The sequence below is a fragment of the Rheinheimera sp. 1928-s genome, from assembly GCF_029269265.1.
Classification (GTDB): Bacteria; Pseudomonadota; Gammaproteobacteria; order Enterobacterales; family Alteromonadaceae; genus Pararheinheimera.
The window spans coordinates 115,344-173,014 of record NZ_JARIXP010000003.1; the positions used below are offsets into that span (position 1 = coordinate 115,344).

Annotated in this window: 49 protein-coding genes (2 of these 49 cut by a window edge); 19 read left to right on the top strand and 30 right to left on the bottom strand. The window is 46.9% G+C overall.

Annotation, left to right across the window (positions count from 1 at the left end; genetic code table 11):
- Positions 1-488: the beginning of a nitrate regulatory protein gene (locus P3C17_RS08255; protein WP_300928976.1), read on the bottom strand. Its footprint begins 793 nt before the window's first position; only the first 488 of its 1,281 coding nucleotides appear in the window; it begins with the start codon at positions 486-488; its stop codon lies off the left edge, out of view.
- A gap of 430 nt (positions 489-918) precedes the next feature.
- Between P3C17_RS08255 and P3C17_RS08260 the strand changes: the two genes are divergently transcribed.
- Together P3C17_RS08260 and P3C17_RS08265 are read left to right on the top strand one after the other, a co-directional pair.
- Positions 919-1,773 (top strand): formate/nitrite transporter family protein, encoded by an 855-nt coding sequence (locus tag P3C17_RS08260; RefSeq protein ID WP_300928977.1) that lies wholly within the window; start codon positions 919-921, stop codon positions 1,771-1,773.
- A gap of 20 nt (positions 1,774-1,793) precedes the next feature.
- A complete protein-coding gene (locus tag P3C17_RS08265) occupies positions 1,794-3,488 on the top strand; it encodes a bifunctional protein-serine/threonine kinase/phosphatase (RefSeq protein ID WP_300928978.1) in 1,695 nt (564 codons plus the stop codon).
- Between the two features lie 21 nt (positions 3,489-3,509).
- Here the strand turns inward: P3C17_RS08265 and P3C17_RS08270 are convergent, their stop codons facing one another.
- The 5 genes from P3C17_RS08270 to P3C17_RS08290 form a co-directional block, all read right to left on the bottom strand.
- Positions 3,510-4,718: an alginate export family protein gene (locus P3C17_RS08270; protein ID WP_300928979.1), complete on the bottom strand. Its 1,209-nt coding sequence runs from the start codon at positions 4,716-4,718 to the stop codon at positions 3,510-3,512.
- A 97-nt stretch (positions 4,719-4,815) separates the two neighbouring features.
- A complete protein-coding gene (cobA, locus tag P3C17_RS08275) occupies positions 4,816-5,694 on the bottom strand; it encodes a uroporphyrinogen-III C-methyltransferase (RefSeq protein WP_300928980.1) in 879 nt (292 codons plus the stop codon).
- Positions 5,695-5,773: 79 nt separating this feature from the next.
- Positions 5,774-6,133: a nitrite reductase small subunit NirD gene (gene nirD, locus P3C17_RS08280; protein WP_300928981.1), complete on the bottom strand. Its 360-nt coding sequence runs from the start codon at positions 6,131-6,133 to the stop codon at positions 5,774-5,776.
- A gap of 1 nt (position 6,134) precedes the next feature.
- The gene (gene nirB / locus P3C17_RS08285) at positions 6,135-8,696 is read right to left on the bottom strand and encodes a nitrite reductase large subunit NirB (RefSeq protein ID WP_300928982.1); all 2,562 of its coding nucleotides are present in this window, start codon (positions 8,694-8,696) and stop codon (positions 6,135-6,137) included.
- Positions 8,697-9,225: 529 nt separating this feature from the next.
- Positions 9,226-9,954, bottom strand: coding sequence for an SIMPL domain-containing protein (locus P3C17_RS08290; protein WP_300928983.1), 729 nt, complete (start codon positions 9,952-9,954; stop codon positions 9,226-9,228).
- 333 nt (positions 9,955-10,287) lie between these two features.
- Between P3C17_RS08290 and P3C17_RS08295 the strand changes: the two genes are divergently transcribed.
- Positions 10,288-10,677: a hypothetical protein gene (locus tag P3C17_RS08295; RefSeq protein WP_300928984.1), complete on the top strand. Its 390-nt coding sequence runs from the start codon at positions 10,288-10,290 to the stop codon at positions 10,675-10,677.
- Positions 10,678-10,685: 8 nt separating this feature from the next.
- On the opposite strand, the gene P3C17_RS08300 is transcribed toward P3C17_RS08295, so the two are convergent.
- From P3C17_RS08300 to P3C17_RS08310, 3 genes are all read right to left on the bottom strand, one after another.
- Complete coding sequence (locus P3C17_RS08300) at positions 10,686-11,924, bottom strand: hypothetical protein (protein ID WP_300928985.1); 1,239 nt, start codon at positions 11,922-11,924, stop codon at positions 10,686-10,688.
- Positions 11,925-12,038: 114 nt separating this feature from the next.
- Positions 12,039-13,001, bottom strand: coding sequence for a S41 family peptidase (locus P3C17_RS08305; RefSeq protein WP_300928986.1), 963 nt, complete (start codon positions 12,999-13,001; stop codon positions 12,039-12,041).
- 57 nt (positions 13,002-13,058) lie between these two features.
- Entirely contained in the window at positions 13,059-13,463 is a 405-nt protein-coding gene (locus P3C17_RS08310) for a hypothetical protein (RefSeq protein WP_300928987.1), read from the bottom strand.
- A gap of 335 nt (positions 13,464-13,798) precedes the next feature.
- Here P3C17_RS08310 and P3C17_RS08315 point away from each other — a divergent pair, with 335 nt between their 5' ends.
- Entirely contained in the window at positions 13,799-14,827 is a 1,029-nt protein-coding gene (locus P3C17_RS08315; protein ID WP_300929375.1) for a branched-chain amino acid aminotransferase, read from the top strand.
- Positions 14,828-14,976: 149 nt separating this feature from the next.
- Here P3C17_RS08315 and P3C17_RS08320 read toward each other — a convergent pair whose 3' ends face one another.
- On the bottom strand, positions 14,977-16,200 hold the full coding sequence (locus tag P3C17_RS08320) for an NADH:flavin oxidoreductase/NADH oxidase family protein (protein WP_300928988.1): 1,224 nt from the start codon (positions 16,198-16,200) through the stop codon (positions 14,977-14,979).
- 267 nt (positions 16,201-16,467) lie between these two features.
- On the opposite strand from P3C17_RS08320, the gene P3C17_RS08325 reads away from it, so the two are divergent.
- The 3 genes from P3C17_RS08325 to P3C17_RS08335 all read left to right on the top strand — a co-directional run bounded on the left by P3C17_RS08325 (position 16,468) and on the right by P3C17_RS08335 (position 17,739).
- A complete protein-coding gene (locus P3C17_RS08325; protein WP_300928989.1) occupies positions 16,468-16,830 on the top strand; it encodes a MerR family transcriptional regulator in 363 nt (120 codons plus the stop codon).
- 202 nt (positions 16,831-17,032) lie between these two features.
- The gene (locus tag P3C17_RS08330) at positions 17,033-17,524 is read left to right on the top strand and encodes a hypothetical protein (protein ID WP_300928990.1); all 492 of its coding nucleotides are present in this window, start codon (positions 17,033-17,035) and stop codon (positions 17,522-17,524) included.
- A complete protein-coding gene (locus tag P3C17_RS08335; RefSeq protein ID WP_206099245.1) occupies positions 17,524-17,739 on the top strand; it encodes a helix-turn-helix transcriptional regulator in 216 nt (71 codons plus the stop codon). The genes P3C17_RS08330 and P3C17_RS08335 overlap by 1 nt, the downstream gene beginning before the upstream one ends.
- A gap of 50 nt (positions 17,740-17,789) precedes the next feature.
- On the opposite strand, the gene P3C17_RS08340 is transcribed toward P3C17_RS08335, so the two are convergent.
- The gene (locus tag P3C17_RS08340) at positions 17,790-17,918 is read right to left on the bottom strand and encodes a hypothetical protein (protein WP_300928991.1); all 129 of its coding nucleotides are present in this window, start codon (positions 17,916-17,918) and stop codon (positions 17,790-17,792) included.
- A 198-nt stretch (positions 17,919-18,116) separates the two neighbouring features.
- On the opposite strand from P3C17_RS08340, the gene P3C17_RS08345 reads away from it, so the two are divergent.
- From P3C17_RS08345 to P3C17_RS08360, 4 genes are all read left to right on the top strand, one after another.
- Positions 18,117-19,505, top strand: a complete 1,389-nt coding sequence (locus P3C17_RS08345) for a hypothetical protein (RefSeq protein WP_300928992.1) — start codon at positions 18,117-18,119, stop codon at positions 19,503-19,505.
- 17 nt (positions 19,506-19,522) lie between these two features.
- Positions 19,523-20,572: a hypothetical protein gene (locus P3C17_RS08350; RefSeq protein WP_300928993.1), complete on the top strand. Its 1,050-nt coding sequence runs from the start codon at positions 19,523-19,525 to the stop codon at positions 20,570-20,572.
- 508 nt (positions 20,573-21,080) lie between these two features.
- Positions 21,081-21,638, top strand: coding sequence for a HEPN domain-containing protein (locus P3C17_RS08355; protein WP_300928994.1), 558 nt, complete (start codon positions 21,081-21,083; stop codon positions 21,636-21,638).
- A gap of 80 nt (positions 21,639-21,718) precedes the next feature.
- Positions 21,719-25,111, top strand: coding sequence for a P-loop NTPase fold protein (locus tag P3C17_RS08360; protein ID WP_300928995.1), 3,393 nt, complete (start codon positions 21,719-21,721; stop codon positions 25,109-25,111).
- A 232-nt stretch (positions 25,112-25,343) separates the two neighbouring features.
- On the opposite strand, the gene ilvA is transcribed toward P3C17_RS08360, so the two are convergent.
- The 4 genes from ilvA to ilvG form a co-directional block, all read right to left on the bottom strand.
- Entirely contained in the window at positions 25,344-26,852 is a 1,509-nt protein-coding gene (ilvA, locus tag P3C17_RS08365; protein WP_346015662.1) for a threonine ammonia-lyase, biosynthetic, read from the bottom strand.
- A 128-nt stretch (positions 26,853-26,980) separates the two neighbouring features.
- The gene (ilvD, locus tag P3C17_RS08370; protein WP_300928996.1) at positions 26,981-28,834 is read right to left on the bottom strand and encodes a dihydroxy-acid dehydratase; all 1,854 of its coding nucleotides are present in this window, start codon (positions 28,832-28,834) and stop codon (positions 26,981-26,983) included.
- Positions 28,835-28,933: 99 nt separating this feature from the next.
- Positions 28,934-29,206 carry an acetolactate synthase 2 small subunit gene (ilvM, locus tag P3C17_RS08375; protein WP_300928997.1) on the bottom strand — a complete coding sequence of 91 codons (273 nt, stop codon included), beginning with the start codon at positions 29,204-29,206 and terminating at the stop codon, positions 28,934-28,936.
- Positions 29,203-30,861 (bottom strand): acetolactate synthase 2 catalytic subunit, encoded by a 1,659-nt coding sequence (ilvG, locus tag P3C17_RS08380; RefSeq protein ID WP_300928998.1) that lies wholly within the window; start codon positions 30,859-30,861, stop codon positions 29,203-29,205. The genes ilvM and ilvG overlap by 4 nt, the downstream gene beginning before the upstream one ends.
- Positions 30,862-31,295: 434 nt before the next feature.
- Here ilvG and P3C17_RS08385 point away from each other — a divergent pair, with 434 nt between their 5' ends.
- Entirely contained in the window at positions 31,296-31,589 is a 294-nt protein-coding gene (locus tag P3C17_RS08385) for a DUF1289 domain-containing protein (protein WP_300928999.1), read from the top strand.
- A gap of 59 nt (positions 31,590-31,648) precedes the next feature.
- On the opposite strand, the gene P3C17_RS08390 is transcribed toward P3C17_RS08385, so the two are convergent.
- Both P3C17_RS08390 and P3C17_RS08395 read right to left on the bottom strand, forming a co-directional pair.
- Positions 31,649-32,197, bottom strand: coding sequence for a hypothetical protein (locus P3C17_RS08390; RefSeq protein ID WP_300929000.1), 549 nt, complete (start codon positions 32,195-32,197; stop codon positions 31,649-31,651).
- Between the two features lie 80 nt (positions 32,198-32,277).
- Positions 32,278-33,177 (bottom strand): LysR family transcriptional regulator, encoded by a 900-nt coding sequence (locus P3C17_RS08395; protein WP_300929001.1) that lies wholly within the window; start codon positions 33,175-33,177, stop codon positions 32,278-32,280.
- A gap of 139 nt (positions 33,178-33,316) precedes the next feature.
- On the opposite strand from P3C17_RS08395, the gene P3C17_RS08400 reads away from it, so the two are divergent.
- A complete protein-coding gene (locus tag P3C17_RS08400) occupies positions 33,317-34,075 on the top strand; it encodes an SDR family oxidoreductase (protein ID WP_300929002.1) in 759 nt (252 codons plus the stop codon).
- A gap of 129 nt (positions 34,076-34,204) precedes the next feature.
- A complete protein-coding gene (locus P3C17_RS08405) occupies positions 34,205-35,830 on the top strand; it encodes a PAS domain-containing sensor histidine kinase (protein ID WP_300929003.1) in 1,626 nt (541 codons plus the stop codon).
- Between the two features lie 32 nt (positions 35,831-35,862).
- On the opposite strand, the gene P3C17_RS08410 is transcribed toward P3C17_RS08405, so the two are convergent.
- The 3 genes from P3C17_RS08410 to P3C17_RS08420 all read right to left on the bottom strand — a co-directional run bounded on the left by P3C17_RS08410 (position 35,863) and on the right by P3C17_RS08420 (position 39,543).
- On the bottom strand, positions 35,863-37,560 hold the full coding sequence (locus P3C17_RS08410; protein ID WP_300929004.1) for an alpha-amylase family glycosyl hydrolase: 1,698 nt from the start codon (positions 37,558-37,560) through the stop codon (positions 35,863-35,865).
- Positions 37,561-37,670: 110 nt separating this feature from the next.
- Positions 37,671-38,642 carry a catalase family peroxidase gene (locus P3C17_RS08415; protein ID WP_300929005.1) on the bottom strand — a complete coding sequence of 324 codons (972 nt, stop codon included), beginning with the start codon at positions 38,640-38,642 and terminating at the stop codon, positions 37,671-37,673.
- A 172-nt stretch (positions 38,643-38,814) separates the two neighbouring features.
- Complete coding sequence (locus P3C17_RS08420) at positions 38,815-39,543, bottom strand: complement resistance protein TraT (protein WP_300929006.1); 729 nt, start codon at positions 39,541-39,543, stop codon at positions 38,815-38,817.
- Between the two features lie 542 nt (positions 39,544-40,085).
- Between P3C17_RS08420 and P3C17_RS08425 the strand changes: the two genes are divergently transcribed.
- Positions 40,086-43,013, top strand: a complete 2,928-nt coding sequence (locus P3C17_RS08425; RefSeq protein WP_300929007.1) for a TonB-dependent receptor — start codon at positions 40,086-40,088, stop codon at positions 43,011-43,013.
- 64 nt (positions 43,014-43,077) lie between these two features.
- On the opposite strand, the gene rsuA is transcribed toward P3C17_RS08425, so the two are convergent.
- Together rsuA and P3C17_RS08435 are read right to left on the bottom strand one after the other, a co-directional pair.
- A complete protein-coding gene (rsuA, locus tag P3C17_RS08430) occupies positions 43,078-43,770 on the bottom strand; it encodes a 16S rRNA pseudouridine(516) synthase RsuA (RefSeq protein WP_300929008.1) in 693 nt (230 codons plus the stop codon).
- A 57-nt stretch (positions 43,771-43,827) separates the two neighbouring features.
- A complete protein-coding gene (locus P3C17_RS08435; RefSeq protein ID WP_300929009.1) occupies positions 43,828-45,342 on the bottom strand; it encodes a thioredoxin-like domain-containing protein in 1,515 nt (504 codons plus the stop codon).
- Between the two features lie 270 nt (positions 45,343-45,612).
- Between P3C17_RS08435 and P3C17_RS08440 the strand changes: the two genes are divergently transcribed.
- The 3 genes from P3C17_RS08440 (at position 45,613) to P3C17_RS08450 (ending at position 48,258) form a co-directional block, all read left to right on the top strand.
- Positions 45,613-46,959, top strand: coding sequence for a sodium-dependent transporter (locus tag P3C17_RS08440; RefSeq protein WP_300929010.1), 1,347 nt, complete (start codon positions 45,613-45,615; stop codon positions 46,957-46,959).
- Positions 46,960-47,134: 175 nt separating this feature from the next.
- On the top strand, positions 47,135-48,079 hold the full coding sequence (locus P3C17_RS08445) for a lysylphosphatidylglycerol synthase domain-containing protein (RefSeq protein WP_300929011.1): 945 nt from the start codon (positions 47,135-47,137) through the stop codon (positions 48,077-48,079).
- An 11-nt stretch (positions 48,080-48,090) separates the two neighbouring features.
- Positions 48,091-48,258 (top strand): hypothetical protein, encoded by a 168-nt coding sequence (locus P3C17_RS08450; RefSeq protein WP_300929012.1) that lies wholly within the window; start codon positions 48,091-48,093, stop codon positions 48,256-48,258.
- 15 nt (positions 48,259-48,273) lie between these two features.
- On the opposite strand, the gene P3C17_RS08455 is transcribed toward P3C17_RS08450, so the two are convergent.
- The 8 genes from P3C17_RS08455 to sstT form a co-directional block, all read right to left on the bottom strand.
- Positions 48,274-48,657, bottom strand: a complete 384-nt coding sequence (locus P3C17_RS08455; RefSeq protein WP_300929013.1) for a hypothetical protein — start codon at positions 48,655-48,657, stop codon at positions 48,274-48,276.
- 184 nt (positions 48,658-48,841) lie between these two features.
- On the bottom strand, positions 48,842-49,612 hold the full coding sequence (cysQ, locus tag P3C17_RS08460) for a 3'(2'),5'-bisphosphate nucleotidase CysQ (RefSeq protein ID WP_300929014.1): 771 nt from the start codon (positions 49,610-49,612) through the stop codon (positions 48,842-48,844).
- Positions 49,612-50,205, bottom strand: coding sequence for an adenylyl-sulfate kinase (gene cysC, locus P3C17_RS08465; protein ID WP_300929015.1), 594 nt, complete (start codon positions 50,203-50,205; stop codon positions 49,612-49,614). Before cysC ends, cysQ begins: the two co-directional genes overlap by 1 nt.
- A gap of 9 nt (positions 50,206-50,214) precedes the next feature.
- A complete protein-coding gene (locus P3C17_RS08470) occupies positions 50,215-51,951 on the bottom strand; it encodes an SLC13 family permease (RefSeq protein ID WP_300929016.1) in 1,737 nt (578 codons plus the stop codon).
- Between the two features lie 2 nt (positions 51,952-51,953).
- Positions 51,954-53,372, bottom strand: coding sequence for a sulfate adenylyltransferase subunit CysN (gene cysN, locus P3C17_RS08475; RefSeq protein ID WP_300929017.1), 1,419 nt, complete (start codon positions 53,370-53,372; stop codon positions 51,954-51,956).
- A complete protein-coding gene (cysD, locus tag P3C17_RS08480) occupies positions 53,372-54,286 on the bottom strand; it encodes a sulfate adenylyltransferase subunit CysD (RefSeq protein ID WP_300929018.1) in 915 nt (304 codons plus the stop codon). Before cysD ends, cysN begins: the two co-directional genes overlap by 1 nt.
- A 49-nt stretch (positions 54,287-54,335) precedes the next feature.
- Positions 54,336-55,754, bottom strand: coding sequence for a siroheme synthase CysG (cysG, locus tag P3C17_RS08485; RefSeq protein ID WP_300929019.1), 1,419 nt, complete (start codon positions 55,752-55,754; stop codon positions 54,336-54,338).
- A gap of 253 nt (positions 55,755-56,007) precedes the next feature.
- Complete coding sequence (gene sstT, locus P3C17_RS08490; protein ID WP_300929020.1) at positions 56,008-57,234, bottom strand: serine/threonine transporter SstT; 1,227 nt, start codon at positions 57,232-57,234, stop codon at positions 56,008-56,010.
- A 189-nt stretch (positions 57,235-57,423) separates the two neighbouring features.
- Between sstT and P3C17_RS08495 the strand changes: the two genes are divergently transcribed.
- Positions 57,424-57,671 carry the 5' portion of a hypothetical protein gene (locus P3C17_RS08495; RefSeq protein ID WP_300929021.1) on the top strand. It continues 937 nt past the right edge of the window, so only the first 248 of its 1,185 coding nucleotides appear in the window; it begins with the start codon at positions 57,424-57,426; its stop codon lies off the right edge, out of view.

A 57,671-nucleotide genomic window follows, 5' to 3' on the forward strand; every position in this document is an offset into this window, starting at 1 on the left:
TTAAATAAGGCGACCAAAAAACGGGTAATGCCAGCGTCACAAGCTAAATCGGCCGACTCCAGGACCACGGCAAGCCAGGCGGCAATTAAGCGACTATAAGCTTCAGTGGCCTGCAACGGCGTTATTTTTTGCAGTTGCACTTGCTCACGCAGTCCAGCCAAATGATCAACGCCCTGCAAAGCTAGAGAGATACCACTGAGTAAACGACTGCTATGACAAGGTTCAGCCCCTTGCAGGTATTGTTTGTTTAATGCGGTGCGCAGTTGCTGCTCGGCCTGAACACTTTGCAGCAACTGCTGTTGGCGCTGTTTTGCAAATAGCTCACAACCTGAGGCCAGAAAAATATTGCTAATACCGCGCTCACGCTGCAGTTGATGCACCAGCTCGCTGATGCTGGTGACCAGTAAACAGCTGGTTGAAAGCTGCTGCAGCGCTTTTATTTCGGCTTGTTTAGCGGCCAGCAGAAAGAGTGCCGTTGGATGATTCATGGATCACTCACAGAGCTTTACATTGCTAAACTCTAGCAATGGTTATTCCACGCGTTCAGCAACGGCTGCCAGAGCGCGTTAATGCTGGATTGTCAGAAAAAATCGGTATTTTCGCCGTGAAGCACAAAGCAGCAATGCCCTGTAACGGTGCAGAAAACGCACAACAATGGCACCTTGCACTGACAGTCCTCCAAAATCAGTTTTACGAAAACTAAACAAAATCAATGTATTGATATAAAAGCATCAGCTGGCATTAAAGTTGCTCTGTTAAAAAGGCGGAGGTGGGAAACACCTCCCTGCATACAAAAATGATATTCAGGACAAAGGCGTCCCGTGATCTTCTGGCAACAGAATGATCCGGACGCCTTTTTTGTTTTTAAAAAAACAGCACCTGAACAAACTAATAGCAACAACAGGAAGAGGTGAACCTATGGCTTATTTAGTTCCAGCCGAGTTTGTGACCAAAATGGTCGATGCCGGCGAATCCAAAATATTTATGTCTACACGGGATACATTGATCCGCTCTTATATGGCGGGCGCTATTCTGGCTTTAGCTGCAGTTTTTGCTGTGACAGTAGCGGTGCAAACTGGTTCCTTTTTAGTAGGTTCTATGCTGTTCCCCGTCGGTTTTATTATGTTGTATCTGATGGGGTTCGACTTACTGACAGGCGTTTTTGTATTAACACCGCTGGCCTTGCTGGACCGCCGTCCTGGTGTGACAGTGCAGGGTATACTGCGTAACTGGGGGTTGGTATTCACAGGTAATTTCCTTGGAGCTTTAACTGTAGCCGCCATGATGGCTTTTGTGCTGACTATGGGTTTCCATCTGGAACCCGACGCAGTGGGGCAAAAACTGGCTGGTGTGGGTGAAGCACGAACTTTAGGTTATGCCGAACATGGTGTCACAGGCTGGATGACCATATTCCTGCGTGGCATGTTGTGTAACTGGATGGTGTCTATGGGTGTGGTGGGCGCTATGATTTCTACCCATGTCAGCGGCAAAGTGATAGCAATGTGGATGCCTATTATGTTGTTCTTTTTTATGGGTTTTGAGCATTCTGTGGTCAATATGTTTCTGTTTCCTTTTGCCATGATGATGGGCGGTGATTTTTCTGTAATGGATTATCTGATCTGGAACGAAATCCCAACGGTTTTGGGTAACCTGGTCGGTGGTTTAGCTTTTACCGGTTTAACCTTGTACAGCACCCACTATAAAACTGCCCCCAAACGTACCCTGACGGCTAAAACAGCTGAAAGCCCTGTCGCTACTCTGGCCAAAGCCTGATGATGTTGCCAGGAGCCTCGTTGCAAGTCTCCATAGGCCAGCATTCCACTGCTGGCCGTAAAGCGTTAAATCAGGATTGCTTTGGCGCTTATGTTCCCAAAGAACCGGAACTCAGTAGTAAAGGCATAGTGCTGGCGGTAGCCGATGGCATCAGCACCAGCACTGTCAGCCAGATTGCCAGTGAAACCGCAGTGAAAAGTTTTCTGGATGATTATTACTGCACCAGCGATGCCTGGTCAGTACCTCATGCCGCCATGCAGGTACTCAAAGCCAGCCATAACTGGTTGTATGCCCAAAGCCGGAATGGCCCTTTTGCATCCGATCCAGACAAGGGTTATGTCTGTACTTTTAGTGCCTTAATCTTAAAACAACGCCATGCCCATTTGCTGCATGTCGGCGACAGCCGTATTTATCTGCTGCGCAATCAGCAACTGGAACAACTGACCCGGGACCATCGTGTCTGGCGCGGCAGCAGCAGTTTTTTAAGTCAGGCACTGGGCGCCGGCGCTGTGCTTGAGCCGGATTATCAAAGCCTGCCTTTGCAACAGGGGGATTTGTTTCTGCTGGCAACAGACGGTTTATTTGAAGTTTTACCTGCGGCTGAACTCATCAATCTACTGGAAACACAGCAGGATTTAGCACTGCTGGCTTTGCAACTGACTGAAGCTGCTTTAGCAGCAGGCAGTGAAGACAATATAACGCTGCAATTGGTGCGTATTGATCAGTTGCCTGCAGAAAGTCACTTGCCCATGTGCCTGGATCAGCAATTGCCTTTACCCCCTTTGCTGCAAGCAGGCGATACGCTGGATGGCTTGCAAGTGATTAAACCGCTACAACAAAGCAGCCGCAGCCATGTTTATCTGGTGCAGGATACAAGTACAGCGCAGTTGCAGGTACTGAAAGCTCCTTCAATAGATTTAGCCGAACAGCCGGATTATCTGGAACGGCTGATGCGCGAAGAATGGATAGCCAAAAGAGTTCACAGCAACCATGTAGTGCGCCCGGCCAGTATCAACAGGCCACGCACCGCGCTTTATACCTTGTTTGAGTATGTCGAAGGCCAGACGCTAAAACAGTGGCAGTTGGATCACCCCAATCCTACATTGGAACAAGTACGAGGCATGATTGAACAGCTGGGTAAAGGGCTGCAGGCTTTGCATCGCAGCGAAATTCTGCATCAGGATATCCGCCCCGATAACCTGATGGTGACCCCTCAAGGCATAGTTAAAATTATCGACTTTGGTGCTGCACGACTGGCGGGATTACAGACCGATGACGAAGTAGCAGGAGATATTCCAGGCACGGCTTTGTATACAGCACCTGAGTACTTTTTAGGTCTGGCTGGTACAGAGCTGTCAGATTTGTATTCGCTGGCAGTGCTCACTTATCAGCTGCTGTCCGGCCGTTATCCTTATGGCGCTGATGTAGCTCGTGGTAAAAGTGTTAAAGCACAGAAGAAATTGCGTTATCAGTCGGTACTCAGTAAAGACAGCGAGCTACCAGTCTGGCTGGATCTCACCTTAGAAAAAGCGCTACACCCCGACCCGACTAAACGTTATCAGGCCTTGTCTGAATTTTTATACGACTTACGCCACCCTAATGCCGAATTTCAAAAACCACTCAGTCTGATTGAGTTGCATCCGCTTTGGTTCTGGCAATGTCTTTGTGTAGTGCAGGCACTGATTATTTTATGGTTGATAGCAGCCCGTCATTAAACAGGCTGCTTTCTGATTGTTTTAATACTTCGCCAGCCACTGTAACCAGAACTTACTGGTGTCTGTGTGTAATGAATTCGCCTGATAATCGGCATATTTCAACAATACAGCATGCTGAGCATTCAGGTTGTAACTCAGTTGTAAGTCCAGCTCTTTGCCGTAATCTGCTTCGCCCTCCGCAGCATCCAGCCAGTGATAAAAGGCTATCAGCTCCAACTGGTCCAGTTTATAACCCAGCTTCAGGTATTTATCTTCAATGCCATTGGCAGGTGTAGTCAGAAACTTATCGGCAAAACCCTGGAATTTATGCAAAGTAGCGAGCGGTGTGGCAAAACCAATGCCGTTACCAGAACCAGTATCGGAACCTAAAACTTCAACCCCAGCCCCGCTTTGCCAGGCTCCGAGCCAAAAGTTGGCTTCCACAGTCCAGTAATCTGCATCATACGAATTTGGATTATCGCCTGCTTCCTGCTGGCGGGCGTAAGAGCCATAAAGTTGATAACGGCTGCTTTGGGATAAAACCTGACTGTACTGATAATCCAGCCCTATGGTTTGATTAGAGACTAAAGGCGCGTCTTCGAATTCCATTTGGTACACAAAAGCACCGAGCTGGTGATTAGAGTTAGGCTGATACCGTAAATCCAGTAAGTGTAAATCCGAACTCCAGTCGCCTTGTGAGCTTTTACTGCCAAACACCCGGTTCACTTTGCTGCTGTAGCTGTAATCCAACTTCAGGTTCGGCGACACACTGGCCTGATATCGTACAGCATCAAAAGTCTGCTCATTCTGCCGCCAGCCAACACCACCAACAAAACGTTCATTGGCCAAGTTAATACGCTGACGGCCAATTTTTAAGCTCTGGCTGTCGCTTTGATACTGTACAAAAGCCTGGTTTAAATCAGCACCAGCAGGGTCGGCCACAACCGGATAAGCCGTTTTTCCATTGATACTGTCGTTGTAATTTTTATCACCTAAAGCCGCCACATAATCAAATTCGCCACCAGCCGACCAACCATGGCTGAACTTCTGTGTCAGGCTAAAACGAGATAATAAAGTGCTGGCCAAAGCGTTTTCGGCAAGCCCCTGCTGGTCCACAGTTTCTAACCGATAACGGAATAACATCTTTAGCTCTGGGGCGGCTAAGGCGACGGAAGCAGCATCAGCAGAACTGACTGAAACTGAAGTACAAGCGGCCATTACAGCCAGAGCGGGTAAAGAGTAATAGCGCATAAGGATTCCTTCTGTTGAGGTTAATTTTTGGCAAAGCTTCGCCAACTGGCACTTTTAAGCAGCCAGAAAGCAAAACAAATGGGGTTTAACGGCTTAGTTAATTTTCTACAGTCACCTGCTGTAACAAGCTCAGATCGACTTTCATTCGCTGCTTCAGCACCTCGCCCACCACAATCAGGGTTGGGCCAGTCAGTGGAAAAGCAGCAAGACGCTCACTGATATCAGCCAAAGTGCCCTGCAGCTGGGTTTGCTGGGCTGTACTGACCTGATCCAGCAGCGCTATAGGGGTATGATCCGGCCAGCCGACAGAGACTAAACCAGCACTTAATTGCTGCAAGCGGTTCAGTCCCATATAGACCACCAAAGTGGGGTTAGAGCCATTGGCTCTGTATTGATATCCAGACCAGTCGGGTTGTTTGGCTGGGTCGGCAAACTGCGCCGTTAAAAACTGCACTGAAGTTGCACAACCTCGCGCTGTTAACGGAATACCACAATAAGCTGAAGCCGCGCAGGCGCTGGTGACGCCAGGCACTATCGCAAAAGCAATTCCGGCTTGTTGTAAAGCTGCGGCCTCTTCTGATACCCGGCCAAAAATCGCCGGATCGCCACCTTTGAGCCGTACCACTAAACCACCTTGCTGGCCGTATTGGACCAGCAACTGGTTAATCTCTTTTTGTGGCATGGCATGACGGCTTGCTCTTTTACCAACAAATACTTTTTTGCAGCGTCGTGGTGCTATGGCCAACAGTTCAGCCGAAACTAAACTATCAAACAGCAACACATCAGCTTGTTGCAATAAACGCTGAGCTTTGACTGTTAACAGTTCAGGATCACCTGGCCCTGCACCTATCAGCACCACCTGACCTTTACCTGCTGGTTTTTGCTGTTCTGTTTCTGCAGTTTCACCTTTCCAGTTCCAGCCGGATAGCCACTGCGCCGCCTGTGGTACTCGTAGTAAATGACTGATTACACTCATCTTGCTGCCACCCTTTTACTTTTATCTGCCTTTTTGCCTTGTCCTTTGCCTTTATCGCGGTTCTTTGTGAACCTTGCGATCAGGCCGCTGATGCCTGTTGATCTTGTTTTATTGCATTCAGCCACACTCTGCCCTGTTGCAGTTTCACCCCATATACAGGGATCACCACTTCAGGTTGTTCTAAGCACTGGCCACTGGTCAGGTCAAAGTGCTGTTTATACAAAGGTGAAGCGACCACTATCTGCTCACCTACAGAACCCACTATGCCGCGCGACAGCACATTAGCCTTACCGAGCGGATCGTAATTTCCTACCGCATAAATCTGTTGTTCGCCTTGCAGCTCCAGCAAAAATACCGCTATTTGCTGGCCATTCAGCAAAGCACAAATGCCGCTGTTTTCGACTAAATCTTCAAAAGCACAAATATCAGTCCAGGCCATGTTAGTTCTCCTCTGCTAATGTAGTGACAGGCAGCTCTGTGATTGGAATTTGTTGCAACCACTGGCGTTTTTCTTCAGCTGTAGCAGGGCGAATTTGCGAGCGTTCTTCGACAAAAACAATGTTTTCATCCGCATCCGGGCTGTTTACAAACTGGCGGAAACGTTTCAGCGCTTGTGGGTCGTCCAGCGTGGCTTTCCACTCACAGGCATAAGTATTCACTAAGGCTGCCATTTGGTTTTCCAGCTCTGCGGCTAAACCCAGCTCGTCGTCGATAATGACTTTACGCAGATAGTCCAAGCCGCCATCCAGCTTTTCCATCCAGACTGAAGTGCGCTGTAAACGGTCGGCTGTGCGGATATACAACATCAGAATGCGGTCTATGTAGCGGATTAAAGTGTCGGTATCGAGGTCGGTGGCAAACAGGTCGGCGTGGCGTGGTCTCATACCGCCGTTACCACAGACATAGAGGTTCCAGCCATTTTCGGTGGCAATAATACCGATGTCTTTGCTTTGCGCTTCAGCACATTCGCGGGTACAGCCCGACACCGCCATTTTGATTTTGTGTGGCGCACGTAAACCTTTGTAGCGGTTTTCAATAGCTATGGCCTGGCCGACGCTGTCTTGCACACCATACCGACACCAGGTGCTGCCAACACAAGATTTGACTGTCCGCAGCGACTTGCCATAGGCATGGCCTGTCTCAAAACCAGCATCAACCAAACGCTGCCAAATGGCAGGCAACTGCTCTAAACGGGCACCAAATAAGTCGATCCGCTGACCACCGGTAATTTTGGTGTAGAGGTTAAAATCCAACGCTACCTGACCTATCACCAACAGTTTTTCTGCGGTAATTTCACCACCTGCTATACGCGGTACCACTGAATAGGAGCCGTCTTTTTGCATATTGGCGAGAAAGGTATCGTTGGTGTCCTGCAAACCCACATGAGGCTTTTTCAGCACATAATCATTCCAGCTCGATGCCAGAATAGAGCCCACAGTTGGCTTACAAATATCACAGCCCAACCCCTGACCATGGCGGCTCAATAATTCGGAAAAGGTTTTAATACCACCGACCTGGACTAAATGCAGCAATTCCTGACGGGAATACGCAAAGTGTTCACACAGATGATTTTTAACCTCAACACCACGGCTTTTCAGCTCGTCATCCACTACGGATTTGAGCAAAGCAGTACAACCACCACAGCCTGTACTGGCCTTGGTACAGCTTTTGATACTGGCTAAATCGCAGCAACCACTGTCCATAGCCGCCACTATGTCGCCCTTGGCCACGTTATGACAGGAACAAATTGTCGCACTGTTGGGTAAAGTTAAAGCCGCCAAAGGCGCGCCGGATGCTGCAGGTAAAATCAGTTGTTCCGGCTGTTTTGGCAGCAGCATATCGTTTAAGGCGTATTGCAACAGGCTATCGTAGTTACTGGTGTCGCCGACCAGCACAGCGCCCAACAGCCTTTTACCGTCTTTGCTGACTACCATTTTTTTGTAGACTTGAGCACGTGGGTCGGTAAACACATAACTTAAAGCGCCGGGCGTTCTGGCATGGGCATCACCTATAGAACCCACTTCCACACCCAGCAGTTTCAGCTTGGTGCTCATATCAGCGCCGCTAAATTTGTGCCCGCCACCTGTCAATTGACTGACCACAACACGAGCCATCTGATAACCGGGTGCTACCAGACCAAAGATCTTTTGCTGCCATAAGGCACATTCACCTATGGCATAAATATGTGGGTCGGACGTCTGGCACTGATCATTAACCACAACACCACCCCGATCGCCGACAGCTAAACCGCAGCTGCGCGCCAGTTGGTCATAAGGCCGGATGCCAGCGGAAAACAGCACTAAGTCAGTCTCTAAGCTTTCGCCATCAGCAAACTGCAACTGATAACGACATTCAGCTCCAGCTACTATGGCTTGCGTGGCTTTGCCGGTATGCACCTGCACACCCAGTTCAGAAATTTTCTGGCTTAACATCTGGCCGCCGCCCTGATCCAGCTGCACTGCCATCAGTTGGGGCGCAAACTCCACCACATGAGTTTGTAAACCCAATTGTTTCAGCGCATTGGCCGCTTCCAGCCCCAGCAAACCGCCACCTATCACTACGCCTACTTTACTTACCGCAGCGCTTTGCGCTATCGCATCTAAATCCTGCAAAGTGCGGTACACCAGACAATGCGGCTGATCATTGCCAGGAATTGGCGGTACAAAAGCGTAGGAGCCTGTCGCCAGCACCAGCTCGTCGTAATAAAACTGCCCGCCCTGACTGGTCACAACCAACTGCTGCTCGCGGTTGATTTGCTCCACCCAACAATTCAGACGGTACTGAATATTAGCGGCCTGATAGGCTTCTTCTGTCGTTAACGCCAGTTGCTCTGCGCTGGTGCCGCTGAAATAGCCGGATAAATGCACCCTGTCATACGCCAGCTGGGCTTCACCACAAAGCACAGTAATTTGCGCGGATGGGTCTTTAGCTCGTAACTGATCAACAAAATGGTGCCCTACCATACCGTTGCCGATCACCAGAATTTGTTTGGTCTGCTGCATTGTTATGTCCTTAAGGCCTTTGGCGGCTGACTCAACCACCAGATTTTGCCCATAAAAAAAGCCCAGGCCTGACCCACTTAAACAGTAGTCAGAACCTGGGCTTCGTTGCCCGTGCACAGTCAAAACTATGCACCTCAATTCAAATTGTGTTGCATTAGCTTCAGCCAATGCACTGGATAAACTCTTACAAACGCTGACAGAACCAAAGCACAAAGAATGCCAGTTTATTAACTCGCTGATTTTATTGGGTAATGGCTAATTTATGTGCAGGTGACTATCAAAACCTTGCTTTGAATTGGTGCAAAATGGCACCGGATTGAGGCGGGGTTTCTTAGCGGACACAGCTCCAAAGGTAATTTTTCTATTTTGAGTTTTGTTGTAAAAAACATCGTAAAACACAGTAGAAGACAGCAGAAGACACAAAAACCAAATCAATAAAAGCACTTTAAAAACAACAAATTAAGTTAGTAGCTGTATAACAAAACGCAAATTTTAAATTTTGCGTTTTGTCTGACCTGCAGCAAAAACCTTACTTCAGGGTATAGACCACATAAACCACAGCACTGGCTTTCATTGCGCTGATTTCAAAAACGGCTTGCCGTCTGGAGCCTGATACAGATACCGCATCGTAAGATATGTTGCTCAATGCTCCCTCGATGGATTGAGTTGGCGTTAAGTTGTATTGATCCTCCGAACGCGTCTTAAACTCACTAATTGAATAAACATCTTTGATTTTTTTGCCCTGAGTAGCAGCCATATCTTCAGCCTTTTGTCGGGCTTCTTTTAACGCCAGCATTGCCACTTGTTTTTTAATCGCCCGCTCATCTTTTATCACGCCAACACTATTCAAAATATTGTTGATGCCTGCTTTTACCAACACATCCATTAACAGGGAATATTTAGCTGGCTCAGGTAACGTAATTTCCACAGTCCAGCCAACTCTTGTACCCAGAAGCACTTTCTTATTGTTTTCATAATTATGTTCAACTTCAATACTCAAAGGCGCAGCACTAATGTGGTCTTTACCTATGCCCAAAGGCTGAAGTGCCAGCAATAGCGCACTGGCTTTTTGCTCCACCTTTTGCTTCGCCAACTCTGGGTCCATATTGAGTTCAGTAATATCAACCGTAGTTTTCACCTGATCCGGATACACCAGTTGCTCTGCATAACCCTCAACATAAATATGAGGCTCTGTTGGGATCACAGTAGCAAGCGCAGGCAGGCTGAACCACAAACACAATCCTATTAGCTTTTTCATCTTATCTCCTTGTATCATCTATTCAAGCTGTTGTACCTAAAGCAAATTTAGCGATATTTTGGCGAAACAGCGACCTGAATCTCTGCATTCTTACGAATAAAACCAACTGCGCTTGGATTTTGAATTGTGGTAGTATTTCAAGTAAATTTTTTACATAAAATTAAATAATCAGTTTGTTCTACACATAAATCTTAAGCTCAGTAAAAGTAAACCGACAAACTCAGAGTTGTTCAAGGAAGAATGATGCAAAAGCCCCAAATCCTTTGGAGAAATCAAACTCCATCACGCTCTTCGCTAAAGCTCGGCTGGAAGCAGCTCAGCAGAAATGCCAAAGTGGCACTGATAACCTTCAGTCTGTTGTACCTTGGCTTCTCCATTTATCATAGCCTCGAACAACAGAGTGCTTTTAGCTTAGTGCTGTGCATAGTTTCTATAAGTTCTTTAACAATCACGATTTTGCAAGCTAAAGGCTTCCCCAAAGAAGATCTGGGCAGTCTGATGAATAAGCTTAAAGTGGACAACAACACTATTTGGATAGGCGACTACCAGCTTCCTGATACAGTCCGCAAAGTTGTGATTGGTCGAATGGATATCCAGGGGCCAGCCTATTTGCAGCTGGCCTGGAATCAAGGGCATCAGTGGATATTTCAGCTGGATGAGCTGCAACAAGTACGACATTTTTTCCGCCAGCATGCACCTCAGATTGAAATCCTCAACGAATAAGCGGCTGATTATGAGCTGGGCGCAGCCGTTAAATACCGCTGCTGCAACTGTTCAAATCTTTGTTTCCCCACTGACTGACCGACAGCGTCAATAAAGCCAGCAGGCAACTGGTAACTCTCTGGTTGCTGCTGGTCCAGCAGTGGCAAATACTGGTCCAGTGACTTGCCTTGTTGCTGTAATAACTGGTCCAGCTCATACCAAAACGCAGCGCCTTTGTCGTAAAACAAAGCGTAGTAACTGTAATCCTGTTGCTCTGTTACTTTCTGCTGCGCCAGATACAAACCAGCTGTTGCATTAGGGCCTGAAGCCGCTCTCTCTGCATAATACAGCGGCGTCTGTTCAGGCCGAACTCCGGCTTTTAGCAACGATTTATAGCCAAAGTAATGCGCCAGACTTTCGCTTTGCCACAAAGGTAGTGGCTTGGTGTACAGCATATGGAAAAGTTCATGGCCGGAAATCCACCATAAACGCTGTTGGCTTTTTGCACTGATCCCCGAGGCGTCATAATGAAAATTCGCCAGATAGCTATTTAAGCCTGCAGCCCCACCTAAGTTACGCTGCGCTGGGCTGACCCCCAGCCACAGCAAGCTGATGGGCTGAGATGGTTTTGCTGCAGTTAGCTGCATCAGATAGTCAAACTGGGCTTGTTGTAACTTTAACTGTGTCGGGCCAAGCAAAGCGCCGATGTCTGTATTGCTATAAATATCAAAGCGTTGATTCGCTATTTTGATAGAACTTAAGGTTTTACCAACCAAATAAAACAAAGGCGGCTGGTTCTCTGCAGCAATGCTTTTGCAGTCACTCAACCGATCTTGTTGCTTCAAGCAAATCTCTGCAACACCTGCACCTTTAATTCTCAGCACATCATCCCATTCCGTCAGCAGCCACCAGCCTTGATCTGAATACAAATTTTGCTGTTGTGATACATCATAATCCTGCTGTTTTAACTCGATAAAATGTACCGGCCAGCGCACTTCGTCACAGATTAAATCTGTGTCCAAAGTCGCTTTACTGGCTTTACCTTGCCGCAAACAAAGCAGCTCTGTTGGAGGAGCAACATCAGATTTCATACTGCGGGCGCCAGTTAGCTGAAAAGTACCCAACTGCTTAGTCCTGATACTCAAATGGGCTTTGGTTGGGTGTTCTGATAATTCCAACTGATAACGCAGCATAGGCTCGGCCTTACTGCCTGTGCTTTGTAGCATGGCGCAAAAGAAACAGCTGATTAAAAACAATCCTTTGTTCATGATGATTCCCTAAGATTTAAGCTGCTGATTCGATATAGGAAAATATAAGAAGTTCAAAAACGGGTAAAACAAAAAAGCCTACAATCACAAAAGCAATCGTAGGCCCTTCACTTTCTAACTGCCTTTATTCGCCAATCTCAAAGCCGTATAAAGCGCCATTTCTGCACTTACCCTGATATTCGGCTCCACACCAACACCTTCAAAGTTAGTGCCGGTGATTGGGTTCACCGGCCTGTACATTGGGATACGCACAAAAAGCCAGTCGTTCACTTGAGCTGCCCCTGTGTAATGCGCCAGACCAACGCTGGTTTCGCCTATCACTACAGCACGACCAAGCTGTTGCAGCGTATAGCTGAAAAACTCACCCGCACTAACCAGCCCGTCACTTTGCAGAATGTACAGCGGCTTAGTTTTTAACAGCTCTGAATCCGGCACGGCCAGACTTCGTACTTGCTCTGTGATTTTGCCATCGCGATCCTGCAGATCCCATAACAAAGTGCCTTCTGGTACAAAGTGGCTGATCAAATACTGCACCAATTGCGGTGATCCTCCAACGCTGTCACGCAGGTCGATGACTATATGATCACTGTGACTTAGAAACACCAACGCGGCGTGGCCAATTTTATGCGCTTCTTCCGCTTGCCAGAATTTGTACAGTTTTAAATACCCAATATTGCCCGGCAGAATGCGCGCCTGCTCAAAAGCAAAGTTATTGATTTTACGCTCTTCGGTCTCGATTAAACGATGCGATACGCCACCTTGCTCTGCGATTAATGCCAGATTTAAATGACCATCACCGCTGTATTGATGCATCAAATCACCGACCTTGTCTGCAAACTGCTCATGAGTGGTAATATCAGCCAAAGCCCCACTTTGCTGTTGTTGCTGCAACAGCGCACTGACTTTTAACGCAGTGTCGGGGAACACATACTGCTCATTCAGTATGCGAATAACGCCATCAATACTGGCTTGCCTTTCAGCTGGGGTAAGAGCGGTGTTTGCCTGAACAAAAAATGGAAAAGCGACAACAATAAGCAGCGCCAAAGCAAGGGCCTGCCTTTTTAATAAAGAAATCATAACTACCTCAAATTACTGATAAAAGTTCTGTAAAACTAATAAACACAGTCATTTGAGTTAAAGCTGATAATAAAGCCGTTTTTTATGCAGATTAGCGTCGTGCCATAACGACAGCCGAAAGCGCCGGCCTGGGCCTGCGCGAATAAACCAGAGTAAAAGCAGAAAACACAAAGAGAGGGTCAGAGGAATTAACACCAAAGCCAGTTTGCCAAATTCCAGCACCAGTTGGTAATCAGCCTGCTGTTTCTGGTGTAAAAACAATAAGGCTGGGCTGCGCTGAAGTTGTTGTAACAAAGGCGCTTCGGCTTTATCAGCAGGAACAGTCCAAAGTTGTTGATACCCTGGTCCGTTTTGCTCAGCCGTAGGTACTGTGTGTAAAAAGGCCAGCAGCCACACCAAAGCACAGCTTGCCAGCAACAATGCCAGCATTCGCCATAGTTTTGTGTTTGGTTGAAGTGGCATTGCAAGCTTCCTGTACAACATGAACGGAGGATAGGGACTGAACTAATCAAAAACAAGGCTTTACAGGAATAATCTCCGAGCCAGGTCTGATGTTACTTATTTGGAAAAGCTGAACATCTGGTAATTTTCTCTGTAGAAAAGTCTGTCAATCCTCAACGCCCACCGCACCAGATGGCAATTAGTTGATGCCGAATCAACCAAGCCTGAGTACAATAGGCGGGCGTTGATAATTCTCAGGGTTAGTTTATTCACCAAGGCCCGTGGCGCAGCATCATGCTGATAGCCATAACAAAACCCATATAACAAAGCGCACCCTATTTTAATCAGGCCGATCAATAAAGGTCTTTGAACATCAGCAGGAAAAAGAAAAAATGGCAGCTTTTGGTAGTGTATTTATGCCTGAAATGGCAATGGCCCGTTTTGATGGTACAGCCTGGAGTCAATCCGCAATAGTTCCGTCCGACAGCATCAGTCTGCACCCGGGCGCTCATGTGCTGCATTACGCCAGCACCTGTTTTGAAGGATTAAAAGCCTTCCGTCATGAAGATGGTTCTGTGGTTATTTTCCGCATGGACAAAAACGTGGCCCGTATGCAACAAAGCTCTGAATTATTGTCGTTGCCAACTTTTGACGCGACTTTACTGAGTCAGATGATTGTGGACGTGGTTCGCCATTATGCGGCCGACGTGCCAACGCCTCCTGGTTCTATGTATATTCGCCCTACTCATATCGGCACTGAACCAGCCATTGGCAAAGCAGCAACTCCAACGCTGACGTCTTTGTTATATGTATTGTTATCTCCTGTTGGCGATTATTTTGCCGGTGGTAGCCGCGCTTTACGTTTACTGATGGAAGACAATGCCCGTTGCGCGCCTCATATGGGCATGATCAAAAGCGGCGGTAACTACGCCAGCGCTCTGCAACCTACAATGCAGGCCAAAGCCAAATACCAGGCCGATCAGGTGCTGTTCTGCCCGAATGGTGATGTACAGGAAACTGGCGCCGCCAACTTCCTGCTGATTGACGGCAACGAAATTATCACCAAAGCGCTGGACGCATCCTTCCTGCACGGCATCACCCGTGACACCATTCTGACGCTGGCCCGTGATTTAGGCATGAAAGTGTCCGAACGTGAACTGACAGTAGACGAACTGCTGGAACGCGCTGCCAAGCCAGGCACAGAAGCTGCCTTATCTGGTACTGCCGCTGTATTAGCTCCAGTTGGCACCCTGATCCATCAGGGTAAAGAATACAAAGTAGGCAACGGCGAACCAGGCAGTACCACAGCCAAATTACGCCAAACCCTGAACGATATTCAGTGGGGCAAAGCCGAAGATAAACATGGCTGGTTGACTAAGGTTTAATCTTTAGCTGAGTTTAATTCACGCGACAAAGCAGGCTTAGGCCTGCTTTTTACTTTTAAGAAAACTGCGCATGAACATGAAGCCAAAAAAGCTACGATCGTAGCTTTTTTGGCTTCATCCATCACATTAACTAACCGCGACTCGCAATCTCACAACCCCATCTGTTTTTTATAACGACGGCTTAAACGGGCCAGCCGCAATTGATCCAACACTAACATTGCCAGAGGCCAGCGTCGGATAGACCAGAACGGCAAAGCTCGGCCTAAGCGGCGTAACATCAGCCGTGTATAAGCCATTTTTGCCAGTGACTGCAGAGGTTTTTTGGTAAAACTAAAGGCAGGTAAAGCCGGGCTTACTGCTTCGCCTTGTTGCCAGCGATTAGGTAAATCCGGCGCTAAAGCCAAAGCTGTAGCTATGCCCACTAAAGCAACACCAGTGTGCAGCACCTGCTCTGCCACCTCTAGCCTTTGAACACCACCTGTCACCATCAACGGCATTTGCGCGGATTGCTGCAGTTCTTTGGCAAAGTCTAAAAAGTAGGCTTCACGCGCCAGCGTAGATCCATCGCGACTGTCGCCTTGCATAGCAGGAGCTTCGTAGCTGCCGCCTGACAACTCGACAAAATCCAGCGCCAGCGGGTTGAGCCATAACAACACTTGTTTAGCATCTTCCGTGGAAAAACCACCACGCTGAAAATCAGCTGAGTTCAGCTTCAGGCTGATCATAAAATTGGCAGGCAATTCGTGACGCAACAAAGTGACCAGCTCAAGCAATAAACGGGCGCGATTTTCTAAGCTGCCACCATATTGATCCTGGCGCTGATTCACCAGCGGTGATAAAAACTGACTGAGCAAATAACCATGAGCCGCATGAATTTGCACTCCGGCAAAACCGGCCTGTAACGCCAGTTGGCTACTGACTAAAAACTGTTGTTTAAATTCGGCTATATCATCCAGCGTCATAGCTCTGGGACTGGCAAACATCTTTGAGAACTGGCCTAAATCCAAAGCGACAGCGGAAGGTGCTATCGCCTGTTGCCCCAGATTCGCTGGCATTTGTCGCCCAGGATGATTCAGCTGCAAAATCAGCTTAGTGCCGTTTTGCTGCCCCGCTTCTGCCCAGCTGTGGAACAAAGTTAAATCCGATTTGGTATCCAGCACCACACCTCCTGGCCCTGTTAACGCTTTGCGGCTGATCATCACATTGCCGGAAATCAACAAACCTGTGCCACCCAAAGCCCAGCGGCTATATAACTCAATCAACTGTGCCGACGGGTTTTGTCCGGCAGCGGCCATATTCTCTTCCATAGCGGCTTTCACCAACCGGTTTTTCAACTGCACGCCACTGCGCAGAGTTGTGGCTTCAAACAACATAGTTACACCTCTTGGTATTCATTTTTTTCAACCTTTATGGCAATTTCGCCCGATAAAACAACACCGCGGTATCAATAGACGGGCTGAGACAAGCCCCTACGCCCCGTTTCAGTCAGGTGCTGGTTTGGAAAAGCTGTAGAGGCGGGTCTTGTACCCGCCCACCTGAATTCAAGGACGACGCCAGTGTAAAGCTTCAACCTAGGTTGAGAGTCAAGCCCCCATATGCCAGTATCCTGCAAGTAACTTTTCATCGCCGGAGTCTATTCGATGTACCGCATTGGTCAACTTGCCAAATTATTGAACGTATCAGAATCAAAACTACGCTTTCTGGAACAACAAGGGGTGATCAACCCGCTACGGGAAAACAGCGGTTACCGTTATTACAGCGAAGACAGCAAAAACCGGCTGGAAGTGATCTTAAAAGCTCAGCAAATGGGCTTTAGCCTAAAGCAAATTCGCTCAGTGCAACGGCAGAATCACAGCGGCGATCAGCATCTGGTCGACTGCCAGTTGCTCTTGCCTATGCTGCAACAAAAGCTGACAGAGATAGACCAACAGATGCTGGAGTTACAACAGCAAAGACATCAGATCCAAGAATTGGTTGAGCAGTTAAGTACTACAACCACATAAGAACTGCAGCCCTTGCACTTATTGTCTTTAGGGGCAGGAATAACTTATCACTAGTCGCCGTAACCCACAGTCCTGCATTTGCGCTCTTCTTTTACCACACATAGATGTAACCTTGCGGTATCAAAAAAACTTGACACTGACACCTTAAGGTTCCATATTGATACCTCAAGGTATCTAAACTTAATAAAAAGGAACACTTATTATGGCTGTATGGACTATCGAAGATCAGGAAAATTGCGTGAAAGCGTCAATCTTCGGCGCACTGTTTTTTGCGCTGCTGACAGGCTTTCAACTGTTAAAAGATATCAGTTTGTTTTGGTTTCAACTCACTGTAGTCAGTGATGCTTTCGGGTATGGCGTGCTGTTTTCGGTGATTTATTTTCTGGTCAAAGTGACCAAACAACCCAGCCTGCTGTCCTATGGCTGGAAAATCCGCGAAATATGCGGTGATTTTCAGGACGAGTATTTACGCAGCCGTTTTCAGCGCGCCACCACACTGGCATTTCACTTAACGATTACGATAGCCTTTGCGGGGTATGCTGCAACCAATTTAATCAACAAGCATGGCGACCCGCAATGGATCTCATTTCAGCTGTTTCCATTACTGACGATATTCATCGGCACCCTGAGCTTTTATCTGAGTTTGCGCACCGTATTGGATGAACAGGACGAACCAGCCCAGGAAACGAATTGATGGAAGAGCAAACCCTGTACAACAGAATTGCCGAACTGCGCGCCGCCAGAGGGCTGTCGCAGCAGCAACTGGCCGACGCCATTGGTGTATCGCGTAAAACCATCAGCACAGTAGAAACCAGCCGTTTTACACCTTCAGTGGTAATAGCGTTGCAAATGGCGCGTTATTTTGAAGTGCCGGTAGAGCAGATTTTTAGCTTTGATGGGTTTCGTTAAGAGCTGATTTGTATAAAAGCTTCCGTTGCCTTAGTTAACCTGAGTTCAGCTTACATAGAGAAAAGATCCGGCAGGTTGCCGCAACGCAACCATGCCCGGCTCAGCGTTTTAACACCCAATGCCTGACCAGAAAAAGCCAGCTCTGCTGGTGTTGGCTGGGGCTGAGCATTTGCCCACATAAGATACTGCTAAAATTTACTCTTGTTCCTCAAATTATGATCTATGCTTACAGGCGAATTTCGGGACGTAGGTCCATACCTCAATGTATTCCCTCGATAATTCATCCCTACGCAAGCTAGTCTGGCAGCCTCTTGCATAAACATTAACCCAATGGAATATGCTGCAAAACATCGGTTTGAGCAGCCTTAGGAAATAATATGACTGCAAAAAAGCAAGCTGTGGTCGTAGTACACGGTATTGGTGAACAACAACCCATGCAAACTATCAGGGACTTTGTCGAAGCAGTTTGGAAAGATGACGATAACCTGGAAAACCCTCAGTTCTGGAATAAACCAAGCACTGTTTCAAATTCATTTGAGCAGCGCAGGCTGACCACAGACACACCACTACTTAGATCAAGCCAAACTCCTGTGCGTTCCCGTATCGATTTTTACGAATATTATTGGGCGCATCAAACGGTTGGCAGCAACTGGCAGCACGTAAAAGATTGGCTTTACACCTTAGTATGGTGCCCACCCTGGAAGTATAAAAACCACCCAAAAAGTATTCAGCGCCTGTGGTATTTCACCTGGGCTATAGTGTTGATAGTGCTTTTATCCGTTGTCGTTTTTTCTTACTGCTCGAAGCAGATTGAACAACTGGTTGGTCCCTGGGCAATTATCTTGGCGGCAGTTATCAATTTTTTCTTTACCGTGGCATTAGTTTACGTGCAATGGAAAATTGTGAAATACGTCGGTGATGTCGCCAGATACGTAAGGGCTGAACCTGAAAATATCAGCATCAGGCAAGCAATACGGGAAGGAGGCATCGATCTGCTGGAACGCATTCACCAAACCGGCGACTACGATCGCATCATTCTGGTAGGCCATAGTTTGGGCAGCATCATTGCGTACGACCTGCTAAACCATCTGTGGGCACGACATAACAAGTTCAAAAACCCGCAGAATGACAACAAAGCCACAGCGCTTTCAGCACAGTCTATTGTTTTACTTAACCAACTACAGCAGTTAGCTACAGAATGTGGAACACCAAATTTTAAACAGCAGGAGTACCGCACTTTACAGCAGCAGTTGTTTTCACAGCTCTGTCAGGACGCCCCTGCGGCTAACTGGCTGATTTCTGATTTTATATCTTTAGGCAGCCCGTTAACCTACGCCGATTTTCTGCTGTTTGATAACGAAGAACAGTTCAGGCAACGTAAGCTGGACAGAGAATACCCAACCTCGCCCCCTGTGCCCGACAACAGCCATTTTTACTACAGCGAAGCTGGTCAGTATTTTTTGCATCACGCCGCTGTGTTTGCTCCGGTACGCTGGACCAATTTGTATATGCAGCACAGCATGTTCTACAAGGGCGACATTATCTCCGGCCCCGTATCACGATTTTTCAGCTACCAAAACACAACAAACCCAGAGGACATTCAAACTCCGACAGATATAGGCAATACCCCTATTCAGGAAATAGAACTGCCCTGGAAAGATATTTACAACGGGTTTTGCCACACCTTGTATTGGGAAAAATCCAGGACTAAACCTGGTGTGTCCAGCCACCTGCAACAACTGCGTAAAGCGCTATCCATCTACTGAGCAATTAAGGACAAGTTATGAACTACAAAAAACTAATTCTGCTACTGACCCTGAGTTTGGTGTTGGCAAGCTGTTCAAACACCTATGATCATAAAAATGCCGGTTGGCTGGATGTAAAAACAACGCCACCGCTGCACCTGCTGGAAATCGATGATAACAACGCAAACATTAATGGACTGCCTGCAGTTGACTACAACATCACAGACCAAAAAGTGTATAAGTTTGCTTATCTGGTGGAAGATACCATGCGCAAACGTGTCGACCATGGCCGTAAATGGGAAGAAGGCCTGTCGGCTATGCAGGTGATTCTGGCAGCTTTTGCGTCAGCATTTTCGGCCTCAACAGGCGTGCATCCGGATGTGGTCACCACATTAGCTGGGCTGAGCGCCCTCACGCCGGATGTAGCAAACATTATTAATGCCGGAGGAAAAGCCAAGGCCTATTCCCAAGGCTTAGAATTAATAGAAACAGCTAACGCTAACTACATCAGGGCCAGAAGTGAAGCGGCTGCGGGCACAACCGAGGCCATAGTGCCAAACTCACTAACGCCTGAAGGTGCAGCCTTATTTGTCAGCGTGATGTCGACGTTAAAAGTAATGAGAGACGCCTTACTACAAGCTCTGCCGAGCGAAGAAGACCTGGCCAAAGCGACAGGCAAATACAGCCTGTTTGCTTTGGATACAAATGTGCTTACCATTACAGAAACCCCGCTCAGCCTGTTCGCACCCGCAACAGATACATCAATTAACCTGACGGAAGCTGCCCAGACTTATTACACCAGAGTAGTCAGCGTGGTTCGTGGCGCTAAGTTGGCACAATGCAGCTCAGACTCCCCTACTATTGCAGTGGTGGCTGATTGCACTGGTGCTGCTTTAACTATTGTGCCAAAGGCCCAAGGCACAGCAAATATTATAGTAGTCAGCGAAAACGGCAGCAGAGCTGTGGTTAAAGTAGAAATAGCCGTTGCTAAAGACGAAGAAGCCACCGCTGAAGAATCGAAAGAACCTAAAGAACCTAAAGAACCTAAAGAACCTAAAGAACCTAAAAAAGCAGAACAGAAAACATAAAAGCCCAGCTGAGTCAGGTTTTGTTTTAGTATTTTGAAGCACTACAAAGCCTGACTTATTGCGTTAAAAGGAAGTTCGGCGTTTCAGCCTTTAGCACTACCACTCAAACCTTCTGGTTTTCTTTTAACACTTCAGATTTATCTGGAACAAAGAGCGGCATCTGCTGCCAATTTATGCGCAATCTTTTGCAAGCTGCGCCCGACAAGTAATGTCCAGTTCCTTAGGTATGTTATTGCTCACAAGGCTAAAATCAGCTCAACTCAGCTATTGGCTACCTTTGAGGAGTTGATCCGCCCGCGTGAACAGCTGATCCGCTACTCAACGATGCGTTCAGTAGTAAGCACAGCTAAGCCTGACGAACTGCTGGCGCAATTAATATCCCAACTGGTGCAGTGACATTTAAGCAGCACAACAGTCCCGAAAAAAATCTTGTGCTTTAGTTTCAGTTGTTCTAATTTGGAGCTATTCAAGCCACTAAAGATGGCTGCAGTTGCCGGGAAAGGACGTCATGGCATCAACCTCCTATCAAGCTTTTGAAACCGCTATCGCCGACGCCGAGCCTTTGCTTGTCCCGTGGTTGCCAAAAACCGACAAACAGCCCAAACCAGAACAACAAACCAATGAAGTACTGAAACGTGCTGCGCTGACTATGACGCTGACGGCTTGGGAAACTTATATCGAAGCCTGGCTAAACGAACAACTCTGCCAAAAAATTTCCATCCTCAAAGGTTGGTTTGCGAGCGCCTGCGGCTCAATAAAAGGCATCCATAAAAAATTTACCGAATCGGTGAATCAGCTCAACAACCCCAATAGCCATAAAGTACGCCAGCTCAGCATGGAGTTTTTGCAGTCAGATATAACAGGGCACAGGCTTTGGAACAACTTCGACAAACCGGCCGTATGCACACAACTGAATAAATACCTGACCCTGCGTGATGAGGTGGTGTATAAAGGCCGTAATAACGCCGACCCCAAAGTCCCACATTTAGTTAAACGAGACGAAGTGGAAAAGGCGATTAAGTTTTTTAAAGAATTAGTCAAAGTGACGGATTGCGTTGCTTTATAACATAGGGCACAGGGCAAGACCTGACACCGATTTTGGTTTTTCTTTTCTGTATTGCAGTTGTGGCTAAAAAGGAGATTTGAGTGTCTGATAAATCAAGCGACTATGATTACAGTTTTAAGGTTCTACATGAAAGAATCGCCGACGTAGATCTATTTGAAGACCAAACTCATGAGAGTTTAGCGAATACACTAGTCAGACTAATTAAAACCTCTGATAAGGGAATGACTATTGGGCTTGAGGGCGCTTGGGGGTCCGGCAAGTCAACCGTCATCCACTTACTTGCTTCGAAGTTACATTCTGATGTTGACGCTAAAACTTTGTTTTTCTCATTTGATGCATGGGCTCATGATGGAGACCCTCTGAGAAAAATATTTTTAGAGAGCCTCTTAGAAAAAATTGATCCTGAAGGTAAAGATGACTCTCTTACAGAATTAAAATCTAAGGTAAGCGCACGTTCAAAAAAGGTAGAAGTGGTCACTAGCAAAGGGGTGTCAGTTCTCGGCAAGTTAATATCGATATCTGCATTTCTTGTACCACTCGGCGCAGCATTACTTTCAGCGCTAAATTATGAAAAAATCTTTGCTCCATGGCATAAAAGTGCTGATTCAGTTTCTTGGCCATTTTTATTCGGCATGATGTTTGTCTTGATGCCATTACTCGTCATGTTTTTCTGGTGGTTAGCTAGTTTAGTTAACCCAAAGTTGACGTGGGATTTTCTAGAGTCGGATTCAACTGAAACCTATACACAAGATATAACTGAGGATGGGGAACGAACATCTATTGAATTTGAACGTTTTTTTTCAGAAATAATGGAAAAAATTCTTACGAAGGAATGCAAGTATGACCGTTGCATTATTGTTATTGATAATTTGGATCGGGTTGAACCAGACTTTGCGCAAAGTATCTGGTCTACATTACAGACTTTTTTTCAACATCGTTCCACTACAAGCATAAGAGATAACTCCAACTGGAGAGACAGACTTTGGTTTGTCGTGCCTTTTGATCGAGAAGGACTTTGCAAGGTCTGGTCTGCCCAAAGCAGCAATCTTGAACAAACACAATTATCGCATTTAGATAATTATGAGCAATCTGAGTACAAGTCCATGCAACGATTTCAGTACTCGACTGATGAAGTAGCAAAATCATTTTTCGAAAAATGCTTCCAAGTAATTGCTGATGTGCCATCTCCTGTTATGTCGGCCTGGATTAATTACTTTAATCAAGCCGTGGAGACATCGCTGAATGGATGGCCTCACGAACGTATTGAAGAATTCAAAGCGACATATATCCGGTGTATGAGTAAGTTAGATTCCTCTCCAACCCCCAGAGAAATGCATTCAACAATTAATAAAGTAGGGATTATTACTTTAGAATTTAAAGACTTATTCTCAGCGGAGGCTGTGTGTATATTCGCTTTACTTAAACTTACTGAGAACGAGGCTTACATCAGGAAGTCTCTTCTGAGGCAAGGTATCCCAAAAGAGATCCCTACCATCAGACCTGTGGAAGAAATCAGATCTCATCTGGCTGGACTTCTCTTTAAAGTCTCTCCTGAAAAAGGTATTCAGCTTTTAATCGCTCCTGAAATCAGAAATAGCCTTCAAAAGGGCGATGGGGAAACGCTTTCTCTATTATTCAAAGCTCATAAGCAAGCATTCTGGGTCGGGTGGGTTGCAAGTCGTACGGAATGGATGATTACAGATAGGCATACCGATGAGTATCGAATAAACGCAACTAATGCTATTTATCATGCATTTAAATCTGATAAAAATTTAATAAAAGGAGATATCGATAACTTAAAATCTGTATGGGTTAAAACGTTTGAGAACTGGCGGTTTGAAGATTATTCATTTTTACAACCGATTACGCAAATAATTGAGCTAACTAATCAAGAGGAAGGCATATTATCTTGGTTAGGTCAGGAAATGAAGGCAAAAATAAAAGAAATAGTTAACAAGGTAGAGTCAGAAGATTTCCCTGAGTCACAGCTACCATACATCGCCGAGCTTGATAATTTTTTACACAATAAAGGGAATTTCTTACCGCAACTATTATATCCCAAGCTAAACGCAAGCAACTGGCAAAGGTGGATACAATATCAGGAACAATATATTGATACTCGGTTTTTGACAGTGTTACCTGCTAAAGGGGCGTTGGAATCAATTATTCGTTCGGGATTTAACTCTCCTACAATAGATAAGAAACTATTAAACACTATCAGAATATCATGTGAATTATACTCATCTTGTCGCGAATGGGAGACAACAATCGACGTAATGTTAAGTTGGGCAAATTTACCAAATCGCGAAAGTGAATGTGAAGATTTTTATTCTCTGCTAATACATCTACTCGCAAACTCTACAGATAATGTTAGGAAAAAAATTAAAGAATGCCTAAATGCAGGGGATTTCTGGGTTAGAAGCAATCTATCGCCGATTAAAACCAATCCTTCCCTCCCTGTTCTTGCTGCATTATGCATTGAAAACATGCAAGAAAGCCTTTTGGTAGGTGTGGAGGTAAAAACATTTTGGAAAGAAGAAAATGGAAGTGTAAATTGTGAAGATGTAGTAGTTTTGTTTGAAAAATCAAAATCTCTCAGCCATATATGGAATATGGCGTCCGACAAAGAGTATCTCCTCGCATTAAATATAATTTGCAATAGCGATAATGATTCTTTGTTTTCACAGAGAAGAGGCATTTATCATTTAGATAATTTAGATGCACTTAATAAATCTGAATTATCCAGAATTGTAAATAAATTGTGCGAAAATGGCGCTTTAAGTGCTTATGAAGATGGACTGAAAAGCTCACCAAAACCGTTTGCTTATGTTATGTATTTACTGCTAAATCATGGTGGTGGTAAAGCTGATTCCATCATAAATAATGTTATATCGAGCTTGTCGGAAGATGACTGGTTAGTTGCCCTTAAGGAGAATAGTTATCTTCATGATTGCATAAGGAGAAAGCATATTAATTTCTCTAAGGCATTTAAAAGTCATTTGGTTGAAATTATCCAAAATTATGAAAATAAAGACTTTGAATGGATTTGGGATGATTTTGATAGGTTGGTCTCTAAAACAATGGATTTTAACCGAACTATTCTTCCTACTCTTTGTGATACCTACTTTTCGACTAACGAAGATCTTTTGTCGCAAAAAGGTTTTGAAAAGTTATCTGGGATTGTAGAAAAAAACATTTCGAGACAGCCTCAGATTGCTATTGAAAAAAGAGTAATAAGTTGGCTTGAAAACAGCCAGAACGAGCGTATTAGATGGCTACTTACTGCCAATTTGAAAATAAAAGAACCGCCGCTTGAGTTATTGGTTTCACTTGTTGTGCAATACAAATTAGAGCATCCAGAAAATTCGGAGCTTTACGACGATATTGGTGATCGGTTTGGTTTTTATGACAAACTATTAGTCACTGAGGAAAGTAAGTCAGAAGACAGCACCACGGAAGGAATGTTAGGCTAAGTAGATTCGACTGATTAATAATGTTCCTTGCTGGAATCGATTGAGAGATAGGTAACATTGTTGACATTCATATTACTAAACTGAAAAGCTATTTTGGCGTACAATCAATCTAGCTCCTCTTTGAGCTTTCAAACGGCAGCAAGCCAAACCTGTTGACTTGCTGAGATACCTAGTTCAATCCGGCCCTTGACCCGGCAATGCGCAAAACTATTTGCGCATTGAGCTCCCGCCCTCACCCCGCCGTCAAAAACACCTTATAAGCCCCATTGCTGGTCACCAGCCGATACTCATAGCCTAGCGTATCCAAATGCTCCGCAATTTCCGCATGATCAGCTATTTCAAAGCCAGCCAATACATCGCCAGTAGCAGCGCCGTGGTTGCGGTAGTGGAATAAAGTGATATTCCATTTTTCGCCCAGGGTATTGAGGARGTTCATCAAAGCGCCTGGGTATTCCGGGAAGTTGAACTGGTAGACCTGCTCTTGCACTAAACGTGGTGGCATGCCGCCGACCATATGGCGTACGTGCAGTTTGGCCAGTTCGTCGTCGGATAAGTCCTGATAGTCGTAGCCTGCAGCTGATAAGGCCTGATTGACCTGTTGCAGTTCTTCTGCGCCGTGCCGTAGTTTGATGCCCACAAAAATATGGGCTTTGTTGTCGCTGGCGTAGCGGTAGTTAAATTCGGTGATGGCGCGGCCGCCTAAGGTTTGACAGAAACGGCGGAAGCTGCCTTTTTCTTCCGGAATAGTGACGGCAAATACCGCTTCTTTTTTCTCGCCCAGTTCGCAGCGCTCCGACACATAACGCAAAGTATCGAAGTTCAGGTTAGCGCCACTCAGCACTGCACTGAGGTTTTGAGTTTGATCTGCTGTAGCTGCATATTTTTTCAGGCCAGCTAAAGCCAAAGCACCAGCAGGTTCTGCTACGGCTCGTAAGTCGTCGAAGATATCTTTGATGGCGGCACAAATTTCGTCGCTGGAGACTGTGATCACATCGTCGCAGTATAAATGCGCCAGTTTGAAGTTCTCTGTGCCTATGCGTTTTACCGCCACACCGTCGGCAAATAACCCTACTCTGTCTAAAGTGACAGGCTCGCCCGCGTCCATAGCGGCTTTTAAGCAGGCGGCATCGTCAGGCTCTACCCCTATAACTTTCACGCCCGGCATCACGGCTTTGATATACACCGCCATACCTGCCAATAAGCCACCGCCGCCGACCGGAATAAATACCGCATCCAGTTTGTTATGTTGGCTTAACAGCTCTTTGGCGACTGTGCCCTGGCCTGCGATGACATCGGCATCGTCAAAAGGTGGAATATAAGTGGCGCCCTGAGTGTGGGATAACTCAATGGCAAACTTATTGGCTTCGTCAAAGGCGGTGCCGTGCAGCAGCACTTTGCCGCCAAGGGCTTTGACTGCTGCGACTTTAATTTCCGGTGTGGTAATAGGCATCACAATAGTGGCATTCAGGCCCAGTTTGCTGGCGGATAAAGCCACGCCCTGCGCATGATTGCCAGCAGAAGCACAAACCACGTTTCCACCTGGGTTTTGTTCACGCACTTTATGCAACTTATGAAAAGCACCACGCAGCTTAAAAGAATACACAGGCTGCATATCTTCACGTTTTAACAGCACATGCTGGCCAATACGCTGGCTGAGTTTTGGCATCGCCTGCAGCGGAGTTTCTATAGCAGCCTGATACACAGGCGACAATAAAATTTCCCGTAAATACTGCTGCATCAGACCCGGGTTTGGCGCTGGGCGTTGCCAGTCGGCTGCAGTTTTGCCTTGCTGTTTTACCGCTTCTTTTACAGGGCTTTGCACAGCACTCGGCTCTTTATTAACGGCATTCGCTTCTTTACCCAGAACACTCATAGGTCTTCCAATTTACTCAGATCACGCACTGCACCTTTATCGGCGCTGCTTGCCAGCATGGCGTAGGCTTTTAAGGCCGGGCTGACGGAGCGCACGCGGTCTACTGGTTTCCAGGCTAATTTGCCTTTGGCTTCCATAGCGGTGCGGCGCTCTGCTAATACTTCGTCGCTCACACCAATAGCGATGCTGCGGTTTGGAATATCAATGGCAATGGCGTCGCCTTCTTCGACCAGACCAATAGCTCCGCCGCTGGCGGCTTCAGGCGATACATGGCCTATAGATAAACCCGAAGTACCACCAGAAAAACGGCCATCAGTGATCAAGGCGCAAGCTTTACCTAAACCCATCGACTTTAAGTAGCTGGTTGGATACAACATTTCCTGCATGCCAGGGCCGCCTTTTGGCCCTTCGTAGCGGATGATCACTACGTCGCCCGCAACAATTTTGCCTGCCAGAATGGCTTCTACAGAACTGTCCTGGCTTTCAAAAATACGGGCGCGGCCGTGAAACACCAGGTTTTCTTTTTCCACACCAGCGGTTTTAACAATACAGCCGTTTGGCGCTATGTTGCCGTACAACACAGCCAAACCACCGTCTTGTGAATAAGCGTTTTCTTTGCTTCTGATACAACCTTCAGCGCGGTCGTCGTCCAGCGTTGGGTAACGGCAACTCTGCGAAAAAGCTTTCGTAGTACGGATACCTGCAGGGCCGGCGCGGTAGAAATCCAGCACCTGCTGATCTTTGGTTAAGGTGATATCAAAGCGGTTGATCACATCACCTAAAGAGCTGCCTGCCACATGAGGTGTGTCCGGGTTTAATAAACCGGCGCGCAGCAACTCGCCTAATATCGCAATCACACCGCCGGCGCGGTGTACGTCTTCCATATGGTATTTTTGCGTGCTTGGCGCCACTTTGGATAAATGCGGCACCATACGTGATAAACGGTCTATGTCGCTCATGCCAAAATCGACTTCGGCTTCAATAGCGGCGGCCAATAAATGCAGTACTGTGTTGGTAGAACCGCCCATGGCGATATCCAGCATCATGGCGTTTTCGAAGGCGGTTTTATTGGCGATATTACGTGGCAAAGCGCTGGCGTCGTCGTTTTTATACCAGCGGTTGCATAAGTCCATAATGCGCGCACCGGCACTGATAAACAGCGCTTTACGATCGCTGTGTGTCGCCAGCATAGAACCATTGCCAGGTTGGCCTAAACCTAAAGCTTCAACTAAGCAGTTCATTGAGTTGGCGGTAAACATACCAGAGCAAGAGCCACAGGTTGGGCAGGCGCTGCGTTCAATTTGTTCGCTGTCGGCATCCGATACTTTTGGATCGGCCGCCGACACCATAGCGTCTACTAAATCCAGCTTGATAATTTGGTCCGACAGTTTGGTTTTTCCTGCTTCCATAGGGCCACCAGAGACAAAAATGGCCGGGATATTTAAGCGAAGTGCAGCCATTAACATACCGGGGGTGATTTTGTCGCAGTTGGAAATACAAACCATAGCGTCAGCGCAGTGGCCGTTGACCATATATTCCACCGAATCGGCGATGATTTCGCGCGACGGCAGGCTGTACAACATACCGCCGTGGCCCATGGCGATGCCGTCGTCTATGGCGATGGTATTAAATTCTTTGGCGATACCACCTGCGTCTTCAATAGCTTCAGCCACCAGTTTGCCTAAATCGCGTAAATGCACATGGCCAGGCACAAACTGGGTGAAGGAGTTCACTACGGCAATAATAGGTTTACCAAAGTCGGTATCTTTTACCCCTGTGGCACGCCATAAAGCACGAGCTCCCGCCATATTGCGGCCTTCGGTAGTAGTAGCGGATCTAAGCTTCGGCATCTCTTTTTTACTCCAATTATTCTTTTCGGGGGGTCAGGTCTTGCCCTTTGCATTTGGGTCAGACCTTATCAATTTTTAATTTTTCTTAAGTTTAGCGGCTTAAGCCCGCATTGAGCCTGCTTCGGCTTGTGTGAGTTCAGACTCTACACAATCCAGAAATTCGATATCGTATAACTTGTTTAACTGATTGGTCAGCAGGCTGATGGGTTTGTCGCTGACGATAGACAGCGTCACCAGCAAGCCGCTGAAATCGGCCATTGGTTTCATTTCCATACCGGCCACTTCAAAGCCACGGTAACGGGTGACCTGCAATAACCGCTCTAATACCACAGGTTGGTTTTTAGTCTGGATGGTTAGTACATGGTTGCTCATTGTGCTTTCTCCGTTAACATATCCTGATTGGCTGCTCCTGGCGGTACTAATGGCCAGACGTTGTCGGTTTCGTCTATTCGAACGTGCAATAAGTAAGGGCCTGGCCAGGTAAACATGGCTTCCAGCGCTGGTAATACTTCGTCTTTGCGGCTGATGCTGTGGCCTGGGATAGCAAAAGCAGCAGCTAAAGAGACAAAATCCGGGTTGTCGGACAAATCGGTTTCGCTGTAGCGTTCGTTAAAAAACAGCTCCTGCCATTGTTTCACCATGCCTAAACGCTGGTTATCGACAATGACAATCTTCACCGGTAAGCGGAAACGCTTGATGGTGCCCAGTTCCTGCACATTCATCATAAAAGAGCCGTCACCGCTGACGGTGACTACAGTATCTTTTGGTCTAGCCAACTGCGCACCTATGGCCGCTGGTAAACCAAAACCCATAGTGCCTAAACCACCACTGCTTAAATGATTACGTGGATGACTGAAGCTCATATGCTGGGCCACCCACATTTGATGTTGGCCTACGTCACAACACACCACTGAGTTATCCGGCAATCTTTCGCTTAACTGTTTCAGCATTAAAGGCGCAAAAATACGCTCACCAGGATGGTCATAACGCCAGCCGTGTTGCTGTTTCATAACCAAACAATGTTTTAACCAGTCTTCGCAGTGAGTGGGTACTGACATCGCAGGCAAAAGCTCACGCAAATCCCCTATCATGGCGCACTCAGCGCGGCGTAATTTGTGCAGCTCGGCCGGATCTATATCGATATGAATAACCTTGGCATCCGGCGCAAAAGCGGCCAATTTGCCAGTAACACGGTCATCAAAACGGGCGCCTAAACAGATCAATAAATCGCATTGCTGCACCGCATGATTGGCAGCCTGAGTGCCGTGCATACCTAACATGCCCAGGTAATAAGCATTAGAAGGCGGCACTGTGCCCATGGCTTTTAAGGTGGTGACCGAAGGCATAGGGCTGTTAGCTAAAAAGTCTTGCAGCTGTGCCACCGCATCGGCCATATGCACACCACCACCTATATAGGCGATAGGCCGCTTGGCGTTTTGGATTAATAAGCGTGCCTGCTCTAAAGCTGCAGCTGGCAGAAACTCTTGCTGGGCGGTAGCGGTATCTTCAACTAAACGTGGCTTAAACTGCACTTCAGCCAGTTGCACGTCTTTAGGAATATCCACCAACACCGGGCCAGGGCGGCCTGACATTGCAAGCGTAAAAGCTTCGTTTAAGGTGTGTTCCAGTTCAGTCACGTCTGTCACCATAAAGCTGTGTTTGGTTACAGCCAGGCTTAAGCCTAAAACGTCTACTTCCTGAAACGCATCTGTGCCCATCACGGCTTGAGATACCTGACCTGTGATAGCCACTAAAGGCACTGAGTCTAATAAAGCGTCGGCTAAGGAAGTGATCAGGTTAGTCGCGCCAGGGCCAGAGGTGGCCATACAAACGCCAACTTTGCCTGAACTGCGGGCATAACCTATGGCAGAAAAAGCACCACCCTGTTCATGACGGCACAGGTAGTGTTTAACTTTGCTCTGATACAGCGCGTCGTAGATTGGCATAATAGCTCCGCCAGGATAGCCGAAGATATGTTCGACTCCCTTTTGCTCCAGCAGCTTGATTACCAGTTCTGCGCCTTTCATGATGTATCCCATCCTTTTCTATCGTCTGTTTGTCAGTACAACAAAACCTTTTTTCGAAATTTCCGGGGACCTTAAAACACAAAACCCCCGGACCTTTCGGTGCGGGGGTTTTGTTGAGAATTTTTTTGCTGCTTAAAATTCCAAACGCGAGCCCCCGCAGTGACTAATCACCACGATTACGAGGACCACAATAATGTTCAGAATAGAAGCTAAACGCATTTTTTAATTTTAACTCTTTGGTTAAGTATTTTACTTCGGCGGTGTTTTTACGTTAGGTGCCGAAAATTTATGCCTATAGAAATAGCCGTCTAACCATCTTAAGTCAACAGATATTTTTGCTTTTGGCAGATTTTTGTAAAAAAATTACAAAAGCTGCATTTTTAGGCAGAATAAGCCAGAATCCTATTTCATAGTGCCGTTATTCATTGAGTGTGATGGATCAATTAGAGCTGTTTGACTTACCCAATCCTTGTATTGGGGTTTGCGAAAACAACAGCAGAGGTTATTGCCTCGGCTGCTTGCGTTCGCGTGACGAACGCTTTAACTGGCATAACAAGCCTGTAGCAGAACGCTCGCATATTCTGAAATTACTGGAACAACGCAGAGTCCGTCGCGATGCCAAACTGGCTCAACTTGCTGCTGAAAAAGCTGCTCAGCAAAAGCTGGATTTGGGCGAAACCCCAGCTGTTGACGATAGTATTCCAATAATCTGGGACTTAGAACTCTGACATTAGATTGGAATTCAAGACGGGCGGGGATAAACCCCGCCCCTAGGGTTTTTGTCGATTTAAACCCTGGCTGTGGGGACGTTAGCGCAGTTGCTGCGGGGTCTTTGCCAGTTTTCAGTGACAATCTGCTCCGACTGTTTTACCAGCTCACCCGCAATAAACTCATACACCATCGCCAGATAGGCATAACCTATGGTTTCGTCTGAGCCTTCGTCGGTCAGGCAATGTTTATAGTCTTTGTCGGTTAACGGCACTTTGATAGCACCGGTAAACCAGTTCGCTTTCAGCGGGTACTGTTTTTCGCTGAATAGTAACTGCGGATCTATGCTGGCAGATGCGGTGTTTTTGCAGTCATTTTGCAATAACGTATTTAAAAACAACTGCTGGCCTTTTAATTCCCAAACCCCTTTATAACCACGCTGATCTGCAGCACAGGCCAGCTGGTTTTGCAGTTTCAACCGGATTTGATCGGACTGATGCAGCTTATCCAATGGGCTGCTGTCCACCTCATGCGGTACACCATCCACAATAAATTGATCAGGTACAGGGATAGCAGCAAAAGTAACAGTGCTGAACCACAACAACAGACTGATGCAAAAATAACGCATTGAAGCTCCTTAGTTATGGTTGGTTAAGATCTGTGCCGGAAAAGCAGACTAACACCTTTTGTTTAGTGTGTTAGCACTCTTTAGTTGTAGCCCGAATTGATGAGTCCTTGCAACCAATCGATAAAAACTTTTAGTCTTCGGCTCAATTGCCGACGGTGTGCATACAACACAGAAATTGGCATAGCAGCAGGCTGATACTCTGGTAACACCTGCACCAGCTTGCCTTGCTTTATCAAATGGCGTACTGCCACCTCTGGCAGTTGAACAATGCCTAAACCCGCCAGACAAGCCGCTGTGTAAGCTTCGGCGTTATTGACAGTGATAGCGCCAGACATGGGCCAAAACCTGGTTTTGCCATCCTGAATATATTCAAAGCCATCAGGCTTGCCCGCCAGTTGCTGACTATAAAACACTAAGTTGTGACTGTTTAAATCGTCCAGAGTTTCAGGTAAACCAAACTTTTCCAAATAGGCAGGGCTGACACAGTTCACCTGAGCCAGCACCGCCAAAGGCCTGGCGATCAGGCTACTACTGCTCAGTTGCCCAATGCGGATCACGGCATCAAAACCTTCAGCTATTAAATCCACCCGCCTGTCTGTGCTACTCAATTGAATATGCAACTGTGGATGCTGAGCTAAAAACTGCGGTAAAGCCGGGATCACTGCTTCTTTCGCAAGATTTGTTGGCATATCAATGCGCAGCACACCTTTGAGCTGCTCAGGCTGCTGTTGAAATAACTGCTGCAGATCATCAAAATCGGCCAGCAGCTCGACACAGCGCTGGTAATAGCTCATGCCATCCTGCGTGAGTTCCACTCTTCTGGTGGTACGGTTTAACAGCCGCACATTCAGTTGGGTTTCCAGTTGTTGCACCGCTTCTGATACTGAAGTTTTGGGCAACCCCAGCTGTTCAGCGCTGCGGATAAAACTACCCAGTTCTGCCACCCGCTGGAAAATTTGCATCTGCTGAATTCTGTCCATGCCCGCTCCTGCTTTCCGCCTTGAATCACTATCCGCAAAACACGGACAGTGATTCCGTTTTTACATTATTTATCCGGATTAAATCTAACAATACACTGCAGTTACTGAATTAGCCAAGCTTAACCAAAGGGGAAATACTATGAGTCAGAAAATCGCTTTAATTACAGGTGCAAGCCGTGGTTTAGGTAAAAATGCAGCTTTAGCTTTAGCCAAAGCAGGTGTGGATTTAGTGCTTACCTACCACAGCAAAGCAGACGAAGCTGCCGCTGTAGTAGCAGAAGTTCAGCAGTTGGGCCGCAAAGCAGTAGCCATTCAACTGGATACCAGCAATGTGTCGTCTTTTACTGATTTTTCAGCACAGTTAACTACTCATTTGCAGCACATATGGCAACGTGACCAGTTTGATTTTTTAGTCAATAACGCAGGTTTTGGCATTTATGCCACACTGGCTGAGACCACAGAGCAGCAGTTTGATGCTTTGATGAATGTGCATTTAAAAGGTGTATTTTTCTTAACTCAGCAGCTGTTACCTCAGATTGCAGATGGCGGCCGTATTCTGAACTATTCATCGGGCTTAACCCGCTTTTCTTTGCCAGGTTATGGCGCTTATGCCGCGATGAAAGGTGCTATTGAAGTGCTAAGCCGTTATCTGGCGCTGGAATCTGGCGCTCGTGGCATCAGAGTCAATACACTGGCCCCCGGCGCTATTGAAACTGATTTTGGCGGCGGTGCAGTGCGGGATAATGCTGATATTAACCATTACATTGCCTCACAAACTGCTTTGGGCCGTGTTGGTTTGCCTGATGATATTGGTGGTGTGGTGCAGATGTTATTGTCAGAACAAAGTGGCTGGATTAACGGCCAGCGTATTGAAGTTTCAGGCGGTATTCACCTGTAAAATTATTTATTAGAGGGCCGTTACTTCAACGGCCCTGTTTTTTATTTCGCATTCAGATAAAAGGATAGATTGCACCTTGATGCACTGCTGGTTAGAGTGAAGCTCTTCTACCTGCAGAGAAATGGATTCTTGAGTCAGTCCCAGAGCGCTTCGACTACAGAGCTGCAACAAAAGCTCAGCGAAATTCGCCATCAGTTTACGAACTCTTTATGGCGTAGCTTTGCGCTGATTGCACTGGTTGCTGTACCTCTTTCAATATTACGCTCCTTTAATACCGGTTGGTTGCCTGTCTATACAGTGCATATCGCTGTCGGCATGCTGCTGCTTTCTGGTGCCTGGTTGTGCAATAGAATGTCGTTGCGGTTGAAAGGTGGCTTACTGATCCTGGTGTTTTGGGCTGTTGGATTGCCTGGCGCTTTAACTTTTGGTTTTGCTTCACCTGGGGTCTGGTGGCTGGTGTTAAGTTGCCTGGTCGCGCATGTGCTTTATCAGGCCAAAGTAGCGCTGTTTTTAGCTTTGGCCACTTTTCTGAGTATGATTGGCACTGCTTTTGGTTTTATGTCGGGCTATTTATCTATTCCGGTCAGCATCAACCGCTATGTCACAGATTCAGCGTCGTGGGCCACTTACATCATAGTGAACTGCATTGTCTTTTTTGTAGTGGTACGCACCTTTATTAGCTATACCGCCTCCTTACAGGCTACGACCCAACATCAGTTCCGCCAATGGATTGATGATTTACCTATGGGTGTGGTGGTGTTGGGTAAAGATCAGCAACCTTATTACAACAACAGAGCAGCCAAAGAACTATTAGGCCCGAAACCTGAACAGCCTTTGGCTTTTATGGCTGGCACCAGCAAACTTTATCCGGCAGAGCAAATGCCTGCAGCCAGAGCTTTAGCTGGAGAAACCAGCCAGACTGAAGATATGGAAATTGAACAGGATGGTATTCGTCGCCATATGCAGGCCTGGGGCCGGCCTGGTTACAATGAACATGGTGAACTGACCTTTGGTATAGCAGTGTATGAAGATATCAGCGCACGAAAGCAGCTGGATTTACTCAAAAACCGTTTTGTTTCTACTGTCAGCCATGAACTTCGTACTCCTTTAACCTCAATCCATGGTGCTTTGGGTTTAATTTTGGGCAATGCCTTGGGTGAGCCAGAACCTAAGATCCGCGCCATGCTGAAACTGGCTGAACAAAATAGTCAGCGCTTGATCCGGCTGATTAATGACATTCTGGATATGCAAAAAATTGAAGCAGGCCAGATGAATTTCCATTTCGCCAAAGTGCAGTTGCAGCCATTACTGCACTGCGCTGTTGAACAAATGGCTAGTTATGCAGAGCAGCATCAGGTGACTATAGAATTAGGCGCTGTGCCTGATGATGTATGGTTATGGGCTGACAGCAACCGTCTGATGCAGGTGCTAGCGAATTTGTTATCTAATGCTGCGAAGTTTTCTTTTGCCAATACGACAGTAAAAGTACAGGTGCAGCAGCAGGACAGACAAGTCCGTATTGCGATCATTGATCAGGGGCAAGGTATAGACGAAGAATTTAAAGCTTTTATCTTCCGGCCTTTCAGTCAGTCTGATACCTCAGATGTACGTAACTTCGGTGGCACAGGTTTAGGCCTGAGTATCAGTAAATCTATTATTGAACAACATGGCGGCACTCTGTCCTTTGACAGTACCACAGGCCAGGGCAGCAGTTTTTACATCGACTTGAAATTGGGGTCAGAACACATAAGTTAGGCGTAACTTATGTGTTCTGACCCCATTTTTAGTTAGTTCTGCCAGATTTGCAGCTGGTGAGCGTTTAACTCTGGTGTCTCATCTTCCTGCCAGCTGACCTTCAAACCTGCTGGTACTAAATCAGCCGGCACTGCCATAGTGTCAGCCGATAAGTTCAGCAGCATCAGGCTTTGTTGATCACCTAAAGACCGGACAATTTTCAGCAACTTACCATCAGCTAAAAACTCGGCCTGGTAATCCCCTGCTATGCCAAATTCGGCACGTTCGGCTTTTTGTTTGATCAGGAATTTATACAAGGACCAGACAGACTTTTCATCAGCCTGCTGTGCAGCCACATTATTTGGACCTTGTTGCTGAGCCGTCAGGAATGGCGTCCACCAGCTGCTTTCGGCCTGAGGCGGGAATAAATCATCTCGTTGCACCCAGATTTTTTCTGCTGTACTAAAACCAGCCTGAGGGCTGTTATCCCAGAACATCGGTGAGCGGCGGTGTATATGCTCTTTGTCAGACGCCTGAGTTAACGCAATTTCCTCGCCGTAGTAGATATAAGTGGTGCCAGGAGAGCTGAACAATACAGCGGCTGCCAGCTTGGCTTTGTTAAAGTCCTGCCCTAACTGCCAGCTTAAACGTGGCTGATCGTGGTTGGTCAGGAAGGGGCTGAAAAACTCCATTGGTGCCGCAGTGGTTTTCCGTTGCTGTAAGTTCGCCATCAGCAGGTTGTCTGCTTGCTGACTGGCTTCTTGCTTCATAGTGCCAAATTCAGCATTTTGTTTGCCTGCGTTTAGCAGCTCCAGCACTTTGTAACCAAACTCAAAATCGAAACCCGCGTCCAGACCTTTGCCATCGCCCCAGTATTTGGCTGCTATAGGTAAGTCCACCCAGGCTTCAGCCACCAAATAAGCGTCTGGCCTGACACTTTTAACGTACTGGGTAAAGTCGACCCAATAGTCAATGGTGCCTTGGGTATCAGCCCGTTGTTGTGGGCCATCTTCGTGTACATAACGCACAGCATCTAAACGGAAACCTGCGACGCCTTTATCCAGCCAGAATTTGGCCATCTTTTTCATTTCGGCAACCACATCAGGGTGTTTTAAATTCAGATCAGGTTGCGAGGCACCAAAAGCAGCGTAGTACCAGGCTTTGCGCTCTTCGTTGTAGTGCCAGACGGTTTCTGGTTTAACTTCAGTGCTCCAGGCCGGGCCCCAGCCGTCTGTTGGCAGTTCATCACGCCAGACAAAATAGTCTTTATAAGGCGCTTCGCCTTTGGCAGATCGCTGGAACCAGTCATGTTTGTCAGAGATATGATTAATGACTAAATCGAGGATAATATTAATGTTTTTTGCTTTGGCAGCCTGCACCAGCTGTTCAAAATCCTGCATAGAACCATAGTCTTGTTCTACTTCGTAAAATTCGGTGAAGTCGTAGCCGTGGTAAGAAGGTGCTTCAAACATAGGCGTCAGCCAAATGGCATTAATGCCTAAATCCTGCAGGTACGGCAGTTTGGCTTCTATGCCTTTAAAGTCACCTGTGCCATCGCCATCTGTATCGTAAAAACTGCGGGGCCAGATTTGGTAAAACACTGCGTCCTGCCACCAGGGTGTTGCTGCTTCTGCGGTTTGGGTCACTGCGACCGGAGTTTCAACAGCAGCAGAGCCAGTTTGTTCAGGCGCTTTGCCGCAGCCCGTTAAAGCGACGGCTAAAGCCAGCGCCAGCAATGATTTATTCAGCATTCGAAGATCCCTGTTTTTTGAGTTTGACCCAGCTTAGTCAAATTCAGGCCACAGGGCCAGACTGCATACGAATGCACCCGACTGGTGCATTCGATTTAGCGTTAAATACCCTATTGGTTGGTTAATCTCTTGCCAAAGGAAATAGCGTAAGCCGGAGATCGCATTTGCAATACTCTGTCTGCACTGGCCCGCACACCAGCGCTTAGTACATTGGGATCGAAGTTAACCACAGTACAAGCCTCGCCACCTTGTTCTTCAATAGACAAACGTCCTATATCCAGAGTTGTGCGCTGCGCTGGCCATAACACTGAAGGGTCGGTTTCGGTATCGCCCGCTTCACCCAACACCAGCTGCATAGTCCAGTGGGTTGGGCCTTTGGCTAAGCGTTCAGAGAGACGCTTTTGCAAAAAGTCTGTCGGCGGTGCTTTGATTTCAGCTTGCGTTAAACCTTTGACACCATCTTGTGGCACAAAATGCCAACGCATTTTATGCTCTACGCCGCTGTTGTCTTTGATAAAAAAGGTGTGAATACCAAAATAAGGCGTGGTGGCGTAACTCCATGGCGGCGAGTTTTTTGCTAAATACTCAGCCTGAGCTTGGGTGTCCGGATGAGCGGCACGAAAGGCCTGAATTTTCGCCAGATCGGCTTTGCCTGTGGCTGGGTCAGGAATTTGGGTTTGCAATAAGCCTAAAAAGTTTTCCGGATCTTTAGCGCCAAAAACCGGAGTAGTTAACATGGCGAAGTGCTGAAGTTCACCCTTTGAGGTTTTCAACTGCAAACCTAAACCACGCGGAGAACGGGCATTTTCCGGCGCGTTAGGGTTGCCCCCTGCCATAGAAAAACGGGCAGTCACAGGCACTTTCTCACCAGATAACCAAAACACTGAGCTGAAGTTTTTCGCCTCAGGTAAAGCCTGAAAACTGCCAACAGCACAAAAACCTTTGGCATGACCTTTACGCTCGCCTTTATGTTCACCAAAAATTTTGGCGAAGACGTCAATAAACTGGTGAGGAGTAGCTTGTTCAGCGGCGTGTAAAGCTGGGCTTAACGCCAGCAATAAAGACAAAGTAATTTTGTTCATCGATCATCCTCTTGAATCTCTGCAATACATACAGCCAACAGAGACAGGGCGATCAATTAAAAACTTTCAGAGGGAGATAACTAACTTAAAAAATGGCCGCCGAAGACAACAAAACAGCGGCCACTGGGAAATCAAAACTTGCACTAAAAACGCCTTACCCAAACCCTAAGGGTTATAAAATGCCGGAAATTGAACGCATCAGGCCTTTTACTAACTCTGGCTCAGCTTCAGCGTATTCCATATTCACCTGATTGGCTGACGACATAATGCGGGTCTGGTAACGTTTCCACTCCGTTTCTTCTGTGGACGAAACGTTTTTATAACCGCTATTGCCTTGTTTTAAGCTGGCTCTGTTTTCTTCCAGTACCACTACACCTTTTTTCGCCCGCTCAGAAATTTGCAGGTCGGTGACTATGCTGTAATGCACATCTTTCACCATAGCGTCAGCTGCTAAACCAATTAAAGCGCCCGCCACTGTCGCACCGGCACGGCCACTGCCACTACCAAACTGGTTACCTATAGCACCACCGACCAAAGCACCACCAAAACCGCTGCCAAAGGCTTCATTTTGAGCACGTAAATCGGTCTGGCCAGCCTGTAACACGTTGGCTTGTAATAAGAAATTGGCTTGCTCTGGATCACGCACTACACGGTAGCCTTTGGCTTGTACCGCTTCGATGATCTGAGGTTCTATCGATAAACCCTGTTGATCAGAAGTATTACGCACTTGGATAAATACAGTACGTTTATCATCAGCCACCGGGTCCAAAAAGATGGTGTCACTCATCTTGGTCTGAACTTCGAGATTACGTTTGCTGATCGCCGTATGAGTAGCAGAACAGCCTGATAAAACCAAAGCACCTAAAGCTAAGGCTGCAACAGCAATTTTCATTTTTGACATACAAAACTCCATAACACCAAGTGAAATTAGACCTGCGTAGTTTAACGGACAGCGCGTTACAGACCAAGGCGAAGTGTTCATACATCATGTTAAAAGGTGTAACAGATTATGCCGTTTGCTTCTGCTGCCGTATTAACAGGAAGTATAGGCTGACTGAATGAATTGCAGATGAACTAAACAGGCTGATCCTTGCATTGCATTTTGGCTCTGACAGCAGCTACAGCGGACCGATAGAAATAATCCCCCCTGATACAACCACTTCTCTTCAACGCGCGCTCTTGTTTGTTGCAATGCGGCTCTGCAGCCTTTTGCTCTTTGCTGGCTACTGAGGATAGATGAAGCTCCGCTCATCATCGCACTCTCCACACTCTCCGATAGTTGGCTACCAGACTGACTTTGGTATTGACCTATGTCTAAGTAGTAGTAACAGCTTGTGCTTACCGCCCATAAAAACCAGATGCAAGCACCTGTATTGCATAGAAACTCATGGAATCTTAAGAAATAAAAACACTACTGATACCTAATCTCCAGGGGAGGAGGCAATGAAAAAAAATACAGATTGGTTTAGACGCAATACGCTGTCGTTAGCGGTAGCTACCACCTTATGGGGTGCTGTAGTTGCTCCGGTAACAGCACAAATTGAAGGCGCAACCATAGCGGGAAAAATCATTCAGCAAGCAGCGGCACAATCACCCGCCGGAGTGACAGTAACAGCCACAGACAAAGAACGTGGTAGCAGCAAAACAACGAAAACCCGTGCAGATGGCTCGTACATTTTTGTGGGTTTAAAACCTGGCATCTGGTTAATCAAAGTAGGTGATACCACCACTGAACCGGTAGAACTGCGTTTAGGCCAAAAAGCGACTGTGGATATCTCGCTGGAAGACAGCAGCGACGATAACATTGAACGAATAGCGGTCACTGGTGTGCGGATTGAAAGCTTTGCCGGGGGTGAAGTAGGCACTAACATTACGCCTGAAATGATTGCCCGTTTACCACAGAACAACAGAAACTTTTTAGCCTTCGCCGATATGGCGCCAGGTGTTCAGATGAATACCGACAGTGCAGGCAATATCAGTATCCGTGGTGGCGCTCAGCACCAACGCAACGTCAATGTGTTCTTAGATGGTGTCAGCCAAAAAGACTATGTACTCAAAGGTGGTATTACAGGTCAGGATTCCAGCCGTGGTAACCCTTTCCCACAAAACGCCATTGGCGAATACAAAGTGATTACCCAAAACTACAAAGCCGAATTTGATCAGGTCGGCAGTACAGCTATTACTGCGGTCACCCGCTCTGGTACCAACGAGTTTGAAGGTGACTTTTTTGTGGATTACACCGATCAGGGGTTAAGGGAAGCAGAACCTAATGAACAAAACGGCAAAACCGAATCGCTGACTAAACATGCCGGACTGTTGTTGTCCGGCCCAATAGTGACAGACGAGCTGCACTTTTTACTGTCGTATGAGCGTAAACAAATTCAGGAACCTGTGGATATTCCAGGCGGTGCAGGCGTTAATCTGCTGACCTTACCTGCTGATTTACAGCAACTGTTAGGCCGTGAGACTGCGGGTTTTGAAGAAGACTTATTTTTCGGCAAACTGGACTGGGCTATTAACCAGGATCAGGCGCTGGAAGCATCCATTAAGTTAAGGGACGAAACAGATGTGGCCGATTTTGGCGGCACCAATACCTTAAGTTATGGTGTAAATCGTGAAGTGCATGATCACCGCCTGAATATCAAGCATCTGTATTACATGGACAGTGGTCAGAATGAACTCCGTCTGACCTATGAAGATGCGGCCTGGAATCCTAAACCTTATACCGATGGGCCTGGTGTCGTATTGCAGACTGCAACACGCCAATCGATCTTAAATATGGGCGGAGGTCGTAACTTTCAGGATAAAGGACAAAAAGGCTGGGCCATACAAAATGACTACAGCTGGCTGGATTTAGACTGGAACGGCAATCATGTGGTGAAAGCCGGTATCAAATACAAAAGAATCAAGCTGAATACCCTGCAACAGCAGCCTTATAACCCACAGTACTTCTATAACGTCGAAATCAACGGGCCTGGCCGGTTTGATTATGACCAACCTTACATGGTCGAATGGGGTGTACCTGCGACAGATTCGGTAGGCGGCAATGTCGAAACCAACAATACCCAGTTGGGCTTCTTTATCCAGGACGACTGGGACGTCACAGAGCGCCTGACTCTGAATCCGGGCATCCGCTGGGACTACGAAAAAACACCAAGTTATAAAAACTATCAGACCCCGGACGAACTGGTAACCGCATTGCGCGGCTGGTCGAATCTGAATAATGCCAACTACGCTATCGATAACTACATCAGCACGGGCAAGGAGCGCAGCTATTTTAAAGGTGCATGGCAACCCAGGTTCGGTTTTAGTTATGTGATGGGTGAAGACCGTGATCATACGCTGTTTGGTGGCTATGGCCGCTCTTATGACCGTCAGCAGTTCGACTTTGTGCAGCTGGAGGAAAGTAAAGGCTCCTTTGCTCAGGTTAGTTATTTGTTCAATGGCGACCCGGCCAACCCTTGTGATGCAAATGCCAGCAACTGTACCAACTGGGATCCGTCCTACCTGACTCAGACTGGCCTGAACACTCTGCTATCCAGCATCAATGTCAAAGGTGAACGTTTCCTGCTGCATAACGATTTAAAAATGCCTTACTCCGATCAACTGAGTCTGGGCATGCGCAGCAACTGGGGCGACTGGAATACGGAAGTCAGTATTGCGCATACTCAGTCCAAAGACGGCTTTAACTGGCAACTGGGTAACAGACGCGACAATGGCTCTTTCCTCGCCGACGGCACCAGTTGGGGCCAGCCATGGGCTTTTGGCGTACCAGGCTGGGGCAACCTGATCCTGTCGTCAAACGACGGACAAACCCGCAATAATAACCTCTATCTGAAAATCGATCGGCCGCATCAAGACTTCTGGGGTATGAATCTGGCCTACACCTTCAGCGATGCGGAAGAAAACCGCATTTTCAGTGACGTCTTTGCTTTGGATTATGAACGTGTTTCTGATTATGGCTGGAACAAGTCAGTTGGCGTACCGGATCACCGTATTGTGCTGACCGGTAGTTATGACTTGCCATGGGATATGTTTGCTTCGGCGAAATACACCTGGTCGTCAGCTACCACTCTGGAGTATCTGGACTGTACTCAGGGCGCTAATGACTGCTTCTTCGACCGTGCTGAACCTGAAAAAAGTGATTACCAGCGTTTTGATCTGGCACTCAGCAAGGAGTTTGGCAGTGATTACCTGAGCTCTGGTTCTAAGTTCCGTATTCGTTTCGACATACAGAACCTGTTTAACCAGAATAATTACAGTAACTTTAACTTAAATCCTGACTCGGATCAGTTTGGTTCGCCTAACCCTTTTAACGCCACTAACGGCGGCAAACGTCAGTTGAAATTGTCCGCAGGCTGGAGCTTCTAGTAGAAAAGGTCAGAGTGGTGGAGCAACGCCATCACCTGACCTGTTTTATTTCAACGGAGCAATTTCAGCGAAACAACGCCACTTCTTCAGGTGTTAAATAGCGGTATTCACCTTCAGCTAAATCCGGGTCTAGTGGCAGGTCGCCAATTTGTTCGCGGTGCAACTTTTCGACTTTATTGCCAATAGCGCCAAACATACGTTTCACCTGGTGATAACGACCTTCACTGATCGTCAGCAAGACCTGATGCGGATCGATGATTTCCAGCTTCGCAGGTTTAGTTAAGTCTTTTTCACCACGTAACATAATGCCTGCAGCAAATTCTGCAATGACGGCTTCAGGCACTGGGTCGGCCAGCCATACGCGATAGGTTTTTGGGCAGTGATGTTTAGGCGAACTGATTTTATGTGACCACTGACCATCGTCCGTGATCAACACCATACCTGTCGTATCTAAATCCAGACGGCCTACTGTGTGCAGACGCTCCATCAAAGGTTCTTCCATTAAAGTGAACACCGTATTGTGGTCTGGATCTTCAGTCGAGCAGATATAACCTGCTGGTTTGTGCAGGACTATATAACGCAGGCCAATCAACTGCAGTTGTTCGCCTTCTAAAAACACCTGATCGGATGCTTTGAGTTGCAAGGCCGGCTGTTTGGCCATTTCACCATTCACTGTCACCAGCTTCTGGCGTATTACTTTACCGGCCTGACTACGGGTCAGACCGGTACAATCACAAATAAACTTATCTAAACGCATTTTGAGTTTCCCAACTGTTATGCTTTTAGTGTAACCAGATAAACGACCAGACTCCACTTACTTTGGCTTTGTATCTGCCTTAGCCGACGCAGGCACCTGCACTTCAGACAATTTCTGGTCTTTTAAATGCCAGCGTAAAACTCTGTTGTTATTGGTGTCGGCTATATACAGCTCACCATTAAACACCGCCAGACCACCAGGTTCGTTCAGTTCAGTTCCTAAACTAAGTGTCATCACCTGCTGCTCGTTTAAATCCAGCAATCTGATTTTATGGTTGTAGGTATCAGCCACAGCCAGGGTGTTTTTATCCAGCACCACCACATCTTTATTGTGTTGCAGCAAGGCCCGTTTAAAGCCACCGTCTTTTAAACCAAACTCAAATAAGCCCTGCCCGACTAAAGTTTCTACTTTGTCAGAACTCAGGTCTATTTGTCGTACCGCACTGGCTTCTGCGTCTGCAACCCACAGCTTATTGCTTCTTAAAGCTAAGCCGCTTGGCTGATTAAACGCAGCGTCCTGACGTTTACCATCCAGCAAGGCTTCCTGCCCTGTGCCGGCAAAAGCTTTCAGCTCTGAACTTTTTAAATCCAGAGTCCAGATTTGATGGCTGCCCGCCATAGCGATATACAAGGTGGTGTTATCCAGCGCTAAATCCCATGGCGAACGCAGCGATACTTCAGTTGGTGTTGAGCCCGGCACTAAACGGCCTGACGCCAGTTCGCCGTTGCCTGCAATGGTTGTGACCTGAAAGGTAGTTAAATCTATACGGCGAATAGCATGGTTGCCTGTATCTGCTACATATAAAGCCTTGTCGGTCAGCACTAAACCCTGAGGCGAAGAAAATGCGCTGCTATCGCTATGGCCATCTTTGAGTTCAGCTATGCCAGAGCCTAAACGTTTCACCAGCTTGCCCTGATGATCCAGCAGCACTATTTGGTTGTGCAAAGTATCGCTGATGGCAATATAGCGTTCATCCACAGTGACACTGCCTGGCGCTGCCAGGATAGTAGTTAAGGGGTCCACTAATTTAATCGGCAAAGGTGTCAGGTTGGGTTCACCTTTAAATTCAGCTAGTAGCTGTTCAATCGCTTGGTCCAATACATCATAACGGCCTTCACCTGAGGTTTGCCCCACATACTTGCCATCAGGCCCGATCAGGACAAAAGTAGGCCAGGCGCGCACTGCATAAGAGCGCCACAACTGAAATTCAACATCATTCACCACCGCATGCTGCATACCGTAACGCCGCACTATGGAGGTTAAAGTGCTGAGTTGCTTTTCGTTTTCAAATTTAGGTGAATGCACCGAGATCACAGCCAGCTTATTGCCATACTTCTGTTCCAGCTTGTGTAAGTCGGGGATCACATGAATACAGTTCACGCAACCATAGGTCCAGAAGTCCAGCAACACCACCTTGCCTTTCAGTTGTTGCATGGTTAAAGGTTCAGTCACATTCAGCCAGGGCAAGCCCGCTGGGAACTCAACGCTATTAGTACGGGCCGAAGCTTTAGCCAGGCCAAAGGTTAAACTACAGGTCATGACTAAAATCCAGATGATTAGTTTAAAACGCATTCGTGACTCCTGGTCAGGCAACTCTTCCACTATATAGAACGGTCTTAACATCAATTTCGTTCATTGTTTTAATTAAACAGGCGCTGATTAACCTGAGTTTAACGATAGATTGATGACAGCGGCGGATTTTTGGTTGCTTTTTGCCACGGAATTCCTCTATCTTGCTGCTGCACCAAGGTGTAACTTCTGCGACTTCCAGGCTCATTTTGTCTTACCAATGAGTCAGCAGAGCAACCAAGTCAAAAAAATATAACTAAATAAGAGATAAGCATGACTAACTCTACAACACGCGGCAGCTGGGGTTCGCGTATCGGATTTATTTTAGCGGCAGCAGGCTCTGCAGTGGGCCTTGGCGCAATCTGGAAATTCCCTTATGTTGCTGGCGCCAATGGCGGCGGCGTTTTTTTACTGGTGTACCTGGCCTGTGTTTTTTCTGTAGGTGTAGTGATGCTGCTGGCAGAGATGATGATTGGCCGTACCGCCAAAAAATCAGCCACTTCAGCCTATCGTGCTATGGGCAAAGGCTACTGGCATGTCGCAGGCTGGCTATCTGTACTTGGGGTGTTTTTAATTCTGGGGTTCTACTGTGTGGTAGGGGGCTGGACCATAGCCTATATAGTACAAACCATACAGGGCACAGTGCTGACCACAGACGCCAAAGTATTGAGTGATACTTTTACCCACTTTATTGCGAACCCAACCTCCTCTTTGATTTACACCGCTTTGTTTATGATCATCACCGCAGTGATAGTGATTGCAGGGGTACAGTCTGGTATTGAACGTATTTGTAAGATTCTGATGCCTGCTCTGTTTGCCTTGATGCTGGTGATGGTGTGGCGCAGCCTGACCTTACCTGGTGCCATTGAAGGTGTGATTTATTTTATTACGCCTGATTGGAGCAAACTCAGCATTAAAATGGTGCTGGACGCTTTAGGCTTAGCCGTATTTTCATTGTCTGTAGGCGCAGGTTTAATGGTGGCTTATGGCTCTTATTTAAGCCCTGAAACCAAAGTAGTGAATGCAGGTTTATGGATTGCAGGTTTAGCTACACTAGCCTCTGTGCTGGCAGGACTGATGATTTTACCTGCTGTATTTGCCTTTAATGTCGACCCGGCCGCAGGCCCAGGTTTAACCTTTATCACCATGCCAGCGCTGTTTGCACAAATGGCAGGTGGTCAGGTATTAGCCTTAATTTTCTTTAGCTTGTTACTCTTTGCTGCTGTGACTTCGTCCATTTCTATTCTGGAACCTGTAGTGGCATTCCTGATTGACGAATACGGTATGGGCCGCAAAAAGGCGACTATTCTGGTCGCTTCGGTGAACTATGTGGTGTTAGGTATTCCGGCTGCCTTGTCTTTTGGTGGTGGCATGGAAAGCTTTACTATTTTCGGAAAAACCCCATTTGATGCGATGGACTTTATGGCATCTAATGTGCTGATGCCTTTAGGTGGTATGTTTGCTGCGACTTTTGTTGGCTGGCGGGTATGGCCACAAATTAAAACTATCCTGGCAGGTGAAGTACCAGTTGCTGTGCAAAAAATTTACTGGTTACTGGCCGCTGTGGTTTCTCCGGTGCTGATCGCTATAGTAGCCATCATGACCATTAAAGGCAGTTAAGCACAATACACAGCGGTTTTACTTGCCAAAGCCGCTGTGGCAGTAAAAACTAAGCCCGAGTGATCACTATAAAGTCTGGAATTTTGTTTGCAGAATTCCAGACAAGAACAAGACCCGTCATGTTGTTGCCCGGCCCATTCTGGCTAAAGCAGTAACCAGGCAAGGATTGAAGACCATGATTAAAAAAGACTACGTATGGCCACTGATAGGATTGGCCGCTGTAGCATTTTCTGTCTATGTGCTGGTAGAACAGCTCAAAGATATTTCGTATGACGATGTAGTCCGCAGTTTAGAAGCCATTTCGTTACATGGCTGGCTGATGGCCGGCTTAGCTACTGTATTTGCTTATGTAGCCTTAGCGGGTTACGACAGGCTGGCATTATCTCATCTACGTAAAAAAGTGTCCTGGACCTTTATTTCCGTCGCCTCTTTTACTGCTTATGCCATAGGACACAACCTCGGTGCCTCGGTATTTTCAGGTGCTGTAGTGCGCTACAGAGCTTATCGTTCGCAAGGTTTAACGCCTGCCGAAGTAGGCATTCTGGTTGCATTCTGCTCTTTTACTTTTGCTTTGGGCACTATTGTATTGGCTGGTATTGTGTTGTTGATTGAGCCAGGTTTACCTGCGCTATTTCACAGTGCCTTGCCAGAGTGGGTCGCCTTATTGCTTGGTGGCGCTATGCTATTTCTGGTGGTCCTGTATTTATGGGGCAGCTTTATGAAAAAGCGTTGCATCGATTTGTGGACCATCAAGCTGGAGTACCCACGTTTTTCATTGATCTGCAAACAACTGGTAGTGGCTCCATTGGAGTTATTAGCAGCTGCGGCCATTATTTATTACGCCTTACCTGAACAAAGTAACCCTGGGTATTTTATGGTGCTGGGTATTTTTCTGGCCTCTTTTTCAGCGGCTTTGTTGTCGCATGCCCCTGGTGGCTTAGGAGTGCTGGAAGTGATGTTTTTATTGGCCTTGCCCGATGTAGATCCGGCAGATGTGATAGCCGCTTTATTAGTATTCCGCTTGTTTTATCTGCTGATCCCATTTGCTATTTCGCTGATTTTTGTCGTCTGGTTTGAGCATGATCAGTTATTGAAGAAGTTTAAAAGCAGCAAAAGTTAGAGGATAAAAGGTTGTTAGAATGGATTCTGATTGTGTTGGGCGTAATCATAGCTGGATGCTTTCTTTTGCTGGATGGCTTTAATGCTTACAATCTAATCCAGTTTTTTCGCGGTAAAAAAACACCTGTTGAACACTCTATTGTGCAACATGAAAAGCGCAATGCTGACAAAAAACACTAAGCTCTGTCACCCCGACTAGGATTCGTAATCCGGTAGCTTTTTTGGTTTCTCTGCTTTGGGCTGAAAAGAACTTGGCAAGACTTCAATACCGAGCTTACGGCCTACTTTGATCAGTATTGGAATAGTGATGGGTGCAAAAGGCAAGACAGCAAAAATACTTAATCCTGTGGCGCGTAACACATCCACTAACTGGTGATTGGCAAAACGCATTTCTGCTTGTGTGGCTTTACCCTGCAACGAACGCTGATAAATAATCAGCATGCGTTTGGTTTCATCGGTTTCCTGCGACAAGGCCATTCGAAGCCGAATCATGCTAAAGCGAATACGCGACATACTTTTACGCCGTTGTAACCGCAATACCCGGATCGGAGCTTTGTGCAACCGACTTAACAGATTCATACCCACCTCAGATGCCTATATACCCAATCAACCTGCAGATCCAGCAATGTGAATATTGTAAGGGGCAGGTCTTGTACCCGCCTGTCTATTGACACAGCGGTTCAGATGACTGGCATACACATTATCGGCTGCTTTGATGAGACAAGACAGTGTTATTTTGTAGTAATTAGTCTAAGGCGATGATCTATAAAGCACTGACTAAAAAATTAGGGTTCTTTAAGTTTTCTCTGTGATAAGCCGGGTTCTCAATGCCCTGATACTCAACCTGGGCACCCGCTACTTTGGCGATGACATGACCTGCGCCTGTATCCCACAACATAGTAGGACCAAAACGAGGATATAAATGGGCGCTGCCTTCAGCCACTAAACAAAACTTCAGCGAGCTGCCGACTGCTATCAGCTCATGATGTGGAAAGCGGCTTAAATAGTCTTCAACATCAGCGCTGTAATGACTGCGACTGCCTACTACCTTCACCACCTCACCTGCTGATGGTGTTAATGCAACTCTAATAGTTTCAGTTAAGCCATGCTGTTGTCGGGTCGCCCCTAAACCTTCCGCTGCTGCATAGGTCTTATCCAGCACTGGGGCATGAATAACGCCAAGCACAGGCTCACCTTGTTGAATAAGAGCTATATTCACGGTGAATTCACCGTTACGTTTAATAAATTCTTTGGTGCCATCTAAAGGGTCCACCAGCCAGTATTCAGTCCATTGCTGGCGTTCAGACCAGGGAATATCCGCTGCTTCTTCGGATAACACAGGCACATGGGGTGTTAATTTATTCAGTTCGGCCAAAATCAAATGATGGGCCGCTAAATCAGCTTCGGTTAAAGGCGAGTCATCGTCTTTTTGCTCAACAGCAAAGTCACGCTGATACACAGTTAAAATGGCATCGCCGGCAGCAACAGCTATACGTCGTACTTGCTCCAGTAAATCCTGTGTCAGTTGCAACATTAGCTCAGCACTCCTTTTTCAGTCAGTAAGGCAATCAGTTGATCAACACTTTGCTCCAGACTTTGCTGCGCTGTGTCTATGGTCAAATCCGCTTGCTCCGGTGCTTCATAAGGATCAGAAATCCCAGTGAAGTGACTGATTTCACCACGTCTGGCTTTTTGATACAAACCTTTCACGTCACGCTGTTCACATACATCCAAAGATGTGGCGATATAGATCTCTAAAAACTTACCTTCCGGCAGGCTGCTTTTAATAGCCTGACGCTGTGCGCGGTAAGGTGAAATAAAGGCGCTCAAAACCACCAGACCAGCGTCCAGCATTAAACCCGCCACTGCACCTACCCTGCGGATATTTTCGGTGCGGTCAGCTTCGCTGAAGCCTAAATCAGCACATAAGCCATGACGCACATTGTCGCCGTCCAGCAAATAGCTGTGCACTTTACGTTTTACCAGTTCCTGTTCTAACGCGTTGGCCACTGTGGATTTTCCTGCGCCGCTTAAACCTGTAAACCACAATACAACGCCCTGATGACCGTTTTGTTGCTCACGATCGGCGCGGCTGATTTGATAGTTTTGCCAAACGACCTGACTCATAAAAATTCCTTACAGCGACTGAAAAGGGAAAAACAATGGAATTAACGTCAGCACAGCTATCGAATAGGCCAGCGCCATAGGCAAACCTACTTTGACATACTGACTGAGTTTGTAGTTGCCGACTGTATAAACCAGCAGATTGGTCTGATAACCCCAGGGTGAAATAAAGCTGGCACTGGCACCAAACAATACCGCCATAATCAGCGGCATAGGGTCTATACCAAAAGCCTTGGCCAGACTGATCGCCAAAGGGCAGGCTAAAGCAGCGGCCGCGTTATTCGACATCAATTCGGTTAAGATCAACGTGAAAAAGTACAAAGCAGCTAAAGCCCAGAACAAGTGATAACCGCTGAACACCTGCAGCAAACCTTGCCCCAGCAGTTCAGATACGCCGGTATTTTCCATCGCTTGCGATAACACCAAAGCGCCACCGACAATCAATACTATATCCAAAGGAAAACGACGTCGGACTTCCTGCATACTGATAATGCCAGTCGCCATTAAGCCGATTAAAAGCAGTACTAAGCCTTTGAGCAAGGGCAACTCACCTGTCATCGATAGGCCTACCACTGCAACAAAAGCAGATAACACGCCCCAACTGCGGCGCAAAGATAAACGGGTAGCAGAATCAACGCCGTTCACCAATAAGAATTCTTTATTGAGTTTGCTGTTCTGATGGAAGCTTTTACCAGGTACCAGCAGTAAAGTATCGCCTGTTTGCAGCACTATAGAGCCTAAACCGCCCTGCAAACGTTCTTGTCCACGCTTTACTGCAACTACCACAGCATCAAACTCTTCACGAAATTTGGCGTCTTTCAGTGACACACCGTTGAGGCTCGACGAGTGGCTAATAATAGCTTCCACCAACGCCTGACCATTCATGCTGTGATGGCCATACAAAGTCAGGCCCTGAATTTCCTGCAACAACGCCACAGATTCCATATCACCGGCAAACAGCAATACATCACCTTGCTGCAAGCGATCGTCCGGGCAAACAGGCGCTATATTCTGCTCACCCCGCACTATTTCAGCTAAAAACAATTTACGTAAATGCCGTAACCCGGCTTCACCTATGGTTTTACCAATCAGCACTGAATCTTCACTTAAACGCGCTTCAAGGAAATACGGCAGGTCTGCTTCTTCCACCGCTTTTTCAGTGACTGGCAGCCGGTCAGCGATCAGCCACATCATCAGCATGCCGGACAGCACCACGCCAGCCCCTACTGCTGTAGTGGTGAAAAACTGCAATAAAGGCAATTCAGCTTTGTCTAAAAAGCTGTTGACCACCAGGTTGGTAGAGGTTCCTATCAGCGTGAGAGTGCCGCCAAAAGTGGCAGCAAAAGCCATAGGCAACATCAGCTTGCTGGGTGCAAATTTCTGACTGCGTTTAATAGCACCAATTAAGCTCGCCACTACTGCGGTATTGGCGGTAAAAGACGACAAAACTGCAGTCGAAATCCACAAGCGACCAAGCACAGTGCGTAAGCCGCCGTTGTTAAGCTGCTGGCCCACCCAACTGATCAGTCTGGTTTTTTCCAGTGCTATGGACACCAGCAATAACAACACTAGTGTTAATAACGAGGAGTCGGTAAAGCTGGCGGCAAACTGCTGTACGTTCAAAAAATCTGTCAGATAGGTCAGTACGGCCACTGCACCAAAAACCCAGGCGGCGGAGAGCCGCGTCAGGGTAAGCAAAGCAATAAGCCCTACTAAAATAGCGAATACGCCGTACTGCTCCAGACTCATACTTAGCCTTTGTTCAACTGGCTTAAATCCAGTGCCTGCCAGTGTGGAAAATGTTTACGCACTAAGGTATTCAGTTCCAACTCAAATTCTGAGAATTCTGCTTTACTGCTGACACTGGCCAAAGCGCTGTCGACCATACCTGCACCAACCGTAATATTGCTGATGCGGTCGATAAAGATAAAACCACCTGTGTCGCGGTTTTGCGCATAAGGGTCAAACACCACGGCTTCGGTCAGTTCCAGCTCAACCAGCGCTATGCTGTTGAGCTCAAGCTTGTCGGCCTGATGTTCCGCCAGGGTATTTACATCAATGCTGTGAGCAATAGCTGTGACTTTACCGCTGACCTTTTTTGTCGCCAGTTTGATGTTGTAGCTTTTGCCAATCAGCAGCGGCTCTTCATGCATCCAGACTACTTTGGCCAGAATACGATTCGATACTGCCGCATGATGCACAGCAGGCACTATCACATCACCCCGGCTGATATCGATTTCATCCTTCAGCGTTAGCGTGACCGCCTGACCTGCAACAGCTTCTTGCCATTCGCCATCAAAAGTAACAATAGACTTAATAGTGGAGCCTTTGCCTGAAGGTAACGCCACTATGGCATCACCCACTTTAAAGCTGCCGCTGGCGATAGTACCGGCAAAACCACGGAAGTTTAGATTAGGGCGGCTGACATACTGCACTGGTAAACGGGCTTCGGCTTGCCAGTTAAAACCTGTCACAGGGGCTTTTTCCAGCAGACTTAATAAAGGACCGTCCTGATACCATGGCGTTTGTGTTGAGCTATGCACCACATTGTCGCCATTCAGCGCAGACAACGGCACAAACTGAATCGAAGGCACATTCAGCTGCGCAGCAAATTGCAGATAGTCCTGTTTGATTTGCTCAAAACGCTGCTCATCAAAACCCAATAAATCCATTTTATTGATAGCAACGACAAACTGCTTAATGCCCAGCAAAGAACAAATAAAACTATGGCGGCGAGTTTGGGTTTGTACGCCATAACGGGCGTCGACCAGAATAATAGCCAGGTCGCAGTTCGAGGCGCCTGTCGCCATATTGCGGGTGTACTGTTCATGGCCAGGGGTGTCGGCAATAATAAACTTACGTTTATCTGTGGAGAAATAGCGGTAGGCCACATCTATGGTAATGCCCTGCTCGCGCTCCGCCTGCAAGCCATCGACCAACAAAGCTAAATCTATAGTTTCACCTGTGGTGCCATGGGTTTTGCTGTCTTTATGCAAAGCAGCCAGTTGGTCTTCATAAATCTGCATACTGTCATGCAATAAACGACCGATCAGCGTACTTTTACCGTCGTCGACCGAGCCGCAGGTTAAAAACTTCAGCAGCGATTTATGCTGTTGCTGCTCTAAATACTGCTCAATGCCTACTTGGGCTAATTCATTGGCGACTGACATCAGAAATACCCCTCACGTTTTTTCTTTTCCATAGAACCACTGGAATCGTGGTCAATCACCCGGCCTTGTCGCTCACTGGAGGTCGACAACAGCATCTCTTCAATAATACCTGTCAGGCTATCAGCAGAAGACTCGATAGCACCGGTCAGCGGGTAACAACCTAAAGTACGGAAACGCACCAGCTTTTGCTCTGGTTTTTCACCCGGATTCAGTGGCATACGCTCGTCATCCACCATAATTAGCGTGCCGTTACGTTCAACCACAGGACGCACAGCAGCAAAATACAGTGGCACTATGTCGATTTTTTCCTGATAGATGTATTGCCAGATATCCAGCTCAGTCCAGTTCGACAACGGGAAGACACGAATACTTTCGCCTTTATTCACCTGACCGTTGTAGGTATGCCACAGCTCAGGGCGTTGATTTTTCGGGTCCCACCTGTGGTGTTGGTCGCGGAATGAATAGACCCGCTCTTTGGCACGGGATTTTTCTTCGTCACGGCGCGCACCACCAAAAGCTGCATCAAAACCGTACTGATCCAGTGCTTGTTTTAAGCCCTGAGTTTTCATCACGTCTGTGTGTTTGGAGCTGCCGTAGGTAAATGGATTCATATCCATGGCAACACCTTCCGGATTGATATGCACCAGCAAATCAAAGCCGTATTGTTTCGCCACTTTGTCACGGAACTCGATCATCTCGCGGAATTTCCAGCGGGTATCAACATGCAATAGTGGAAACGGAATTTTGCCCGGATAAAAAGCTTTGCGCGCTAAATGCAGCAGCACAGAGGAATCTTTACCTATGGAATACAACATCACCGGATTATCAAATTCGGCCGCTACTTCGCGGAAAATCTGGATACTTTCAGCTTCTAGTTGTTGTAAATGTGTCAGAGGTTTGACTGGCTGGCCCATAGGGTCTGCTCCCATTAAGTCTGTAAAAAAGAGTTCTAAAATAAAGTCTTTAAATTCTGTTGGTTAAAGGCTGTTGAGCCTGCTGATCAGGCATGTCACCAAACCAGTTTAATTTTTGTTGCAAGGCCACAACCTCACCAATAATCAGCAAAGCGGGTGATTGCACCTGATGCTCTGCCACTAAATTGGCCAGTTGGCTAAGCTGTCCGGTAAATACCCGCTGTTCTGGCCGGGTGCCGTTTTCAATCACAGCCACAGGAATATCTGCAGCACGGCCAGCGGCCAATAGCTGCTGCTGAATATGTTCAACTTTCATCAGGCCCATATAAATCACCAGCGTTTGATTTGGCCTGCTTAAACTATGCCAGTCCGGTTCCACACCATCTTTGCGGCAATGACCAGTGACAAACTGCACGGCCTGGGCATAATCACGGTGCGTTAACGCAATGCCGGCATAAGCAGCGCAACCTGCGGCGGCCGTAATACCTGGCACCACCTGAAACGGAATGTTATGAGGTAACAGCACTTCAATTTCTTCGGCGCCACGGCCAAAAATAAAAGGGTCACCACCTTTTAACCGGCATACTTTTTTACCTGATAAAGCTAAAGAAACCAACAAGTTATTTGTTTCTTCCTGCGCTACCGAATGCGCACCTGCTTTTTTACCTACACAAACCAATTCAGCATCACGGCGCACCAGCTGCATAATAGGCTCTGAGACCAAATAGTCGTACACCACCACATCAGCCTGTTGCATCAGTTGCAATGCTTTTAACGTCAGAAGTTCCGGATCGCCAGGACCAGAACCTACTAAATAGACTTCACCCTGAGTCGGAATCTCCTGCTCTAATAAAGCTTCTAATTGCTGCTGAGCGACATCCAGCCGGTTGGCTTGCACTTCACGCACTATGGAGGAGTCAAATACCCGCTCCCAAAACTGGCGACGACCTGCAAAACCTGAAATCTTTTGTTTTACTTTATCGCGAAAAGAACCCACCAACTGTGCCAGCGGGCCTAAATGGGCTGGCAAAATAGCTTCGAGTTTTTCACGTAAACGCCGCGCCAATACGGGAGCAGTGCCAGCACTGGAAATGGCAATCAGAATAGGGCTGCGGTCGATAATGGCAGGAAAAATAAAACTGCAGTTCGGCTGGTCATCCACAGTATTAACCAGAATATTGCGCGCATCAGCAGCCTCAAACACCGACTGATTGACGGCATCATCATCTGTGGCGGCTATCACCAGCACGTGACCGTCGATATGTTCTGGTGAAAAACGGCTTTCAATTAAAGTCGCTTTGCCTTGTTGCTGCCACTCGACGAATTCATCGGCAAAGTAAGTCGCCACTACAGTTAAACGGGCACCAGCTTTCAGTAAAGTACCGGCCTTACGTAATGCCACATGACCTGCACCCACCAGCAAAACCGGGCGATTTTTCAATTGGGCAAAAATAGGCAAATACTGCAATTGAGGCTCCTGCTGTATAGACAGCACTTTGATACAACTATGCTCTGATTTGGTTAGAGTGAATACCTCAATCAAAGCTTTTTCGTTCGAGCCTGCATATTAGACGTCTAAACGTCTTTTTTACAATAATGGATATCGATCTCTTATAACTAAATGGAATAGAGGGAAAAAAATGGGGTCAGATCACATTAGTTATGCGTAACTAATGTGATCTGACCCCATTTTTAGTGAGTTGTTGTTTTGTACTTGTGGGTCAGAGCCGAGGGCTCTGACCCGAGCTTTGACACACAGCCGCAGTAAAGACCACGTCAGTCGAACTATTCAGAGCAGTTTCAGCACTGTCCTGAATGACTCCAATAATAAAGCCAGTAGCGACTACCTGCATTGCCACTTCATTTGGAATGCCAAATAAGCTACAAGCGAGCGGAATCAGTAACAAAGAACCACCAGCCACACCAGAAGCACCGCAGGCAGAAACCGCAGCCAGCAAGCTTAATAAAATAGCACTGGCAAAATCTACTTCAATGCCCAGGGTATTTACAGTCGCCAATGTCAGCACTGTGATGGTAATAGCGGCACCCGCCATATTGATGGTGGCGCCCAGCGGAATAGATACGCCATAGATTTCTTCGTTGAGTTTCAGTTTTTCACACAATTGTAAATTGACCGGAATATTAGCGGCCGAACTGCGGGTAAAAAAGGCAGTCACACCACTTTCGCGTAAGCAGGTAAACACCAGCGGGTAAGGATTAGAGCCGGTTTTGGCAAACACCAACAAGGGGTTGACTACAAAAGCGATAATAGCCATGGCGCCCAATAACACGGCAATCAACTGGCCATAACTGGCTAAAGCAGCAAAACCTGTGGTCGCTATGGTATCTGCTACTAAACCTAAAATACCAAAAGGTGCCAGACGGATAATAAAGCGCACTAAAGAGGACACACCGTGTGATAAGTCAGAAAACACTAACTTGGTACTTTTGCTGGCATGCTGCAACGCCAGACCTAAGCCAACAGCCCAGGCTAAAACACCAATATAGTTACCGGTAATTAAGGCGTTAATAGGGTTATCTACTACTTTCAGCAGCAAAGCTTTTAATACTTCGCTGATACCTTCAGGGGCTGCAATCATTTCAGGCACAGCGGTCAGCACCAGAGTCGTTGGAAACATAAAGCTCAGTAATACAGCCACTACTGCAGCTAAAAAAGTACCAAACAGATACAACACCAACACAGGTTTGATGCTCGAGCCTTCAGAAGCTTGTTTATTGGCTATGGCAGAAGCCACCAACACAAAAACCAGCAAAGGCGCTATAGCTTTTAAAGCGTTGACAAATAAAGTACCTAACAAAGATAAATTTTTTGCCAGCTCTGGCGACACAAGGGCCACCAGCACACCTAATAAAATGCCAATAATAATTTGTGGCACTAAGCCGAGTTGCAGAAGTTTTTGCCATGAGCGGGATGCGGTGGATGTCATTCGGATTCTCTGTTGCTTTGCTGTGGTGCGCGCCACAGTTGTAGGAATAAGTGCCCGATTTTGCCCTGAATCTGCTGGCGGAGCAAGTCTGAACAGTCACCACATACATTCACTTTTGTGTAACATCTGGCTTTAAATTCGTATAAACAGATGTTAGTTTGTTAAAAACACTCAATAGATTCGAACACTATGCATTTGACCAGAATTGCCTTGCTGTTGGCTGCGCTAACGACCCAAAGCTGTGTGATGCAAACTACAGATCCACAGATCCAGGCCAGCTTACTGCCGCCAACTACATCTATTGAGCTGTTTCAGCCACCAGCCGATCTACCAGAACTGGAGCAGCTTTTTTATCTGAATGATAAACAGCAGCAGGATTTTTTGAGTTATTTCCATAGTGCAGCACAAGCGGCTCACCCGGCAGAGCAACGGCTGTA

Bases quoted from the DNA above. Each gene is read 5' to 3' on its own strand.
- P3C17_RS08440 (WP_300929010.1), top strand. From the start codon at position 45,613: ATGACTAACTCTACAACACGCGGCAGCTGGGGTTCGCGTATCGGATTT.
- cobA (WP_300928980.1), bottom strand. From the start codon at position 5,694: ATGAGTGTAATCAGTCATTTACTACGAGTACCACAGGCGGCGCAGTGG.
- P3C17_RS08400 (WP_300929002.1), top strand. From the start codon at position 33,317: ATGAGTCAGAAAATCGCTTTAATTACAGGTGCAAGCCGTGGTTTAGGT.
- cysN (WP_300929017.1), bottom strand. From the start codon at position 53,372: ATGTCAGTCGCCAATGAATTAGCCCAAGTAGGCATTGAGCAGTATTTA.
- P3C17_RS08415 (WP_300929005.1), bottom strand. From the start codon at position 38,642: ATGAACAAAATTACTTTGTCTTTATTGCTGGCGTTAAGCCCAGCTTTA.
- P3C17_RS08470 (WP_300929016.1), bottom strand. From the start codon at position 51,951: ATGAGTCTGGAGCAGTACGGCGTATTCGCTATTTTAGTAGGGCTTATT.
- rsuA (WP_300929008.1), bottom strand. From the start codon at position 43,770: ATGCGTTTAGATAAGTTTATTTGTGATTGTACCGGTCTGACCCGTAGT.
- nirD (WP_300928981.1), bottom strand. From the start codon at position 6,133: ATGGCCTGGACTGATATTTGTGCTTTTGAAGATTTAGTCGAAAACAGC.
- P3C17_RS08390 (WP_300929000.1), bottom strand. From the start codon at position 32,197: ATGCGTTATTTTTGCATCAGTCTGTTGTTGTGGTTCAGCACTGTTACT.
- nirB (WP_300928982.1), bottom strand. From the start codon at position 8,696: ATGCAGCAGACCAAACAAATTCTGGTGATCGGCAACGGTATGGTAGGG.
- P3C17_RS08330 (WP_300928990.1), top strand. From the start codon at position 17,033: ATGGCTGTATGGACTATCGAAGATCAGGAAAATTGCGTGAAAGCGTCA.
- P3C17_RS08345 (WP_300928992.1), top strand. From the start codon at position 18,117: ATGACTGCAAAAAAGCAAGCTGTGGTCGTAGTACACGGTATTGGTGAA.
- P3C17_RS08260 (WP_300928977.1), top strand. From the start codon at position 919: ATGGCTTATTTAGTTCCAGCCGAGTTTGTGACCAAAATGGTCGATGCC.
- cysQ (WP_300929014.1), bottom strand. From the start codon at position 49,612: ATGTTGCAACTGACACAGGATTTACTGGAGCAAGTACGACGTATAGCT.
- P3C17_RS08395 (WP_300929001.1), bottom strand. From the start codon at position 33,177: ATGGACAGAATTCAGCAGATGCAAATTTTCCAGCGGGTGGCAGAACTG.
- P3C17_RS08340 (WP_300928991.1), bottom strand. From the start codon at position 17,918: ATGTGGGCAAATGCTCAGCCCCAGCCAACACCAGCAGAGCTGGCTTTT.
- P3C17_RS08425 (WP_300929007.1), top strand. From the start codon at position 40,086: ATGAAAAAAAATACAGATTGGTTTAGACGCAATACGCTGTCGTTAGCG.
- P3C17_RS08385 (WP_300928999.1), top strand. From the start codon at position 31,296: ATGGATCAATTAGAGCTGTTTGACTTACCCAATCCTTGTATTGGGGTT.
- P3C17_RS08435 (WP_300929009.1), bottom strand. From the start codon at position 45,342: ATGCGTTTTAAACTAATCATCTGGATTTTAGTCATGACCTGTAGTTTA.
- P3C17_RS08455 (WP_300929013.1), bottom strand. From the start codon at position 48,657: ATGAATCTGTTAAGTCGGTTGCACAAAGCTCCGATCCGGGTATTGCGG.
- P3C17_RS08350 (WP_300928993.1), top strand. From the start codon at position 19,523: ATGAACTACAAAAAACTAATTCTGCTACTGACCCTGAGTTTGGTGTTG.
- P3C17_RS08270 (WP_300928979.1), bottom strand. From the start codon at position 4,718: ATGCGCTATTACTCTTTACCCGCTCTGGCTGTAATGGCCGCTTGTACT.
- P3C17_RS08320 (WP_300928988.1), bottom strand. From the start codon at position 16,200: ATGTTGTTTGAAGCCACAACTCTGCGCAGTGGCGTGCAGTTGAAAAAC.
- P3C17_RS08300 (WP_300928985.1), bottom strand. From the start codon at position 11,924: ATGAACAAAGGATTGTTTTTAATCAGCTGTTTCTTTTGCGCCATGCTA.
- ilvG (WP_300928998.1), bottom strand. From the start codon at position 30,861: ATGAAAGGCGCAGAACTGGTAATCAAGCTGCTGGAGCAAAAGGGAGTC.
- ilvD (WP_300928996.1), bottom strand. From the start codon at position 28,834: ATGCCGAAGCTTAGATCCGCTACTACTACCGAAGGCCGCAATATGGCG.
- cysD (WP_300929018.1), bottom strand. From the start codon at position 54,286: ATGGGCCAGCCAGTCAAACCTCTGACACATTTACAACAACTAGAAGCT.
- P3C17_RS08310 (WP_300928987.1), bottom strand. From the start codon at position 13,463: ATGCCACTTCAACCAAACACAAAACTATGGCGAATGCTGGCATTGTTG.
- P3C17_RS08410 (WP_300929004.1), bottom strand. From the start codon at position 37,560: ATGCTGAATAAATCATTGCTGGCGCTGGCTTTAGCCGTCGCTTTAACG.
- ilvM (WP_300928997.1), bottom strand. From the start codon at position 29,206: ATGAGCAACCATGTACTAACCATCCAGACTAAAAACCAACCTGTGGTA.
- P3C17_RS08325 (WP_300928989.1), top strand. From the start codon at position 16,468: ATGTACCGCATTGGTCAACTTGCCAAATTATTGAACGTATCAGAATCA.
- P3C17_RS08290 (WP_300928983.1), bottom strand. From the start codon at position 9,954: ATGAAAAAGCTAATAGGATTGTGTTTGTGGTTCAGCCTGCCTGCGCTT.
- P3C17_RS08335 (WP_206099245.1), top strand. From the start codon at position 17,524: ATGGAAGAGCAAACCCTGTACAACAGAATTGCCGAACTGCGCGCCGCC.
- P3C17_RS08305 (WP_300928986.1), bottom strand. From the start codon at position 13,001: ATGATTTCTTTATTAAAAAGGCAGGCCCTTGCTTTGGCGCTGCTTATT.
- P3C17_RS08355 (WP_300928994.1), top strand. From the start codon at position 21,081: ATGGCATCAACCTCCTATCAAGCTTTTGAAACCGCTATCGCCGACGCC.
- P3C17_RS08445 (WP_300929011.1), top strand. From the start codon at position 47,135: ATGATTAAAAAAGACTACGTATGGCCACTGATAGGATTGGCCGCTGTA.
- cysC (WP_300929015.1), bottom strand. From the start codon at position 50,205: ATGAGTCAGGTCGTTTGGCAAAACTATCAAATCAGCCGCGCCGATCGT.
- P3C17_RS08420 (WP_300929006.1), bottom strand. From the start codon at position 39,543: ATGTCAAAAATGAAAATTGCTGTTGCAGCCTTAGCTTTAGGTGCTTTG.
- sstT (WP_300929020.1), bottom strand. From the start codon at position 57,234: ATGACATCCACCGCATCCCGCTCATGGCAAAAACTTCTGCAACTCGGC.